Origin of the sequence: Carnobacterium divergens (genome assembly GCF_900258435.1) — a bacterium.
Taxonomy (GTDB): Bacteria; Bacillota; Bacilli; order Lactobacillales; family Carnobacteriaceae; genus Carnobacterium; species Carnobacterium divergens_A.
The window spans coordinates 2,465,389-2,513,934 of record NZ_LT992558.1; the positions used below are offsets into that span (position 1 = coordinate 2,465,389).

A 48,546-nucleotide genomic window follows, 5' to 3' on the forward strand; every position below is an offset into this window, starting at 1 on the left:
TTTCTGGATCAACTGGTGGTGTAATGCCATCAAATGGCACAAATTCAATCGAACCGTTTGATTCATATACGCCGCCGTCTGCTGCTAACGCTACTGATGCTGTGCTTAGTGCTGTTAAGATAATTGCTGATGTTGTGATTAATTTAGTTAATTTCATTTTTATTTCCCCCGAATTTTTTATAATTTATTTTTTAGTTGAAATCGATGATAGAGCAAATATCCATTCCAACATAAAATGACTCCCCCGATAACAAAAAAACTGATTGGTGATTGATCACCTGTTTGCGGTAGTTTAGCTCCGTTGGTCACCCCACTGTTTACTGGTACATTACCTTGCCCATTTGTACTTGGCAAAGTAGGGTCAACCAATGGGTCTTCTTCTGTTGGTTCTTCATAAACTCCATAAAATTCAACTTCCCCATTAGACTGATATGCATTTGTTTCAGCTGCAGATACTTTTTTATCCCCCATGGAAAAAGTTAAAATTAGGATGACTGCGATTAAGCAACTATGTTTTTTCATCTTTTTCCTCCTTACTTATTAGGTGGAGTATCTTGTAGTGTCCATTGAATCGTACCAGAATAACTTTCTGCTTTTGCTTTCCCACCGTCAATTTTCAAAATCAAGCCTTCGCTCTCTTTGTTCCACGTATCATTAAGGATTAGTGGATCATCATTTTTATTGGTGTGTTCCATAATCGTGGTTGCCGTTTGATTGATAATGGTTGAATCTCCATTTGATGAGTAACGAACTGCATTTGGCAACTCATGACCTGACGTGCTTGTTAAAATAGAAACCATTTTAGCCGTCATTGTCCAGCTTGATTTAATGGCACGTGAGTCTTGTACGGTTAAGTTGTCTTTCATTGTTTCAATACCATAAATTTGATTTTTAGCTGACACTTTCAAATCCTCACCAAATGAAATGGAACTTGGTGCAGAAACGAATTCTAATACTCCAAAAACAGAACCACCTGGATTTGGAATCGTATTGGATACCGCTTGATACGTTTGCATAGTAGCCGTTGGATCGTTTGCTCCTGGTTTAAAGGGCTCGACTTCTCTTGGTGACTTTCCAATAGCTGTTGCTGTATTCAAAATGGTTTTGTTAATGCCTTTCGCATTCACTTTTGTATCAAATGTTACTCTGACACTTTCTTGTGTAGTTAAATCATTGACGTTTATTTTTAACTCCCTAGTGGTTTCATTAAATTGCACGTTATCTGCTGGAAGGTTGCTTCCATTTACCTTAACACTTGATAAATCGACATCTAATCCAACATCTAAGGTATCGACCGCATAAATATCTCTCCATTTTGTGTCGATTGCTGCTGCTTTATTATTTGAAATATCTAAGGTATACGTTAAGATTGATCCTACTTGTGTTGTATTGGTAGAATTATTCACCGACACTGATTTAACCACTTTGTTGGTATCAGGTAATACATCTTGGATGGTTACTTTTGGTGCTGCTTCAAAGATTGCATCGTGATAAGCTAACGTTGTTTTTGGATTTTTATTTCCAACTGTATTATTTGTCACAGGTGGGTTGTCGACCCCTATCGCACTTCCAACTTGATCTTGTAAGAAGATTTGCACAATGTCATTTTTTTCTAAATATCTCGGTAAATCAAAGGTCCAACTTCCATTACTTTCAACGACTACGGATCCAGTTATTTCGGTCTCATTAACTGTGATACTCACTAAACTATTCGGTTCAGCTGAGTGACCTGAGATTTGTTTAGTTGCATTATTAATTGTGTCTTCATCCTTTATTTTTGTTGGTGTTGGTGGCGTTACATCTTTAGAAATTCGATCTGGTGCAATCAAATCTTCTGGTAAGCTACTGTGATTCCGATTTGAACTTGGATCACTAACACCCCGCCACGCTTTGATTACTTTTACTTGATCGCCCGTTTCAACAAACTGATTATTGGGTAGCGTGATCTTAAACATCCCTGCACGTGGTTTTTCTCCATAGATACTCAAACCTGGGCTATTATTATTCATTCCAATCGTTGGCGCAGTAAACTCTGATACTGTGCCATTAGGCTTGGTTACTTGAACAACCACATAACTCTCATCTGTCCATGAATCACGGCCATCCGTTGTCCCAATTGGAACTTTTACGTGACCAAAAATCGATTTATCCGCATTGGTGGGCATTCTTAATTCATCTACAATTGGAGCAGCATTATTTCCACTCATTCGTGAGTAAGAAGAAGCTCCTTTTGATCCATATGAATTAACACTTGTATTAAATTCCGTTGGTACATTTGTAGAATTGATAGTGACAAAGTTGGCTCCAGATAAAACATAGTCAAATAATGACCAATTTTTAGCAGGATCTCCATCTAGGTTGTCTCCGATGTTCCAAACACTTAAATCAGATTGAGTAGAGGTAAACGTTGAGTTTGCTCGTACATCAAAAACATACCCACCACCTGTACGATCATTTCTAAAATCGTAAAAAAGGGGTTTATCTACTGAGATGGTGCTGACTCCGGTATTAAAGATTCCTGAAGTTGCGGCTCTTGTGTTCCCTTGGGCAACAAAAACCGTCCCCTCTCCAGCTGTAATACTTCCCGTTCTAGTTCCCATATCAATAGCGGGTCCATTATCAGCAACTACTTTTACTTCAGATCCTTTGCCTGTTAAATTAAAGTCTCCCCTGTTATCTGTATAGTAGATTCCCTGATTTCCTGCATCTACTCCACCATTATTAGGTGTCCCATTTCCATAGTTTCGAATAGACACTTTTCCACCAGAATTAACAATAAACTTGTTATCCGTTCCATACATTCGGACTGCAGGTGCAGCTCCACCTGTCTTAGTAATATTAATCTCTGAATTTTCACTAACGTTAAACGTCATATTTCCTGAAATTCTAAAACGTAATGTCGCTCCTAAATTATTCGCATTATTGTCAGATTGAAGATTTAATTTTGATCCCCCAGAAACATTAAACACCCCACCCGAACTATTCATTAGCATGGCTACCGTTCGTTTGCTGTGGACTTTTATTTCCGCTTGATTTCTAAGATTGATTTCTGTCCCTGCTCCAACGATGGAAATTAACGCCCCACCATCACCTGTTGCATTCGAATTTCCTTCAATATTTAACAGAGTCCCGGGATCACTCACTTCAAAATCGGTTCTAGCTGTCATTTGCATGGCAACATCTGCTTCACTATAGAAATGAATAACTGAACCGCCATTAATTGTTACTTTTGAACCCGCAACACTTGAATAATAATTGTTTCCATCGACGCTAGAGTTTAGTTTAGCACCATTAATTACATTGAAGTTCATCGCTGTAAATACTGTATTCCCATTGCTTAAATTATACGTACTATTTCCACCATCAACTGTAATCGTTCCATTGGGTACATTGATAAAACTAGATACATTCCCTGTCTCAGCACCATTTACGTTTCTAACCACAACTTCCCATCTACTACTATTAGCAGCTGTTGCTGTAACGATGGCTGCAGCTCCTGCTTTTTTTACAGTCAAGTCATTTAGTTCTAGTACACTCCCAACAGGTCCAGCGCCTAACGTAATACTGCCATTGTTGGCTCCAAAATCAATTGTATGACCGTTGCCGTTAATAGTGATGGAACGCGTGTACGTACCTGCTGCGGTACCTGTTCCACGAGTTAAATCTGCGGTTACATTAATACTTGATACTGCCGCGTTTCCTAAGGCGCTAATAAATTCAGCCCATGTTGATACATTCGTTCCAGCACGAGGTTCCAATGCCAAAGCTTTGATTTGCATCGATTCAAGAGTTGAATCTTCTATGGCTGTTTCTGATGCTGTAGGTGCAATTGAATCTGTCATTGGCGTGGAATCAATTAGTGCATCATCTTTTTCTTCTGGGTCTACAACAAAAACGTCTTGAGTAACGATTTCTTGCGATTCTGCTTTTGCATAAAACGTACCTTCGCCAAGTTCTTTGGCAATAAATGGCAATTTTAAAACTGGATTGCTTATCTCGCTTGCATCGTCATTAACAGATTCCACTGCTGTTTCACTCTGATTAGGTTGAATGATCAAGGTAGACGTTGCTTGTTGATAAGTAATAGTGACTTTTACATGTTCATTTTGTTTGATTGCTTTAGCTTCATCAAAGGAAATAAAGGGTGGTACTTCTAATTCAACTTTCGTTGTTAATTCTGCTGGTAATTCTAATTGAACGTCAAAGGACGTATTCAAATCTTGAATTGGATTTGCTTGTAACTTTAAGACAGTTGATGTTGCTTGATCTTCTTGAGTTGCTTTAATTGTCGGATCTGAATTTAATCCTTTTACAATCATTAAACTCATAGCAACAAATAATCCAATTATTGTCATTATTCCTAGCCAATGTTTTGTTTTCAACTTGTTCTCCTTTCTTTTACGGCTCTTTCTCTGAATTTGAAAAAGACTCGTAAAGGTTTAATTTTATCTAGCTCCCCCTCGTGAACCAATTAAGTACGCTCACTTCATCTTTTTGATTTATATTTTATGCAACGTTCTCTTTTGATCCCCTTTCTTTTAAGCTATAACAAAATAGTAGCATAGGTCTTTTTTCAAAACTGTTTTACTTTTTATGAAATTATCAAAAAAAAAAAACAAAAATCAAACTATCGTTGTTGTATCAAAATCAGTATGACTTGTTATTTTATTTTTAATTTTTAAATCTACTGTCTTCTCTTAAATAAAAACTCATTTTGCTCGTAATAAAAATAAAAAAAAGCTCTTTTCTACTTAAAGAAAAGAGCCTTTTTTATTCAATTAATCATTTTTTATACAATTAGGGACCTGCAATCAAGCGCCATTTCACTTCACCTGTATAAATTCCTTGGTACACTTGATTAGAAGGCGTTGCTATCTTAATCGAGTCAAATGGAATTGCTACTTGTTTTGACAAGTTTCCTTCTTTAGAAGTTGAAACCAACGTTTCAGTCAAGTCATTGCTAACTTCCACTGTTTCATATGGACTAAATTCCGACAGAGATTCGTTTTCTTCATTGATATGGAAAATCTCAGCTTCCCTTGCTTGTAAAATTAATTTTGCCCCTTTTGGGCGTATGCTTTTATGGTGAGTATTCATAAAATCTAAACTTACCGACAATTGCCAGCCTTTTGAATGCTCTTTTGATACACTTCGTTGGTCTTTTATTCTGATTTTGAAGCCTTCTGTGAACGCATTAGAATAAAGAGGTTCTCCTTGCTGATTTTTAGCCTGCTTATCTAGTTTAATAGTTGCTGTATTTGAAGGGATTTTTGTCGTTTCAAAGTAAAAATGTCCTGGCAGTTTTTGTAACACAAGTTCCCCTTCTACACCTGTATTGGGACTGTCTTCTTTGTATACCGTCAACGTAATGATTTTTTCTAACGCAGCAACGCCCTTAGCATTTTTTAGATTTACATGAAGCTGATACTCTCCTAGCTTATTCGGTGTAAATGTCGTCACAACTTGATTGTTGAGCGTGATATAAACTGACTTTGTCAGGTTTCCTTCTATTTTATCAAAACCTTCAATCCCAAAAATTGAAGCCAACTCTAAAGGCCCACTAAATTGTTCTACTTTGATGGATTCAAGACCTTTTGTAAAGTTGATAACAGGCAGGCCCTTTTGAAGATTTCCATAATCATCGTCATTGTATACAATCACATAAATTTGTTTTGTAGTTGAAAAGCCATTTAGATCTGTTACTGGATAGGTTACTTGGTAAACACCCAATTTAGCGGGATTAACATTGTTTTCTATAACTGTTAGGCGACCCGTTAACTCTTGATTGTCGTCATCTTTTGCTGTTACCTCCTGTAACAGAGGGTCATAGTCTGTTCCTTCAACAATCAGTTGCGTATCCCCATAGATTTCGGGTGCATTTTTAACTTTAAGGGTTACATAATGAAAGGTGAAATTTGCCGATTCATCAATAGACACTAGTTCAATCAAATATTCCCCAGCGGACGCTAGCATGCTTGTATCAAAATTAGAAAAAGTATCCGCCTCTTCGTTTACTTTCAATTGAATGTCTTGAAAAAATTGCTCTTCTTCAATAACGGTGCCTTTTTGATAGGTAATTTCAGTTAAACTTTCTAAAACAGGTGGCTTTGTATCTTCTACATAAACCAGAAATTCCGTGTAAATAATCCCTTCGATGCCGACTCTCACTTGATACTTGCCACTTTTTTGTAAATGTAAATCAGAAGATGAGAAGCTTAATTCCTTTGTCCGATCTTTACCTGTTTTTTGATCTTTTGCTTCTGCATTAAATAAGGGAATAATATCGGCTAAGTCTTGATAATCGCCTCGTTCTACCACGATATCTTCACCATAAATCGCCAGTGGATTATTCCGTTGTACAACAAAATCATGTTGAACCGTGGCTGATTTTTTCATTCCATCTTCGCGGTAAATTGTTACTTGGACGCCAATTTCTTTTTCATTCACCGCAGTAATCAAGTAGTTTAGTCGATTTTTTTCATCGATTCCTTTAAATGCAGTGGATTCCGTTGCTGGAACCTCAAATTGATCCCCCACTTGATACGTTCGGTCCGTTGGCAAGGTAAATTCTTTATAGGGATTAATTTTTTGAATCTCACGATAGCCTGTTGTTTTCAACGTATTCGTCAACTTAGATTGATAATACACTCTCTCTACTCCTAATGCATTACTGTAATCAGAATGAATGATTGTATTCGTCAACTCTTTGTCATTGCTATCTTTTGCTGAAACGTTTTCCATTGGATTGATTTCTGTAGCTAGCTTAGCCAGTAGCGGCAATCCTGTTGTAAGTAGCGGCGCATCACTGATGCCAAATTGTATCAATAATGTTGCTGTATCTTTAACGGCTGTTGTAGCTGTTGGTTCTGGATATTGAATATCACGAATATAATTATCTGGTTGAATCCCTTCATAACGAATAAAGGCTTCAATTTTTTCATCGCCATTTTCCGTTCGTAAGGATACAAAGGTTAATAAGCTAGACTGTTGCTTCGTTTCAAGAAAGCGATGCTCTTTTGGTTTAAATTGTTCGTCTAAAAGGGTATAAAAGCTTGTTTTTTTAGACAGTATCGTTGGAACAATTTCATCATTTCCGGTACTATCTCCGCCTATGACCAATCCCTTACCTGCCAAATATTTAAAGGTGTTTAGATTGGAATTGCCCGTTTCAAATACTTTAGTTTCTCTCACTTGATTCGCAATGGCATCATATTTAGAGAGAACCATCTTCGTTTTTTGCACTGCAATAAAATAGTGAATTCCTGGTTGATCCGATGGGACGACATAATTAGAAATAGAATCTTGCTTTTGAAAAATAGTTTCTGATGAAAGTTGAATAAATTCTGATTTTCCGGTTCCATTTTCTATTTTAACAGCATATAATTGATGATTTAAAATCACTGTCATTAAAAAAAAGTTGTCTTCATTTACAAAACTGCCACGAAAGGCTTGATTTGGATCTTCCTTGTAACCAATTGCATCGATTGTCTCAACAGCAGTTGGCTGATTGTGTTTATCAATAAAGACCGATAGAATTTTATCTTCATAACGTAAGGCTACAATCACTTGCATGTACATTTCACCATTGCGATTAACCTCTTTTGCTGCTAAAGCTTTAGAGTACTTCATGTCATAGCTCAAAATTTTTGATAATTTTAAATTAGACTGCACCTTGCCGTTTTCATCTATTTTTTTTACGATGGGATACGATCCGCCTGTGGGAGCAACGCCTGTTTGGGCTCCTGCTACAATAAAACTTCCATCATCAGCTTTTGCTAAGTAGGTGTATTGGGTGCCACGATTAGCTGCTGCGACATAGCCTGTCTCTTTAACTGATTTAATCCAAACAATTTTTTTAGTCTCCTGATTGATTCGAGCAACAAAACCAATAGTGGAAATTTTATTGGCGGCAAATGGATAAGGTTCGTTATTTTCATCAAGAATCGGTGTTCCTTGAATCTCATCTACCGAAGTTGTTCCAATCACAATAGCATCTCCATTACTGGCATAATCTATACTCTCTGAAAAGGTAAGGGAATTTAAATCATTTGAACTTTTAGTTCCTGAAAGGTCATAACTATTTTCAGCATTCACGTCAATGGCGCTCCCTTTAAATATACCTTTTGCTGAATCAATTTCTGGTGATAGCTCCCACACTTGTGTTTTATTGCTTAAATCAGGCTCTTCTTCCACTGCAAAAACAATGCTTAACGAAAAAAGACTGAAAGCTAACAGAAAAAAGAGCACTATTTTTTTTACGTTCATCATGAAATCCCCCTTTCTTTTCGTGATTTTTTTAGTTTCTCTTTATCAGTATAAAAAATTAAACGTTTTAGTCAATCAACAAAAAAAGAGAACATTCGAATTTTTTCTTGATTGAACGTTCCCTGCATCTCATAAATGCTTTAGACTGGTGGTTTCAATGATAAAAAAACAATAAAGGAAGCAAGGAATTTTTTATTTTTGACCTTTGTGATTGGAATTTAAGAAATTGTAAAAAGAAAGAGAACTTGCTATGTTTGCTATGTATTCCAAGTTTGTTTGCTACAAATTGGAGATGCACTAAAAATTGATAGCCTTTAGCTATTATGAACTTTAGGAGGAAAAAATGAATAAAAAAACACTTACTATTGGCTTTATTTCAGCTGTAACCCTTTTAAGTACGTCATCCGTTTTCGCAGCAGAAGTCCAAGAAGGAATGACCGACTTACAAGCTGAATTTTTAGCTGGAACCGTTACACCACCTGAAGCAACAGATCCATCCGATACCTCAAATCCTGGTACAGGAAATGACGCAGCATCATTAGCTTTAATGCGTATACCTAAATTGTTCCACTTTAAAAGTACCGCTGTAGCAACAGGAGCAGCAGCTATTCCATTAGGAGACACTTCGCCGACTTATTACACTGAAGTCGAAGATGTTCGTGGAACCCATGCTGGATGGAACCTTACCGCTAAAATCAGCAATAAACTTACTAGCGGTTCTCAAGGAGAATTACCAGGTGCCTCTATTTCAATGCCTGGCGTTTCTATGAATAGTGTCCGGGGAACGGTAAGCAATCCTACTGTTACACCTACTCCAAACGAAGCAATCCTTCTGTCAAATGACAGTACACCCGATTTAATTGTGGATGCTAAAGACGGTCAAGGTGCAGGAGCTTGGCAAGCCTTAATCCCTGCCGATCAGCTTCAATTAAAAGTAGCCGATTTAGCAAAAGTAAAAGTTGGCGACGATTATGCTGGAAAGATTACTTGGACCTTAACTGCTGGGCCAAATCAAACACCCTACTAAACTATCAGCATTGCGTAGGAATTCAATCAAGTTCCTACGCGATGAATTAAAGGAGTCACTTTATTTTGAAAAAAGGATTATCCATTTCCCTAGCACTGATTAGCGCACTTTCTCTATTCCTTAGTTTCTATTGGCACCCCTTTTTAAGCTTTGCTGAAACAACAGACAACAATCAGTCTGTTGCCTTTACCGTCAAAGCTCTTTTGCCAGAAAATCAACTCACTCCCGAAAATTCCTACTTTGATTTAGAAGTCACACCAAACTTTTCCCAAGAAATACAGCTTGAACTACACAACAATACCACGAAAGAAATCACAGTTGAAAATAAATTCCACTTAGCTAAAACGAACCGTAATGGATTAATTGAATACTCTAATCGCATAGGTCTTGAATCCTATCGATTAGAACAAGCCATTACTAAATTAGTAGAAATTCCTAAAGAAAGCCGCAATGTCGTTATTCCTCCTTATCAAAATCGTTTTGTTTCTATTTATATTAAAGTTCCTGATAGTTCTTTCCAAGGGGTACTTCTTGGAGGAATCGAGTCTCAGTTAAAAAATAGCAACGAAGATGAAGCTCAACTCACCAATCATTTTTCTTACATTACTGCACTGATGCTTTCTGAAAAAAAATATGTTCCAGCAGATTTAAACCTGATCTATGCAAAAGCAGCTTTAGTAAACGACTATCGATCTATCACTGTCAAAATTGCCAACACCACTCCTGCTATTGCCAGCAATGTGGCTATCCATGCAACTCTTACAAAAAAAAATCAAACAGAGGTGTTAAAAACCAGTCAGCTTAAATCCGCTACTTTTGCACCTAATTCTGTAATGGACTTTCAAATTCCTTGGGGAGCTACAGAGCTTAAACCTGGGAGCTATACCGTTCATGTTTCTGCAAAAAACGCAGATAATTCCTGGTCATGGTCCACTGATTTTGATATAAAAAAAGAAGAAGCAAAAAAATTAAATGCCAACGCGATTGATCGTTTTGTCTTGCCTAAGCTCTGGCTCATTCTTTTTGCGAGTTGCAGTTTGACCATAGGAGTATTATTGATTTTTCTTAATAAACGAAATAGCAGGAGGAAAGCTGGATGACTTTAATGTATTTTTTAATCGCTTTTGGCGCCATTCTCGTTACAATTAGTTTCGTTGAATTTTTTTATCTTTACCATCAAGAAATTGCCTACCATCATACCCATCCTGAGACCTCTAAAAAAAGTTGGATTCCTATCATTTTGCTTTTTTTAGCTACCTTACTAGAATTGATGTTAGTAGCTTTTTTATTTGTTTCTTATTATTTTTAACAGACAAAAAGCTCAGATTCTATAGAAAGAATCTGAGCTTTTAAATTAGACGATTAAATTCAAAGTCAAAGCGCCAATCAATCCCACGATTGAAATAATTGACTCTAAAACGGTCCATGTAGCAAAGGTTTCTTTAATGGATAAGTTAAAGTACTCTTTGAACATCCAAAAACCTGCATCGTTAACATGAGAGGCAATCAAACTGCCTGCTCCAGTAGCAATCACCATCAATGCTGGATTGGTTCCAGTTGCTGCCATTAAAGGCGCAGCCAAACCTGCTGCGGTCAATGCAGCTACTGTTGCAGAACCTAGACAAATTCTTAAAACTGCCGCAATTACCCAGCCTAAAATCAAAGGGGATAACGTTGAGTGGACAAATAATTGTGCCACGTAATCTCCCACACCACCGTCAATCAACACTTGTTTGAAGGCTCCTCCTCCACCAATAATCAATAACATCATTGCAATTTGTTTAATGGCTTCTTCTGCTGATTTCATAATTTCTGGCATCGTTTGTTTGCGACGTATCCCCATCGTATAGATTGCAAACAATAAGGATAAGAGCATGGCCATACCTGGTGTGCCTATAAAAGCAATCACTTGATCAAACAGAGAAGATTTTTCTGTGATTTTCCCACCACTTAACAGTTCATAACACGTTGCAAGCGCCATCAAAATAACTGGGAATAATGACGTCAATGTACTGATTCCAAAACCTGGTGTTTCTTCAAGAACAAATTTTTTCTGTTTTCCTAAAGCTGCAATATTTCCTGTGCGATTAAATGCATCTGGTACAAGCTTTTGTGCTACTTTTGTATATAACGGACCTGCAATAATACTTGTTGGAACCGCTATCACAAAACCATAAAGCAATACCATGCCGATATTTGCGTTATAAATTCCTGAAATCGCTGTTGGAGCTGGATGAGGAGGTAAAAAACCATGAGTGACAGATAAGGCTGCAGCCATTGGGATTCCTAAGTAAAGGATTGAAATCCCTAGCTCACTTGCAATGGTAAAAATAATCGGAATTAGTAAGACAAGACCGACTTCAAAGAACAGCGCAATCCCAATAATAAACGATGCAATTAACACCGCAATTTGAATTTTCTTACGACCAAACTTATTAATAAGGGTTGTGGAAATACGGTATGCTCCGCCGGCATCTGACACTAACTTACCTAAAATTGCTCCAAAACCAAAGACCAATGCCAAATGGCCCAACTGACTACCAATACCATTTTCAACAGTCGTAATAATTTGCGTTAACGGCATTCCTAACCCAACTGCGACTAAAATGGAAACAATGACTAAAGAAACAAATGTATTTAACTTCACCTTCATAATCAAGAACAAAAGAATTAGAATACCTAAACCTACTATTAATAATTCCATCTATTTTCCCTCCTAGTGGTTGGTGCTAATGAGTATATTTTCGTTGAAAATCGGCAATCGCTTGAAATTCACTTTGTAGCAGTCGAGTAGTGCGGATAAAAATAGGCAATAATTCACGATAGACTGGAAAATGAGCTTCATTAGGAATATGTTGATTCGTTACCCCAATCATCGAGGACACTTCCTCAATGGATTCAATCAAGCCTAGACTTTCCATTCCAATAACTGCTGCTCCTAAACAAGAACTTTCATAACTTTCTGGAATGGAAACCTCTTGTTCAAATATATCTGCTAATAGCTGACGCCATAATGCAGAACGAGCAAATCCTCCTGTGGCATGAATTCTTTCTGGTCGTTCAACCAGCTCTTCCAAAATCAACATCACTGAATATAAGTTAAAAACAATCCCTTCAAGTGATGCTCGCACCATATGTGCTCTTGTATGTCTCGTTGTTAAGCCAATAAAAGAGCCTTTTGCATTGGCATCCCAAAGAGGTGCCCGTTCCCCTCCTAAGAAAGGATGAAACAGCAATCCATCTGAACCTGCTGGAATTTTTTCTGCAATCTGTGTTAAAATTTCATAACTGTCAACTTGCATTTGTTCTGCAGTAATTTTTTCAGGGGCAAATAATTGATCTCTTACCCAGCGGAAAACAATTCCCCCGTTATTAACTGGCCCACCAATCACCCATTTATCCTTTGTAAGAGCATAACAAAACGTTCTACCCTGAGGGTCTGTCACAGGTTTATCGGTAACCATCCGAACAGCTCCACTCGTACCAATTGTCAAGGCAAGCGTTTTTCCATCAATCGCATCGACTCCTAAATTAGACAAACAGCCATCACTTGCGCCGACAATAAAAGGTGTGTCATTCGGCAATCCCATCACTTCAGCATAAGATTGTTTTAACCCCATTACTTGATGATCGGTTTCAACTAACTCAGAAAGTTGCTCGTTGGAAATATCCAATAGCGCAAGAACTTCCTCATCCCAACCTAATTCGTGAATATTGAATAAGCCAGTAGCCGATGCAATTGAGAAGTCCACTTTAAATTGACCGAATAGTTTATAAAACACATATTCCTTAATCCCAATAAAATGAGCCGTCTGTTGAATCAAGTCAGGATGTTCCTCTTTTAGCCACAAGATTTTACTTAAAGGCGACATCGGATGAATCGGTGTTCCTGTCCGGTGATAAATTGCTAAACCTGCAGCTGAATTTTTTAGTTCCTCAGCTTGATGATAAGCGCGATTATCCGCCCATGTAATGCAACGAGTCAACAATTGATTCTCTTCATCTAGCAAAATTAAACTATGCATCGCACTTGAAAATGAAACCCCAGCGATTCTAGCCACATCTGCTCCACTTTTTCTAACCACCGCTGTTAGAACATCCATCACGGTTTCAAAAATTTCATCCGGATCTTGCTCCGCCATATCTGGTATTTCTTGATACAATGGATACTCTTTATTAGCATATCCTTTAACATTTCCCTTTTTATCATACAAAACAGCTTTCGTACTTGTTGTGCCAATATCTACACCAATGACATAATCTTTCATTTTTCTCCACCTCTATTTCTTTTCAACGTCATGACCACCAAATTCATTTCGTAATGCTGCAACGACTTTTCCGCTAAACGTATCTGGATAAAGCGAACGATAACGCATCATCAAAGACATTGTAATAATCGGCGTAGCCACTTGTTGTTCTAAAGATTCCTCAACTGTCCACTTGCCTTCACCTGATGAATACATGATTCCTTGAATTTCTTCTAAACGTTGGTCTTTTTCAAAAGCTGATTGAGTCAGTTCCATCAACCATGAACGAATAACCGACCCATTATTCCAAACCTTGGCTACTTTTTCATAATCAAACGAATAAGGAGCATGTTCCAAAAGATCAAACCCTTCGCCAATAGCTTGCATCATTCCATATTCAATCCCGTTATGAACCATTTTTAAATAATGTCCACTTCCAACTGCTCCGGCATATAAGTATCCGTCGGCAACTGCAATTCCCGCGAAAAGAGGTTCAATTTGTTTAAAGATGTGTTCATCGCCACCAATCATAAAACAAGCGCCTTCTCGAGCTCCTTTCATGCCACCAGAAGTTCCTACATCAAAGAAATAAAGCTGTTTTTCTGCCATTAATTTGCCACGTATCACAGACTCCTTATAATTAGAGTTCCCACCATCAATAAAAATATCTTCTGGTTCAAGGAGTGCCATCATTTCTTGAAAAATAGCTTCTGTTGGTGCTCCACTTGGTACCATTGACCAAATGATTCGTGGACGCGGTAGTTCTTCAATCATTTGACTTAAATGGTTGACCAGTGTCATTTCATTTTGATTTTCAGCTAATTGAGGTAAGTGTAAATCATACCCCACAACTTGATGTCCTGCATCCACACAATTTTCTGCTAAATTAATGCCCATTTTGCCTAATCCAATAATGCCAATTTTCATCATCGTCACTCCTTGATCTATTTTTAAGACGTCATACGTCGTATGTCTATAAAAATGATAACGCTTTCTAAAACGAATGTCAACCAAAAAAAAAACATCCCTGGAGTTTGGATGCTTTTTTAAATCTTTAATTCATCTTTGTTGTAGCCTAAATGTCGCTGCATTGCCTTTTTAGCAGCCTCACCATCTTTAATTTTTATCGCTTCCACAATTTGGCGATGGGTTTCAATCGTTTCTTCTTTTAAACTTCGATTGGTTAAATTAATAAATAACGAAATGGCCGTTTGAATAATCGGAATTAAACTAGGTACTACGACATTTTTACTCGCTTTTGCAATAGCCGAATGTAGCTGGATATCTTTTTCTTCATGGTTTTTATTTTCATGAATCAGCTTCTCAATCGCTAAACATATCGCTTCCATTTCTTCTACCTCAGCAGGAGTCGCGTGTTCTGCTGCTAATTTGGCTATTTCAGGTTCAATCATCACACGAACATCCATTAAATCGTGGCTTAGTCTTTTTTTATCTGTAATAAAGCTCAAACCAAGTGGATCTTCTGTCAAACCAGGATTTTCAGATACAAATGTCCCCTTTCCTCGTTGGATTATTACGACATTTCGTGCAGCTAATAATTTAATGGCTTCTCGAATCGTTCCTCTTCCAACGTTTAATTCGGTTGCTAGTTCAAATTCATTTGGTAGCTTATCTCCCGCTTTATAGCGCTGTTCCTTAATGAACTCTTCCATCTTACTTGCCACTTGTTGTGCCAATGACTGGCCTTTTTGTTGACTGCTTTCCAACATAATTGTGCTCTCCTTTTTAGCTAAACCGGTTCAAGGCTCTAGTCCGCTGGTTCTTTCTATTATTGTACTCAACTCCTTGACTTGAATCAACTCTTACTAATAGAAGATTAATAGACCAATTTAACCTAATTTTCAAAAATTATTAAAAATCAATTGAATTATAATTAAAATTAGATTAGAATAAACCTAATACTTTTATTAAACTATCATAAAAGTAAAAAGGGGGATTTTAAAATGGAGAAGTTTGGTTACACAAGAAAGCGCAAAAGAAGGAGTCGTTTTTTACTAACGATTTTAATGCTTTCTACTGGTTTTAGTACCTTTTCAGCAACTGCTTGGAGCGAAAAAGCAACACCGCCACAGCAAACAACCAATTATCAACAGTTGATGGAGGCTCACAAAAAAAGCGAAGATTCTATCCATGATCTTAGTAAAAAAGCTTTTGAAGAAAATGTAAAAGCCCAGTTAGCAAGTCGTGGTTTTGACATGAACCAATTTAATGAAAACTCTTTTGACGACAATCAAGAAATTCGATTAATCATTCAATTAAAAAAAGATGCTGCAATTGAACGTCTGGATGTCCCAACGGGGTCAAAATCTTCTGTTCAATCAATTGATCAAGCAGCTGATTCCGTTATTGAAAGTCAAACAACCATTAAAAATAAAATCGAATCCTTAACCGGAAATAAAAGCGATCGTTCATTTGGTTACTTAATCAATGCTTTTTCAATCGATGCAAAATACAAAGATGTTGATGCGATTAAAGCAATGGACGGCGTAGAAGCCGTTTCTGCTGCAAAGGTTTATTCCCCAACATCCATTGATGCAAATCAATTAGCAAACGTCCAACAAGTCTGGGAACAACATCAATTAAAAGGAGAAGGCATGGTTGTTGCAATTATTGACTCTGGTGTTGATCCAACCCATAAAGACTTGCGACTATCAGATGATACAAAAGAAAAAATTTCTCTTGATGCTGGAGCCGGAAGCGTTAAAAAGCTTGGCTATGGTCAAGCCTTTACTCGAAAAGTTCCTTTTGGTCATAACTACGCTGATAACAACGAAGATATTGTCGATACAAATCCAGGTACTGGCATGCATGGGATGCACGTTGCTGGCATTGTTGCTGCAAATGGCGTCGGCGATGATCCAGCAAAAGCGGTTCTTGGTGTTGCACCAGAAGCACAGCTCCTTGCAATGAAGGTTTTTCCAAATAATACTCGTGTGGCAACCGCTTTAGATGATGATGTGATTGCAGCTATCGAAGACTCCGTTAAATTAGGAGCAGACGTCTTGAATATGAGCTTAGGGTCTGTTTCTGGTACCGTTGATCCTAACTCACCTGAACAATTGGTCATTAAACAAGCGGCTGAAACAGGTGTCTTGTCGGTTATTTCGGCAGGAAATAGCAGCATGAGTACCACTGATAATACAAGTGTTGATCCACAAAATAAATTAGGAACGTTAGACACAGGAACTCTCGGGTCTCCTGGCGTCACAACAGAAGCTTTAACGGTTGCTTCTGCTGAGAATACGTTTATTACAAGCGAAGGTTTACTGGTTCAATTAGTAGATGCTGATGGGACTAAGCACCCTCACAAAATGGAAACATCCACTTCCCCATCTGGTGCGATTGTTTTTTCAAATGCTACAACAGCTGATACCAGCATCTTACATCAGCCAACAGATTTAATTGAGGTGGGCGTCGGTGCAGAACGAGACTATCAAGACAAAGACGTAAAAGGGAAAATCGTCTTAATCCAGCGGGGAGCCATTGCCTTTTCTGATAAACAACGAATCGCTAAGGAACATGGTGCTAAAGCAGCTCTCATTTATAACAATACACCCGATAGTCCGCCTATTAATATGCAACTTGATGATCCAAGCTACTTAACACTGAGCCTTACAAAAGAAGATGGGAATGCGTTAGTGGCGTTAGCAAAACAACACACTACGCAACAATTTAGCTTTGACATCAGCAGTTATCAATTCGCCAATCCAAAAACAGGAAAAATGTCTGATTTTTCATCATGGGGGCTAACACCTGATTTAGAATTCAAACCTGAAATCTCTGCTCCAGGAGGAAATATTTATTCAACAGTTAACAATAATTCCTACCAAACAAAAAGCGGAACATCAATGTCTTCTCCATTTGTTGCGGGTTCTCAAGCGCTTGTATACCAAGCCTTAAAAAAGAAAAAAACAGACTTAAGTGGCATTGAGCTCACTCGTTTTGCAAAATTATCCGTTATGAATACAGCCTTGCCAATGTTAGATAAAAACCACGATGAGGTTATTATTTCACCACGCCGACAAGGTGCTGGGCAAATCAAAGTAGACAAAGCCATCGAAAACACTACCAGTTTAACAGACGCAACCGATGGCGATGGTGCGTTAGCACTGAAACAAATTGAGCAAAATACTCGTTTTTCAGTGACCTTACAAAATAACGGTTCTAAAGCTGCTACGTATCAATTCACTGATTTTGGAGGTGTTTATACAGAGGCTCAAACAAGTACCGCTGAAGTTTATGAAACAAAAATCAACGATGCTAAACTCACAACGTCCAAAAAGGATGTCACTTTAAAACCCGGTGAAACACAAACGATTCAGCTTCAATTAGACTTGCCCTCATCGTTTGCAAAACAGCAATTCGTCGAAGGGTATATTGGTTTCGCAAGTGACACTCAACCAAGTTTAACAATGCCTTTTGTTGGATTTTATGGTGACTACAGTTTAGCTCCTGTTATTGATGCACCGATTTATGATCAAGCATCCATTCAAGGCTTCGGTTATTTTACAGATAAAAACACTACCTTCTTAGGCTTAAAAAACAACACCATTGATCCTGAATTAGTGGCCATTTCACCAAATAAAGATGGACGCAAGGATGAAGCAAAACCAACTTTTAATTTTTTACGTAATGCTAAAAGCGTCACTTACGAAATAGTCGATGCAGATAAAAAAGTTTTACGTCGTTTAACCGAAGAAAAACAAATTCGTAAGGATACTTTTAATGCTAGAGCTGGTCGCTTCTCATCACACACGATCACAGATGCCAATTGGGATGGAACGATTTATAATGTTAAAACTGGGAACAATGAAGTTGTGCCCGACGGTCAATATCAATTAAAAGTGGTGGCTAAAGCTGATCTTGCCGAGGCAAAACCTCAAGAAATGTATTTGCCTATTAAAGTTGATACGACAAAACCTAACATTGAAAACCTTGGATTTGATGATACTCTGACAACTCCAAGCTTAAAGGTTAACCTAACCGATCAATTAAGTGGTGTGGATTTAAGAGCCGTAACGGTTGCCGTAAATGGAAAGATTGAAACCTATGACCTCAGCAATCAAACAGCAGGTACCGTTTCGATTCCTTTGAACGATTCGCAAAAACCAAAGGCGGGACAAAATCAAGTAGAGCTCATGATCTCAGATTACGCCGGAAATTACGCCTATCAAAATCACTACTTGCAATACGGTAAAGACGCTGGCTTCGTTTTATTCAACCTTACAGATAATCAGGTCATTACAAGCAATACAGCAAGTTTTTCAGACGCTGACCAAACCTTCACTGTTCAAGGGGCTTACCCACAAGAATTAGTTGTCAATGGGATCAAAGCCACTACGACAGATGGCTTCTTTAAAGTTGCGGTTCCAATTACTAATGCAACAAAAAGCCTGATTTTTTCAAATGATCTTGAAGGAAAATCAGTGATTCAAGAAGTTCCAATTACCGTTTCCACACAAAAACCAGTATTATCCATTATCAATCCAGATCAAGAAAGTAGTACAACAAATCAAACCACGGCTACACTTACTGGTACTACAGGAAACACAACAAAAAAACTCGAACTTGAGCAGTCAAGCAATTCTGCAAAAATGGATTTAACTTCTGTAATCAAACCAGATGGTAGCTTTCAAACCACCCTGCAGCTTGTTCATGGGCAAAATTTAATTACCCTTCGTGCAACAGATGAATACGGCAACCAAACAGTGGAAAAAAGACTGCTTACCACAACTGGCTACCAACAAACAGAGCTTCTTTCACTCGAAAACATCAACGTCAATGGCATCACTTCGGTTGGTGTTGGCAATCCAAGCTACGACTCGGCAACGGGAATTTATACAATCAAAGGGCGACTACGTGAAAAAGTCGATCATTTTACAATCAACCAACAAGAGGTTGACTATGATCCAATTACATTAACCTTTAGTTTTCCAATTGAACTAAAACAAGGGAAACACAGCGTGGCTTTTTACCTTCAATCTAGTCATGAAAACGATGGAAAACCACTTATTAACGAAGGGTATTATGTCATTGTCGACACCGTTTTGCCAACCTTACAGTTAGATCAATTGACGGTTGATGAAAAGGGGGCCTACTCTGTTTACACCAATGAAAATCCGTTCCATTTAAAAGGCTTGATTTCCGATAATTTCTCTGGCTATAAATTAGTTGTCAACAATGAAAACATTCATACAGACATTAATTATGATACCTTTGATGAAAAATTCTTTGAAGGAAAACCAGCGGCTGCTTTCGATTACGAAGTTCCAGTAACTGATGGAGAAAATCATTTGCAGGTTGGTTTAACGGATAGCATGGGAAATACAGCTAGCAAAGCAATCACCGTTTTCTATAAAAATGAAGTCTTGAAAACACCAACTATTACACCGAGTACTACAGCTTTAACCAATCAAGCAGTAACGTTAATTGCAACGGCTAATGACGAGGAAACCCTATTTTATAGCTACGATGGTGAACATTACGAGCCTTATACAACAGAATTAGCGATTGCAATCAATCAAAAAGTCTTCTTTTATGCTACGGATCGTTATGGCAATAAGTCTGAAGTAGCGGTCTATGAAGTGACGACGATTCAACCTGAGATTGCTTCTAAACCCGTTATTACTGTCTCCTCTAAAACACGTGGACTAAGCTTTACGGCTCCTGTTTTCGTTACGATTGGCTACGAAAAAGAATTGACTCAGCAACAACAGCAATTTACTCATCTTCGTTATAGCTTAGATCAAGGGCAAACTTACCACCCTTACACCGCCTCATTTGAACAAGCAACGGCTACAGAAATTTGGGCACAAAGCTACGACGATGCTGGAAATGAAAGCGAAATTGTTAAAACAGCTATCGCCTTTCCAGAACAAGAAAAACCAACAGATCCAATTGATCCTTCAAATCCTGAGCAACCGTCACTGGAAAAACCAAGTGACACTCAACAACCAGCTCCAGTAGAAAAACCAGTAGATACTGTTGGACCAGCAACACCACTTTCACCAAGCTCCACATTACCATCTGATTTAACGCCTTTTCAAACAAACAAGAAAGACACTAACGCATCCACTCTTCCACAAGCGGGTGAAAGCAACAAGAATTCTCCAATCTTGATAGGTGCCCTTTTTATCCTTGTAACGTTTGGTTATTATGTTAAAAGAAAAGTAACCGCATAAACGAAAAAGCACAAAAATCGATTTACTAGCGGTTTTTGTGCTTTTATTTTGCGACTATTAAAAATTCTGATTCTTACCATGAGCTTCTAAAAATTTTTCCACCATCAGTTCTCCATCTTCAACGAAGTAATTCAATGAATCGCCAACCGTTTGTAAAGCTTCTTTAAAAAGTGTTCGGATAATTACTAAACTTTCATAAAGTGCTTCTCTTGAAGTAGTATCAAAACTGCTTAGTAACTTTTTCCATTCTTTTTTTGGTAGATACCTTTGCAATAGGTGATGCTCTTTTCCTAAGCTTAAACTAGAATCCGTTTCAATCCCCACCTGCCAAGATAGCATGCGAACCAATTCACTGCGTGTCATGTTTAAATAATAAACCGCCACAAGTAATTCATCTCGATGATAGGCTTTTAACACATTTAATACTTGCCACCAAAATTCATTGCAACTTGCTTGATACAATTCTTCGCTAGGTCTTTGAACATGATAATTAAAATCATTTGGAACAGGTTTTAATGGCACTCGTTGCTCTTTATCTACGATTATTTTAGTCAAGGAATCTTCCTTTAAATAGCTAGCTAACAAAGACACAGGTCTTAATTGAATATCCATTCGTATACCGTCTGTAAAAATCACCAGAAAAATATATCCTTCCTTATCAGCAAATAAGGGCTCTCCTAAACCATCAATTTCAGGCTCACATAAAATTAAACTATCACCAAATGTTGTTAACCATTTTTTTTGACTTTGATAAGGTTCAAGTTTTTCTACAAAAAAAACCAAATCATAATCTTTAAATGAGTTCTCTGGAATCATTGGATTGACACGAGATCCATTCATTGCAACTACTTTAATGTCGTCGTTTTCCATTGCAAATGCTTTGATTTGCTGTAACACTTCAGATTCTGTTCGCATTTCATTTCCTCCAACTATCAAATTAATACTTTCATTATGAACCTAACAACTAGCGTTTCACCTTCTAAAACTAGCTTTTAAAACTAAACTAAGCCATCGCCTCTTTATCAACAACATGTCCAAAACTAATCCTCATTCCTGGCACTGTATCTCCAAAAAATTGCCCTTCCCCCACAATGATGTTCTCCTCTAATAAATCATCCAACAGCTGATTAAATGCCTTCACATCAAGCTCAGGAAAACGAGCATATAGATGATACCCTCCTTTTACCTCATCAAATTGAACCTTGTTTGAAAAGCGCTTCGTTAACCAATCCTCAGCATACTCCGCTCGTTTGCTAAGTTCTTTCTTTAATCGGGCTTGTTGACTAACAAAATCCTTCACTAAAAAAGTATCTGCTAAAATTTGTGGCAACACACTTAAACCCGAATCAATTTGATGGCGAATGTGAGCCAGTTGAGTCACGATATTTTGCGGTGCTACCATCCATCCAATTCTGAGATGCTGACCAACGTATTTTGACAAGGAGCCTAAGTAAATCACCTGATTTTTTTGATCCATTTTTTTTAATGGCGTGACCTCATCTGTTGAAAAAGTTAAACCGCCATAAACGTCATCTTCGACAATCGGAATCCGTCGTAGCTGACAAAATTCTAACAATGCAGCTTTTCGCTCAAAGCTCATAATAGAGCCTGTCGGATTTTGAAAAATAGGATTAATAAAAATCATTTTGATTGGATAGTTTAAACACGCTTCTGCTAAAGGCCCCATCATAACCCCTTCCTTATCTATTGGCAAAGGAACGATTCGGACACCTGTTGCTTGAAAAAGTGGCAAGGAGTAAAAGTAGGAGGGCGCCTCAACACCGATTGTATCTCCTGGCTTTAATAAACCTTGGGCAATGAGGAAAAGCCCTTGCTGTGTACCGGAAGTAATCAGTATCTCTTCTAGCGGAACCTTCATCTGATAGGTTTTTGCTAGATGACGTTGCACGGATTGTCGCAACGATAAAATTCCCAATTGGTTCGTAGTCATCTCATTTTCTTTTTGGATTAATTCTCCCCAAGAAAGTTCAGGTGTTTTTAGCGCTGGCACTAAATCAGTGGGCAAATCCCCATTCGATAAATCTAAATAAGTTTGCATTTTACCAGATTTTTTTAAGGCATCAATTTTTCGCTGATAGGGGCTTTTTTCAATGGCTGTCTTAACCCCAAATAGTGGTTGCCAGTTGATAATAGGTTGCGTTTGAAGTCCCCATTTTTCAGTATTTACATAAGAACCGCTTCCTTTTTTTCGGATAATGATGCCTCTATCACTGAGTTCTTCAAATGCTCTTGTAACGGTTGAACGATTGACTTCTAGCAATTCTGCTAATTTACGTTCAGATGGAATCGGACTCCCCACAGGCAAATTTCCTATTTTGATCTGTTCTTCGATTAACAGCATAATTTTTTGATACAACGGTATTTTTTGGTTGTTGTAAGGAATTAAACTCCACATTTGCATCTTCTCCCACTTGTTTTTTTATAGTATAGCACAGTTGATTAAATTGGATGGATAAAAAACAATCCAATTGGCTGTAGTGAAGTGTTAAAAAGTTCATTATGCTAAAGGAGAACGAACACTAAAGGAGGACGAGAATCACATGAACAAACAATTAGGTACTGATTTAGTAAAACGAGGAATGGCACAAATGCAAAAGGGTGGCGTCATTATGGACGTTGTAAATGCGGAACAAGCGCGAATTGCCGAAGCTGCTGGAGCAGTAGCAGTGATGGCGTTGGAACGCGTGCCTTCAGATATTCGTGCAGCTGGTGGAGTGGCTCGCATGGCAGACCCAACCATTGTCGAAGAAGTGATGAAGGCTGTTAGCATTCCTGTCATGGCTAAAGCTCGAATTGGACACATTAGCGAGGCTCGTATTTTAGAAGCGATGGGCGTTGATTATATTGACGAAAGTGAAGTGTTAACACCTGCTGATGAAGAGTTTCATTTGTTAAAATCAGACTTCACTGTGCCCTTTGTTTGTGGCTGCCGCGACTTAGGAGAAGCACTGCGTCGGATTGGCGAAGGAGCATCTATGCTTCGTACGAAGGGAGAACCTGGTACTGGAAATATTGTGGAAGCCGTCCGTCATATGCGCAAAGTCAACCAACAAATCAAAATGCTCGTGACAAAAGAAAACGATGAATTAATGACCTTTGCAAAAGAAATTGGTGCGCCTTTCGAGTTGGTTAAAGAAATCAAAGCATTAGGAAAATTACCTGTTGTTAACTTTGCCGCAGGCGGCGTTGCTACACCAGCTGACGCTGCACTAATGATGAGTTTAGGCGCAGATGGAGTGTTTGTTGGTTCGGGTATTTTTAAAGCTGAAAACCCAGCAAAATTTGCTGAAGCCATCGTTCGAGCAACGACTCATTTTGAGGATTATGAACTGCTAGCTGAATTGTCTAAAGGACTAGGCGAACCAATGAAAGGCATTGATATTTCTACGTTAGATAAATCTGAGCGTATGCAAGAAAGAGGCTGGTAATATGATGAAGACTGTTGGTGTCTTAAATTTACAAGGTGCAGTGGCAGAACATCAACGAATGCTGGAATCTTTAGGCGTCAACGTTGTTTTAGTCAAGGAAGCAGCTGACTTAAACTCTTTAGATGGCTTGATTATTCCTGGCGGTGAGTCAACTGCTATTGGTCGTTTAATCAGAGACTATCAGCTTGAATCTCCGTTGATCGAATTTGCTAAGGCAGGGCATCCAATCTTAGGTACCTGTGCTGGCTTGATTTTGTGTAGCACTACAAAAAAAGAACACCCTAGTGAGGTTCGCTTAAATCTAATTGATCTTACCGTTGTTCGGAATGGTTTTGGTAGACAAGTGAACAGTTTTGAGACATCTTTATCTGTCGCATCAATTGGCGATCATATCCCCGCTATCTTTATTCGCGCACCTTATATCAAGGAAGTAGGGACTGATGTACGTGTACTAGCAACCATTGACGATAAAATTGTCGCTGCTGAATGTAACACTATTTTAGTGACCTCCTTTCATCCTGAATTAAGTGAGGATACACGGGTCTTATCTTACTTTCTTTCTAAATAAAAACAGCATGAATTCTTTTAAAGATAAGAATTCATGCTGTTTTATTTATACGGGTAAAGGTAAATTTCTCCTGAATCGTATTCACCCATATAGATATCGCTTAGTTGGTACTGCTTTTTCGTCAATTCTTCGTGGACCCATTGGCTGTCCTTGTGGATTAAGTCTAAGACGTCCTCGTTAATTTGACCGTCAATGATTAACGGATATTTAATGTTATCATCTCCGTATTGAATGACAGTCAACTGACCATTTTGCTCCATAATGGCTTTCTTAACTAGTTTGATTTCATAAATTCCTACTGCCCTAAGCTTAAAGGTCAAATCATTAGCTGAAATACCACAACGTAAACATTCACCAACATCTACCTGACCATTAGCAATCAAGGTAATCGGCCTTCCATCAATCAAACGCTTAGCATATTTATTATGATTTTTAATAAACTTGATCGTAAATACAAGAATCGTCCATATAATGAGGACTAAAAAAAACTGCAAAATCGTGATATCGCCGTTATAGATTACGCCACCAATAATGCCACCTAGCACATAATTTTGCACCTGATCCATTGCAGAACTAGGAGCTAAATTGCCTTTGCCTAATAAATTGATTTGAAAAATCAAACAAATAAAACCTAGTCCTAATTTAATAATAGCTGCATAATATAAATCCAAACCAAACACTCTCCTACTGGTAAATTTTACTTTTCTTTAACAATCGTAATAGCTGGATTTACCAACTGAACATTTTGGGTATGATAGGCTGAAAAATCAGAATTAAAATCCACTTGGTAAAATTTTTGATCGATTTTAACGACCATTTCATCATTAAGTACTGTTGAATTGACTAGAATCTCATCCGCTTTTACTTTCTTTTCCTTACCTAATTGTTCGATAAATTGAACCATTTGTGCGGATTGTGAAACCGTTGATTGAGATTGGGAATAATCCGTAAATTGGATGCCAATAATAAATACCAAAATTAAAAAGAAAATAATACTTAAATCTCGGTATTTCGTTTGCACTCGATCCCGCATGTATTTAATAATCACAAAAGTTAAAAAGAATAAAACAACGAAAATGATGGTATATTTCACATAACTGTTAACGTTAGACTGACTGACTAAATAGTCAAATGTATAAAACTGCATGTTTTATGAGACTCCCTTCAAAAAAATTCAGTAAAACAGCACTTCTTGTTATGATTAAAGTACCATCCAACAAAAAAATAGTGCTGTTTAGATACAAAAACTATACCATGGACCAAGTCGTTTTGTCATTCATTTAGAGAGTAAAATCCTCGTTAAGATTCTTTATCAAGAAGCTGGCTATCCTACTTATCATACTAAAATAATGTTAAAGAGAAACTATTTTCTTTATTAAAGAAGAGAGTGCTTCAACAAATCAAGAGAATTCTCAACCTAAACTCAAAAAAGTGAAAAAGAAAACTACTACTATACGCTGTGAAGTAAATACATCTCATAGAATCAATGCTTTTGTTACTGTAGGTGGACATGATAGCCTACAAGAACTATTAGAAGTACTGTTAGATGAATATGAACAAACATTTTTTACCGATGAACGTAGAGAAATCCGCATATTAATTGATATATATATTACTAAAACAAAACAGAGCTCTAAAAAGTAACTAACCAAGTATACGAATCTACATGTAGATTTGTATACTTGGTTATTTTAATATTAAACTAACTAGTCAAAAAATGTTGTTTGTAACGTTTTAATACTTTGATCTCCAATTAAAGTTTTGACAACTTTATCATTTTTAATATGAATTAAAGTTGGTACAACTGTTACATCATACCTCTCTAAAATATCCTTCATTTTATCTTCACTATTTTTACGTTCTTTATCAATATTGTAATACATTATTTTAATTTTATTATTCTTAGCAACTGTTTCTAATTTGGGTAAAAAAACAGCGCACTCATTACAGGTTGGCCTTCCGAATATTATCCAGGAGTCATTAGTATTATTTTCTAATTTTAGAAAGTCCTCGTTAGAAATTGGGGTTAACGAATATGTTGAGTTCACATATAGATGATAAACAGGTCTTATAATTAACACACCAAGAAAAATGATAAACATGATTAATTTAGCTTTATTTTTCATTTAAGTCTCCTAAAGAGTAAAACAAGTAACAACTCCTCCAATTCCTCCAGCTCCAAGAGCACAAATACCACCAATACAAGCAGCACAAACTGGGTTAACCGTCAAGCAAGCTGCTGTACATGTCCCAGCAATAAGATATGCAACTGATCCACCAATGCCTAAAACTGCAGCAATACAAGCAACTTTATTCCCAAAACCTCTCGATTGTTTAACATTTATATTTTCTGTATTTTGTAAGTTTTCAAGTCCTTTTTGTAAGTCTGCATCTGAAACATAATCTAAATCAGTAGCTTTGTTTTCTATTAATTTACCATCCATAAAGTTACTTATAATAAATTTATTATCGTCACTTTTAGTGATTAATGACTCTGAATACGTAGATAAGCTAGAATCTTGATTAAAGACTAGAGTAAGATTACTGATTAAACTATAATTATCACCCTTTACTGGTAATGTAATTGAGGTGTATGTCGATCCAGCTTGATTCATTTCTAATGCTGTAACACCTTTATAATCATAATTTTCTAATGGAGCATTAGTTTTTACTTTTTTTGTAGCAATAAGATTAGCTACATTATTTTTCAATTCGTTAATTGCTAATTCATTTTTTATTTCTGTTGTTGTTTTGGAGTAATCATTCATATCTTTAAATGTTTTTTTGCAACTCTTTATCTTCATAAAATTCTTCTGTTTTGGTATCTGGTTCTTCTGTCATTGAAGCATCTACTGATCCTATGAAGAGGTTTCCTATAAAAGCAATTAAGATAGCTCATACAGCCAATTTATTTAGATGATTTTTCAGTTTTATTGATATTTTCATTTGTTATCGTCTCCTTAATATAGTAAAATTTAATTTTTTGTTAAAAAAAATAGGGTATTTTTAACATAAACCAAACACCAATTACAATTATAAAGATAATAAAAACAATTTTTTTATTATTTTTGCAATAAATATTTTCATTTACATCTTGGTTTTTGGTATATAAATACATAGTTACTAAATTCAGCATCATAATACTAATTATTATTAACATTTGTATTAAAGAAAAATTACTGAAATCTTTTTTTTGATTTAAAAGTAAAAATAAAATTAATAATATTGCATTGAATATAGGAATGCAATAAATATTTTTTTTCATATCACACCTGATTTCTTAAAAATTAACTAATTCACACTACTTCACCTTAATTCATGCTTTGAATGGAACATTGGTTTCCTCCCCCCACTATTCTTATAACGATAAAATAAAATAAGTTAAAAAACCATCGTTATAAACACGATTATTATACGGTATTCAATACATATTGTAAACACTACACATAAATTATTGTATTTTTAATTAAATATAGTTTGATTAAAAAAGACCTATACAAATAAATTGAACTGACCCATAGGTTGAGACAATTATAAAAACACACCCGTTGAATTCAGGGACTGAACACCTAAATTATAAAATAGTGCTCGTATTCGTGTAGTGAGGCTTTCTTACACCGAAGCGATGGGTTCTCCTATCATTAACTGTTTTAAAATGAACAAACACACATTTTTTATATGGTCCCACTCATAACGGATTCAATCTAGCCTTACTGATTGTCAAACTGTATTTATAGATGATACCAAAATTGAAACTTATGCCACTAATGTTTAGTTCCTTTGACGTAAATCTTTTGAAAAATCTACTAAGACAGAATGATTAATTAATTTGTAATCAAAGTCATTAACTATCGTTTTATGAGATTTTTCAATTAATACATATGATTCATATAAGACTAAAAAGCTCACTTATGTGATAATAACCATATTTTCAATACCAATTATGTTACCTTTAAATTAGTTTCAAGTGTACGTAAAAAACTAAAAGGAATGGTGTTTACACACTGAACGAAAAAGCAAAAACTATTATGACAGAAAACGATTATACAGTTTTAAAAAATACCGTCTATGATTTAAATAATCCAAATACGGTTAGAAGCGCACGTGCTAACTCATTTAGACTGACACTTTCTAACCAACAAGCAAAAACTCTTGTTTACAATTTAGGAAAAGCAACAGGAGCTGCTTCAATTATTGCTATTATTGCTGGTTTAGGTGGTGTGACAGCCATTATTAGTGTAGCCGTTGCTGCTGCAGGTATTACAGCTGGAGGACTTGCGAATCAAATTAATTATAGAAATAATGGAAAAGGCGTAACTCTAGATGTTAGTTTCACAGGAATTGTTGTAAAATCAAGATAAGGAGTTGATTAGCATGGATAAAATAAATACTCCACTTAAAACCATTATTGCCATAGTGATTGTATTATTATTAATGTTAGTTGTATCTAAAATAATATGGAAGCAACCATTGAATTATTCTGATATTCTCATGATTATCGCTGGTATCCTAGCCATTTTTGGAACTTGGCTTAAAACAAAAAAATAAATTTGCAAAACGCCATCTACTGATAGATGGCGTTTTTAGTTAATCTAATTACCTTCCTTCAAATCATATGAATGAACTACACAAACAATAACTAATTCCTCACCAAAATCACCTATGCTACATGGAACACGCTATTTTTTGAATAGTATATCTTTATTCTATTGCGATACTTACATTAGCTTGAGAATATACCATTTATTATTGCCCACGGCACTTAACTTCAATCCAATCATCAAGCCACACTTTTTATCTATCTCATCAATATTTCTCCTTCACTGTTCTTTTTTAGTTGTTTTTAAAGTCTAAATTCAGTAAAGGTATCATTCATATAAAACTCATCAAAACAAAGAATCACTAGTTTCGCATTTTGATACGTTTCATTTTTATGTACACAAGTGGACTAGATAGTGTCAAAATAACTCGGACAATGCTAGAATGGAATACAGCTATCTACTTAGGCGGTTTAGTAATACTTATGTGCTTATCATTTTCTTATTTTCCATCACTAGCTTATTTAATTGAAGTATTTTGTACTGTAGTAGTTAAGAACTGATTGTAAGTTTTTATCGGACAAACATGAGTCCAACTGTCTCCTAAAAAAATTTAAACGATAACTTATTTGTTGCCGTTTAGTTTCTTTCATCTCATAACCATCGTTTCATTGGAATTTTACTTTTCGTCCTAGAGTAAGTTATACCGAGTAATACCACCCAGCCTACGACTTTCTCTATTTACAACGTTCAATGCACTTGCTTTCAGATATCTAATCAATCTTTATTTTTCATCCGAACTGTTGTAAAGAGAAAAATAGTGTAGGTATATTTTTTCTTTTACTCATGAACGATTATCAGAAATTTATGAATAAGCATCGACTACCAAATCTTTTTTAGTAAAAGACTCTCTCCCAAATTTAGTCGTTGCTGCAGGGAAACACCTCTTTCAATGGTTATTAATTCTCCTTAATTATTCTTTTTAAAATCTAAATTCATCTAGGTTATCGTTTAAGTATCCTAGTTAGAGTCATTAAAATTAAAACTAGTCATCCTAGATGACAACTAGTTTTAATTTTATCTCTGAGCCATTTAAGGCATATTGGTTTTCATCTAGCGTAAAGCATTCATATTTTAATATCGCATTCTCATACTCGCCTGCAGTCACTTCTTCATCTAAAGTAATCTCATATAAACCTTTTCCTGGTTCGACCAACTTTGATTCCCAAATTTTTGTCCCATCTGGCAGTAAGATACTCATTTTGAAATAACACTTATTCGTTTCTGGATTATATAAATTAACAGATTGCTCTGTTGTATCGGATTTTAATGTTATTGTTTCATACCCTGGTATTGCAATTGATTCGGGTTCTGCTAATCCTTGACTTTGTTTTTTTCCAGTCCACATTTCTCCTTCTGTTTCAAGTCGTGAACCTGTAGATTCTTTATTTATCACCTTATATGCAACTCCTCCACCAATTAATAGTAATAAAACTAACACTAAAATAATCCATCTTTTTTTGTTGTCTTTGCGCTTTCTCATTTTTATTCCTCCATTATTTAATTTTTTGTTTATTTTTTTACCCATTATTCTCTTCTATATCATAAATTAACTATATCATTAAAAGACTTACAAAAATTTTCAATAACCTCAAACACGATTTACCAATTTTGATTATATCTATAGCGTTATCTAATTTCATGTTACTTCTTAACCCACTCACACTAGTTTCTTAATAAGTTCAAAAAAAGAACGCTTAATTAAGCGTTCTTTTTTCTGTAAATAATGAACACCCATCCTAGTAACAATGAGCCTACTCCCATAGAAGAATTTTTCTTTTCTCCTGTTTTTGGAAACGTATTATTTGGGTTAGAATTTTCGTTAATTCGTTCTGAATCTTCTTTTTCCTGCTCATTTATGACTTTTGATGAATGATCAATAATTAGTGTAAGAGTTGTTTCTCCATTACCCTCGGAAGCATATGAATCACTTGGAGAAACACATATGCTCGTCAATAATATACCTAGTAGCACCAAAAACTTAAGTTTTTGTCTCATATGAATCTCCTTTCTTCCATCACTAATTTATTTAGTTGAAGAAACATTTTGTAATGTAGCAGTAAAAACAAGAGTTGCTTGATATGTTCCAGCTTTTGCTGCATTAAAGTCTGCTGTTTCAATTGAAATAGTTAAAGGATGTTTTTCTTCGCCTGAAACACCGGCTTCACTAATCGTTGTGCCGGTAAAATCAGTCGCATTTTCTAGTAAAGAAAAGGCTAAAACATCTGTATGATCCACACGTTTAAATACACCCTCGTGAGTAGCTTCAACCGCAATTTCTTTTAACGGTTCAATACTTCCAGAAATATAAAGTTCTCCAATGTTTGAACTTGCTTGATTCAATGTTTGGCTCATTGGAATATGCAATTCCCAAGCACTCTCATTTGTAATAGTTAAATTGGTCTCATCTGCATAGGCTACTCTTGCACCTAGTCCTAAGCATGTTGTAGCTAATAATGATGCGCTAATAATTTTTTTCATTAATTAATCTCTCCTATTTTTTATTATAAAAGATAATTTCTTATCTATTTATTAGTTTAATACTAAATCTTTTTTATTGCTTACGTTCACTAATTCTGTTTGAAAGGTAATCGTACCAGAGTACGAACCGGCTAATAATTTACCTACAGGTGGTCCAATTAACATCGGAAGACCACTTTTAATTCCACCATTTGTGTCACTTGTTTTCCCCTCAAACGTCCCTACTAAATTTTCAGATTTAGTTAACAACTTATCCTCAGTCATAAGTCCACTTTTCTTTTTATACAATGACGTTGTTACTTTATCGTTAGAGTTTTTCCGATTCAAATCAATATTCCCCTCATCGGAAACTCCTTCAATAACTCGTACCTCAAGGTTTTCTGAAGGGGTTATATTCAACTTTGTCCAAATAACAAAGGAAGTTGATTCATTTTTGTTTAAAACAATTCTAGCTGGAATTTCCATCTCGTATGAACTAGATTGCATATATTCTACCGAAGATGTTTTTTCTTCTTCTGCCCTAGCACTGTTTCCTAAAAATAGACCAAGTATTGCAACTGTTGCAACTAATAATTTCTTCATTTATTCTTATTCCTTTCTGTCACTCATACGTAATAACAAAATTTAATATTCCTTTATATTTCCCAGCGTAAACATTTTTTTTGGGGACTCCCATTGTAATAGTAGCATCTGCAGTGATTTGGGCTCCGTCGCCTGAAGATACAGTGAGTTTATTCTCTGGATTGTTCCAAGTTAACGGGGCATCCAAAGAACGGTTAGGTCGATCTTCGTTTACTAGCGTCAATACAGTTTCTTTAGACGCAACCGTTAAGGTTTTATCTCCATAGTTTGTTCCTGAAATATTTATAGTAGAAGAATCATTTAAATCAACAGTCGCAGGAATCGTTACTTCATACAAAGAGGTTAAATTTTTTTTAATTGTATAGTTTTGAGTAATGGATCCAGTAAAATCAGGTGTCGTAAAAGAATACGAGTCAGGTAACTTGTACGACCATTTTGTTGTAAATACACCTTCATTATTTGAAAAATCACGCCAAGTTACACTTGAATCATTTGGATTATATATCCCCTTAGCACTGTCAGAAGTTGGGATAAGACGTTGATTATTCGCTTCAAGATTCGTAACCGGCATTAAATTTTGCTGATAGGGAGTATCATCAATCGTGATGTCAGGCAAAATAATCGTCTGCTTGCCTAGCCATAATCCACCCGTGTTCCCTATTACTCCATTTAAAGGGTATCCTTCATAAACAGCCAATGGAGAAATATCAACTATATTATTTTCCTCGAGAAAGATTCCTTTAATTTCCCCATATTGCTTTAAGTTAGCAATTGGCGTTACATCAGAAATTTCATTTTTATCAAGCCATAACAGCTGCAATTTTTCTAATTCAGCAAGAGGTGTTACATCTGAAATATGATTTCCGGTTAAACTCAATCTTGTAACGTTTTTAGCATACTGTAACCCTTCAATTGAGGAAATTCCCATTCCCGTTAATCCATTATAGGGAGGCTTGTCTAATTTTAATAAATCTTCTTTTTTAATTTCATTTGCTGGAATTTTCAATATAGCGGAAAGAGCGGATTGTAAGTTTTTATCGGGCATCCATGAATCTACTGTTTCCTCAGAATTGTCTACGGACAAGTCTTTTGTTGCCTCTTGGATAATGTTAGATTCTTCTACATTTTCTCCCATCTCTATTTCTTTTTTACTATCCACCTCATTTTCTAATAAATTTCCTGTATCTGTCGATATCTCTTCTAAATAATCTTCACTGCTTTCAACACTATTCAAATCCTGTTTTGTATCTCCTTCTGTCACCAGATTAATATCTGCCTCCTTTGCAGAAACAAATTTTATTCCATTATTATATATAACTCTTACAGCAAATAGCGATATCGATAAAAAAGCAACCATCAATAAAATAAAGTTTTTTTTTTTCAATTATTGTTTCCCCCTTATCTATATGATAACTATATCAGGAATTACCTATTAAAATCCTTCAATAAATGTAAATAGAAATTACGAATTTTGATTAAATTGGTGATTTTTTATCTGCACAGCATTAATTTAAAAATTAATAACAATTAACAAACTTAGTTATCATTCACAAATTCCCACGTGTTGTTCCAATAAACAGTGACTGGATTCCCATCTGCATTTAGATACTCGACAGAGACTTTATTTCTAATTTCACTAACTGGAATATCGATGACTTTTGATTCTGTTGTTGCTTTATTCGTTACTGAAAATTCTTTGTATTTTTCTCCATCAATGAAAACATTAAAATGATCAATGTTGGAATAATAGACATTTAAACGATTATTCACGATATTCAGATAAACACCCGGATCTATTACTGGACGTAGGTAATAAGTTATCCAATACTCTGATGTTGATGCTGTAAATTGTAATGATAAATTACTTTGTTCATAATTATGCGTCTCTCCCTCACCAGTCTCCAAATTTGTTAGTGTTTCTACACGATCAATTTGATAAAAACTGGGCACATTTAATTGAATGTTTAAAAAATCATAGTTAATTTTTCTTTTGGTTTCAATATCAGAAAATGAAATGGTCCCTTCTCCTACTCCTGATTGTATATCGTAGTGTGATTTACTCGCATTTTCTCCAGTCGTTCCCCCCTTTGAATTTATTACAGTCACTTTACCTTTTTCAGGAATAGCAATACTTTCAGATTCTTCCTCTATTACTTGCTTAATATGCAATTTTGCAGGCTTTGTATAAATATAATTGAGTGTGTAATTTTTTGTTACATCAGGTATCCTCACAACTGATTCAGCATCTACTACTTCAACTATATTCGTATTATCAATTTGGTATCCATAGTTTAGATAGCTAGAGATACTAGGAAATACCTTTGAGTAGTTCTCTTTTTTTGCGACATTAACATGGTTATCTTCTTGCAATTGATTGCCAAAATCGTCTGAATAGGTTTCTGTAATTTGAAATTCTGTCATCACTTCATTAATTTGAATCGTGGTAACCTCACTGATATTGTTCGCACGATCTACTGCCACAACATGAAGATATTTATCAGCGTCTTTTGCGCCATTTATTCCAAATATTTTTGCTGTTGTATCATAAGTTATAGCCGTGCTATTAGGTGGCGCAACATATAAATCATATTTTTCCTCAGGAATTCTACCATAACTGTTCTTATAGCTTTCTACCTCTTGAGAAAGATCTGAAGTAGGCAAATCATCTATTTGATAAAAATAGCCTGCAATATTACTTATAATGGTTTCTTCAACAACATCTGACTTTAGAAGTCCTTTACTCTTAGAATCCGCCTCCACATACCACTGATATTCCTTACCTTTATCAAGACTATTTATACCAATAGTAAAGGACTCAAAGGTTCCGCCGAGATTTGTTAGAACGGCTTTTTCTGGAGCAACATCATCTGAAACGGAATAATCATCAGCGTATGATTCTAGGGATACTTGTGCTAGGTTATAAAGCGTATTCGCGATAATTTTGTTTTCTGATTCAGTCGAGGCTCCATTACTATGACCTGTTTGAATCATTGAAACATTTTCATTGGTTTTTAAATACCAACCTGATCTATATTCACCATCATCAAAAATAGATGTAACTCCCCACATAGAAAGATCAATAAACTCAAACCAAACTTCTCCAACATCTTTTTTTTGTACCTCAATATTATGTGTATCGGGAATTGTCAAAACAACATTTTCTTCCATCTCAAAGGGGAATTTCATTAAATAACCATCATTCACTAGTTTAATTTTTTTTGATCCAGCCCAATGAGTAGTATTTTGTCCAGTGCTAGCATAATTATGACCAAATGTAATTCCTAATTTTTCAGCAAATTTTTCCATGTTTTTATTTTCATTCACTACATCGGGTCTATCCCCAGCTATGGTATCATGACCAAAGAGAACACCTCTTCCGTCATTTATAAAGTCCATGATATAGTCAGATGGTTCTTTTTCCATTTTGACATGATTATTCCTATCCCAGCTACCAATTGTAATCACATCATATTTCCAATCCCCTTTCCCATCTTTTAAATATTTCAAGGGATTCATATTATAGTCTTTGTTGGAAACTGGTGTAACTTCAATTAACTTTTCATTTTTCTCATTATACATATTCAAACTATCCATCCAAGCTTTAAAAGTATTCGACTCCGCCCTATCTGGATATATATTCAAAACTTTCACTACTTTTCCATAATTAGTTGATCGATTATCCCAAGTAGTACCTTGATCTTCTGATTGGAATAGACGGTAGCCCTTTTGGGTTAAGTCACTTATATTATCCCAATCAAGCTCTACATAATTTTTTTCATTGACATTATCCCACTTACTCTCAACTTTCATCCTGAAGTCTCTAGCAGTAACAATTGATGCTCCTTTCACCATAATACTTGGCTTATTCAACAACTTTATGCCAACTATTCCCACACCCAAAATGGTCAAAAAAATAATTGATATCGATAGCTTTTTCTTCAATTCATATTACCTCCTAATGAAATTTACGAATTCATTTCTATCGCACTTCCCGTTTCAAATTTTGACAAATAATACATTTCGATAACGACGGTAGCTGAATAAGAGTATTCTCCACCTTCACCTGTAGATTCACTAGCACGATATGTGACATCCTGAACTTTCACAAACCGTTCTCCTTGCTCTAACTGATCTACAAAAGAAATTAATTTTTTTTCGCTATCGCCAACTACATCAAATCCTATTTGAACTTTTCTTAATTGTTTTTCTGCAGTCTCTTCTTTGGGGTAAACTAATGAGTCTTGAAAACGAATACTTTTGTTTGAAATTGCCAATGAAGAATCTATCGCCTTTAACTCTTGAAAATAGCTCTCTAAATTAATCCCATTAGGAATAATCGGAGACTGAATCACTGCTTCAGATTCAAGTAAAATCTGATTATTTTTTAATTTACCTAAATTAGTTTCTATTCCTATGATTTCATTTTGAAGAGTGCTTATTTTTTTTTGTGAATCTGCTAATTTAATTTTTTGAGGAGAGATAAACAAAAACCAACTACCAACAATAAATAGAATCAGAATTAATGCAATTCCAACTGAACTAATAATATGTTTTTTGGTAAATAAGATACGATTCATTTGTTTGTCTCCTCCTCATTTTGATTTTCCGTTTTTACCACTCGAATAATAAATTCAGATATTGTTTTACTAGATTCACTAATCATACTAACCGGCTGCACATCATATACCCAATCAATTTTTTCCAGTTCGTCTATAAATCGAGGTGTGTTGTCGTATAAATCGCCACTTAAACGGATAGTCAAAGGTTGCAAGAGACTCTCACCAGTGGAACTTACTTCAATTTGATTTGAATCTTCTTCATTTTCTTTTGCAGTTACTTGATAATTTAAGATTTTTAAATTTAAATCATTCGCAATTTTTTCAAAAGTCGCCATCATTGGACTGACTAACTGCTTCTGTGATTTGTATGTTTTAAGATGATTTTGAATATCAAGAGACTGCGCTTCTTCTAGTTCAGAAACTTGTTTTTCGAATGTTATTTTTTCGACTCTAGCTTGTTGTAACTTCACCGTTGCACGATTTAAATTGACATTAAAATAAATACCAAAGGCAACAAATAGTAAGATAAAAAAAAGAAATGCGGCGCTGGTGGCAAAAATTATGATGTCTATTGCTCTATTTTTTATAAATTTTTGTGGCAATAAGTTAATGTTCATTCGTTAGACCTCTTTCAATGCTAAACAGGCTGCTAATAAAAAGCGAGGTGGAATCTGTAGCAATTTTTTTAATTTAAGTGCAGACGTGAGTACACTAACTGGAATATCATTTTTTGATTGGATTACGTCAGATACTTCTTTCTTTAATCGAGGATGACCCCCAACTAAATAAATTTTAGATACTTTCCCTCCTTCGGAAATATCTGTTTCAAAATAGCGAATTATATTTTGAATCGTTTCTCCAAGTTGTGTAACAGCTTCTGCTTCATCTTTAAAGTCAGGTATAATCTGTCCATCAACTTCTTGAAAACGCCAATTTATTTGATTATAATCTTCGTATTGAACATAAACTGGTACTAGTTTCTCAAAAATAGTAATAGTCGCTTCACCAGAATCAATTTCAACTAAAGCAAAACTTTGCCCCCATTCAATTTCTCTTTTTAAGATGGATGTATAAGCCAATGCACTAAAGTCTACTCCTGCCAGGTTGCCTCCACCATCAAGAATAACATCACCAATTTCTTCCAATAAAGGTTCTGACGTTATCAATACAGGAACATTCCCATTAACTGCAAACCGATTGCGCTTTACTGTCTTTACTTTGACTTGTTCCAAATCTCCACTACTAGCTTGCTCTTTCTTCATTTTTTTAGTCTTTTTTTCTTTTTTTTGTTTTTGATTAGGTCGATCTAGAATCAGCAAGTCAAAAATGGGATTTTCAAAAGGTAATTGAATGGATTCTCCTAATTCAAAAAATAAAAATTCACGGATTTCCTTTTCTGTTTCCATTTTTTGTAATGGTATTTGTTTAATAAGCAACTTTGAATTTAGCGCTGAAATCACAACATGAGGCGCTCTCGAGTGGGTTTCTTTACAAATATCATGAATAATTTTCACCAGTTCTTGTTTATTCTTCAAGCGGTTGTCTTTAAAAAAATTCCCTTGTGCCAGCTTTTCTCCGTATAACCAACGTCCTTTATGTAGTGTGCAGTATCTGACCACATTTTTTTGTATATCGATTCCTAAAATCGTTTTTCTACTTGTAAACATACATATCCTTCTTTCAATCTAAAATATTAGCGTCTAAACAATTGGATCATTGCTTCTATTTGTCCGGATGTAAACAAATAAATAATAAAAGATCCTATCGCAATAGACGGCCCAAAAGCAATCTGTTTTTGTTGTTTCTCTGTTGCTATGATAGTGATAATATGAATGATAATGGCAATTACTGAAGATAAAAAGAGAGAAATCAGCGCTCCAATTGGTCCAATAAAAACCCCAACAACTGCAAATAATTTAATGTCTCCGCCTCCAACTCCGCCTTCTTTTAGCAATCCTAATAAAAATAACGGCAAAAATCCAGCGAAAAATCCAGCGATTGGATACCACCAAAAATCATTTTGAGGAATGAGGACCCGTTCAATAATTCCTAGGATAAGAAAAGGAAATAAAACTTTATTTGGAATGATTTGATACAACCAATCAGAAACACTAATTGTAAATAATAAACAAATTAAAGTAAAACTAACAAGTATTTCGGGAGATAATCCCTCAAAAAAGGCGCTACTAACGAATAATAGACCAATAAATACTTCTAAAATAGGGTTGCTTATCCCTATTTTAGAAGTACAAAAGTAACATTTTCCTTTTAACTTTAGATAAGAAAACAAAGGAAGGACATGCCACCAACGAAGTTCGTTTTGGCATTCTTCACAATGTGATCGTCCCAAGATTGTTTCTTTTCTTGGAATTCGATACCCCACCACCATGAAAAAGGAACTTAGACACATTCCTACAATAAATACATAAACATAAATAATAATTTGTTGCATTTGATTCATAAAAAAACTCCTTTTTCATTGGTGTGATCGTTTATTTAATAGTTAAATCATACACTCAATTTTTTATTTTGCTGGCCACAAATCAGAACGTTGTAAGCCAAGAATCTCTTCATTCGTTTTATTAGTAAATCCTAAGCTATCTATAGTACCTGCTTTTAAAGCTCCATTTGGAATCGTCATTGTTAAAGAACCATCTTTTTGGACATTAAACAAAATTTTATCTGTATCATTCCATGTATCGCTTGGAACTTCAAGATAACCGTTTTTAATTAAAACTTCCAAATTAAAACCAGTTGATCCACCATTGGTTAAATCTGTTGATTGATATAATTTAGCCGCATTCATAGCTTGTTGAACATTTGAAACACCCGCATCTTCACGAGTATTTTGGATTACTTGACCAATTGCTGTTACACCAATTGCTGCAATGATAGCTAAAATGACTACTGTGGCTAGTAATTCAATAAGAGTCATCCCTCTTTCGTCTTTTAAAATACGGGTTAATTTACTTTCTTCTTGCATGTTAATCATTGTTGCGTTCATCATGTTAAATTTCCTCCTGATACTTTTTTATTATTTATATTAACCTAGAAGTCTAAGTTTCTAGAGTCATACCATCTTAGGGTATTTGTATTGGACAAGTGAAAAGGATAAATCAATTTATTTTTTATCCTTGAATCGTGGTATACATTGAAAACATAGGCAACATAATAGCTGCTACGATAAATCCTACTATCCCCGCAATCACGACCATCACTAGAGGCTCAAGAACTGTCTTGATACGTTTACTGTTTTCATCGACTTCTTTTTCAAATATAAGACTTAAACGAGCAAGCATTTCTTCCAAAGAACCGGTTTTTTCACCAATTTCTACCATTTGAGAAAGAAGAATTGGGACAATTGGACTTGAAGAAAAAACATTACTCAATTTCCCACCCTGTTCAATTTCTAATTCACATTTCGAGATGAGTTCTCGAATACAACTATTGCTCACAACTTCTTTGCTCATTTTAAGTGAGTTCACCATGGGAACTGAACTAGACAGTAAGGTAGACATAGTGGTCATAAATACAGCAAAATCATTTTTCTGCATGAACTCTCCGAATATCGGAATTTTTAACTTTAATGCATCTAACTGTAATTTGAAAGCTGAATTTCTTTTTAGAAGAGTAAAACCAATAACTATCGATACCACAACGACTAGAATAAAAAATCCTTTTGTCGTTAAGAAATTACTCATTGACATTGTGAGCTTAGTGATTCCAGGTAAAGGTGCGTCAAAACTTTCAAAAAAAGCTGCAAACATAGGAACAATTGAAATCATTAGAAAAACCCCAACACCAATTGCCGCAATAAACATCATAAGAGGATACATCATTGCTGTAATAATCGTACTTTTATTCTCTTGACTCTTTTCATAATAACGTGTTATTTGAGTTAAATTGCTTTCAAGTGATCCTGATAACTCTGCTACTGAAATGATGTTTATCAGTAATGAAGGAAAGGCATTCGGGTGCTTACGATAAGCAGCAGATAATGATTCACCACTTTCTAAGTCTTTACGAACTTCTTCTAAGATCAATTGAAACTTTCCTTTTTTTACCTGCTTTTCTAACATAGCAGACGCCTCTAATACAGTTATTCCTGCATTAATTAAGGTCGACATTTGTTGCAAATAGGGCACTAATTGTTTCATGCTAATTTTATTGAATATTTGAATCTCCATATTAGCCAAATTTTGCTCTTGTTCCACAATTGAAATAGCTTTTATTCGACTTTCTCTTAATTTTCCTTGTACTTCTGATACACTATTGCCACGAATATTGCCCATAATAGTTTCGCCTGTGGTTTTTATTCCTTCATAGCTATACAGCGTCATTATAATTCACTGCTTTCTTCCAAAAAGGATACGGCGATATCCGCATCAACACGTCCAGTGCGAATAAGTTTTGAAATTTCAGCTTCCATAGTATGCATTCCTTCTGCCTTTCCCATTTGCAGCATATTCCCAATTTGATGTGTTTTACCTGAACGAATAATATTGGCAATCCCCTTATTATTGACTAACATTTCTGTTGCTGCCACACGCCCTTTTCCGTCTTTAGTTGGAAGCAAACGTTGCGATAGAATCCCTAGAAGCGCACCTGCTAATTGAGCTCTAATTTGAGATTGTTGAATCGCGGGGAAAACATCTACAATCCGTTCAATTGTTGCCGGAGCACTAGAAGTATGCAATGTTCCTAAAACCAAATGACCCGTTTCAGCAGCTGTTAATGCTATCGAGATTGTTTCAAAATCACGCATTTCTCCGACCAAAATAACATCTGGATCTTGGCGAAGTGCAGCCCTTAATGCATTCCCAAAGGACTCAGTATCTCTTCCAATTTCTCGTTGTGAAATAATAGATTGCTTGTGTTTATGCACGTATTCAATTGGGTCTTCCAAGGTTAAGATATGAGTTTTTTTCGTATCGTTTAAATAATCTAACATAGCAGCCAATGTCGTAGATTTCCCAGATCCTGTTGGACCAGTCACAAGGAATAAACCTTGACTTTTATGAATCAAACCTTTTAAAACGTCTGGAACACCTAAAGAAGATAGACTTGGGATGTCAATTGGGATACGCCGAAACGCAATCGCCGTTGTCCCCATTTGCTTAAATACGTTCACACGAAATCTAGCGACATCCTTTAATTCATAGGCTAAATCAACTTCACCATTGTCCATAAATTCTTGCCATTGTTTTTCATCACATATGACTTTAGCAATTTGCGTAATTCGATCTGAATAAAGGATGCTAGAGCCTTTTATCGCGACTAGTTCTCCATTTAAACGCAAAACAGGCTCGATTCCTTCTACTAAATGCAAATCGGAGACCTTTTGGGTAACTGTCAACTTCAACCATTTTTCGATTAGTTCTTTAGGAGTTGCATCCGCATCATTCCAAAGAGAATCCGTTTCTTCTACTTGCTGTAACGAAAAATCTTCTGGATTATCTGACATCGGTAACTCATCGTCTGCTTCTATCGTTATTAAAGATTCTGGACTTAATTCTTCGTACTTATCTATAGCATCAAAATCAATACTAAAATCATCTTCATCATTATTAAAATAAGATTTTTTTTGAAACATCTAGTTCGTTCCTCTCTTTTAAGCTTCCATCACAGCGACTTTCAAGACTTCTTCGATTGTGGTATATCCTGAAATTACTTTATCGAAACCATCGTCAATTAAAAATTTCATTCCTTGATTTTTCAAGTAGTCTGTTAATTCTTCACTAGTCACATTTGATGTAATTAATTTCCGTATATCCGTCGTTATTACAAGTAATTCTTGGATAGCCATTCTTCCCTGATATCCTGAAAAATTGCATTTTGCACAGCCAGTTCCTCTACATAAAGTATTTGCATACATTTTATACTCTTCTAAAATTGCTGCATCTTGACTTGAAATTGGCTCTTCAACCCGGCAATTTGAACAAATTGTTCTTACCAACCGTTGTGATAATACGCCAGCTAAGGAATTCGCCACAAGAAATGGGTCAACCCCCATATCGATGAGTCGATTAACAGTACTAGCTGAGTCGTTTGTATGAATAGTTGAAAGTACTAAATGTCCAGTCATAGAAGCTCGAATTGCAATTTCTGCAGTTTCTCCATCTCGAATTTCTCCTACCATCACAACATTTGGATCTTGCCTTAAAATTGAACGCAGTCCGGTTGCAAAGCTCAGCCCGATATTGCTATTTACAGCAACTTGATTCAATCCCTCTAACTGATACTCAATTGGATCTTCTACGGTAATAACATTGACGTTCGGCTGATTTAATTCGTTTAAGGCTGCATATAAAGTTGATGATTTTCCAGATCCAGTTGGACCTGTAACTAGCACTAAACCATGTGGCTGTTTTAACAAGTGTCTCAAAGCAGTTAAATTTGCCGCCTGAAATTTAAAGTCTTCAAGTTTTCTAATTCCTACGGAGCGATCCATAATCCGAATAACAATTTTTTCGCCGTGAATAGTTGGTAGAATAGATACCCGTAAATCAACAATTTTAGTTCCATTCTTAAAAACCGCTCGGCCATCTTGTGGAGCTCTTGTTTCTGTGATATCTAGCGACGAAATAATTTTCAACCGAGAAATTACAGATGGCTGAATATTTTTGGGTAGCCTTTTTAATTCTCTTAATTCACCATCAATCCGAATACGTACTACCATATATTTTTCTTGAGAATCAAAATGAATATCACTCGCTCTCCTATCCACTGCATCTTGTAGCAAACTATTTACTAGTTTGATGATAGGGGAATTATCATTTTCAGGCTCTTCTGTTTTTGAGTAAGCGCTACTTTCCACATCTGGTGAAAAACCATCTAAGTTAATTTCTGATGGATAATCACGTACAATCAATTGCTGAATATCAACTTCATTTGCTTTAAGTGGCACAATCTGCATACCTGTTTTTAGCCGCAAATCATTAAGAGCTGGGTAATTCATCGTATTTCCAATCGCGACTGCTAAACGATTATTCTCATGATCTACTTCGAGAGGAATCACACTGTGTTCTTTAGCAAAAGACTTGGGAATTAGATTAATTAATTCAGAATTTATTGTATGTTTATATAAATCAACTGAACGTAGTTTTTTCAATTTCACTGGTTCTTCTGATTTAGCTTGATAGCTATCATATTTATTTCGATCCATCTATTTTTGCTCCCTTCTATTGTTAATAATTAATTTCATTTAGATAGTTGAACGTTCTAGAAATAATTTGAGAAGTATCGGATCCTGCAGAATTACTCGGTTTAACAATTGTTACTTCAGCATTTTCAGCCTTTTCATTTTCAGTGACTACTGAAACAGGAATTTTTTGACTCTCTAATTCGGCTTTCAAATCATCGGCATCTTTTTGATTAAATGTTTGGAGAATTACTTTCCCTTTTAGCGTTCCTTCACTTACACTATTAGCCAGAAACGAGGTATCAAAAAAGGCAAGTTCTGGTAATACTTTAGCTGAAAAAATAGAATCCTCTGAAATAGATAGAGTAAAAGGCTCAATACCAACATAGCCAAGATCCATTACTGCACCGTTTTTGAGAGTAATTGAATTCCAATCTTTTTTATCTCCGTAAAATTTTGTGACGTTTTCTGTCGTTTCAGTTAAAGACTTTCTTCTTTCTGTTTTTGGTGCATCAATAAAACTTTTTCCTGCAACTTGGAAACGAGTATTTCTTCCATCAAGTGATAATGTGGATGGACTATTCGGAATATTTATTGCACTATCTTGAAAATAAGAAAATCCTTCTTCCCCCTTTTCACTATCCAGCATTGCATTGGTTAACAAAAAATTCCCATCGATATTAATTTGTCGGAAATCGTCTTCTGTCGATTGAATGTCTGTACTGATGTTAAGTGGTCCAGCATAAAAATTAGAGCTTGCAATAACAGCAGAACCTTTAACAAATTCATTCCAGTAACTATCTTTTGGCGATTTACTTGATGCGCTACTTGAATAATTAGCAAATGAAAAGTTATGTGTATCTGGTTGTGTTTGAACAGCTAATTGTCCACTACCAAAAACTACACCTCCGTTTTCTATCGATCCTACAGTTGGGGTATGATTTATTAATAAGCCACTTGTTGAAAAACTCGCATCCTGCTCATCTATAGCTAAATATCCTTCTTGACCAGCAAAATCTATATAAGTTCCATTATTCGCAACGATATCTAGCGTTTGAATTGAATTTTTACTTGAAGCGTTGTTTCTTCTTAAAGAAAACAGATTGTTGACGACTAATTTACTAGAGGACGTACTACCTTCCAATGCAATACCATTTTCAAATAATAAAGAACCTTCAAAGGTTAACGTAGAACGAATAGCTTTACCAGTTGACGTGAAATTAAGTACTTTACCGTCTGTAATATCGATGATATGCCCATTTGAATACCCCTCTACATAAGAAGTTGTATTATCATAATCAGTAAAATTAAACACAGATTGTGTATTATTAAAGCGATAAAGTATATTCATTTTCCGCATCCATTCATCTGCCGATAAGTATCCAGCACTATTTGGTAAATAATACGAATAAACGACATTACGCCATACATCTAATTCATTTAATTCATCTGCAATGTCTATATCATTCCATTGAATTTCGTAAACATAACTGGCTTTGGCGATTGAGGTTTTTGAATCTCCACCTTTCTGTTGTTCACTAACTTCTGTTTTGATTTCAAAAGTAAGTTCTGCATTTGTCGCTTTAGTTGAGTTCATCATTGAAGTATCTTTTTCCCATCCATAACTTCCATTAAGTGTTGTTAATACATATGGCGTTATTTTCTCCTTACTAATTTTATTAATTGTTGTTTTGTATGAAAACTGTTTATTACTTCCTATTCCAGATTCATAACGTTCAAAACTAGCAAATAAAGTATCTATATCCCTACTAATAATTGAAACATCATTCCCAAAATCAATTGTTTCTAAGCCTGCAAGATACAGCTCAATTTCTTTTTGAATTTGGGTAGTTCCATCTTGCAACGCGTACTCTTCCACCTCTTTAACTCGCTTAAACTGATCTACTTTATCTACTTGAAAAAAGATAGTTCGTGCTACTAAAAAAATTCCACCGATTAATATTGATATCAAAACAATAGCGCCTAATGCGTATAAAAGAACGTACCCAGATTCATCTTTACCATCTGCCATTACCTGGAACCTCTCCTTTCGACTTAGCATCATCTCGATAACAAAAAACAGATTCACGAGAATAAAGAACATTAGGAAGTTCTTTTATCTCGTTATAATTCCAAAATCCTGTGATTTCATCATAATAATCAGAAAAATCAATTTTCTCATTATAGAAAAGAACCATCACCGTTGATTGAATAGAAAATGTATCACGATAATTGGGTGTCGTGTAAATTGTTTTTGTTAATTCATTTTCATTTTTTTGCTGCAAGATTTTAATTTTTGTTTCACTATTCTTCATTTGAAATATTTCTTTTGATTGATTTAAAGTATCTGTTATATCCGTAATCGCAATTCGATTTCCCCCAGGTCCTATCCTACTTGTTTCTAACCATTCCCCTGTACCATCTTCTTGAAGTAGTTTAACAATGTGAGCATCATTCCAAGCATTCGTCCCACTACTTCCAACGAATTTCCCTAAATAACCAGCCTGTTCATAGATTCCGCTAATATTACTAATTCTTTCGACTTGTGCTAAGATATTATTGGCTGTTTGCTGCATTTCAATTTTTTCAGCTTGAATAGAAGTTGTTTTAGAAATACTGAGCAATAAACCGGATACCAAGGCGAAAACAACACCACAAATAGTAAGAACACTTAATACTTCAATGAATGACAGACCTCGCTCATCTTTCACTATTCTCTGCACTTTAGTTTCCTCCTCAATATTCAGCAACCCAGTTTAGGTAAGTTTCAGTTAATAACCTTCCTGATTCTTTACTGTAAATTAAAATATCTAGTCTCACACCATCCTTACGTGGATTATAATCAGATCTATCACTTTTTCTTACTACTTGAACTTTTACCAACAGAGAATTTTCCACACTTTGGTTTACATATTCACCAATGTAATATTTATTGTACTCATCTTCTTGCAGCAAGGAGTCAGGCAATAAATCACCGGTAAAATTGTACTTTACTTTTGAAACAATTTCGCCTCTATCAATACTCCCATCTCTACTAATTTCTCCGTAAAGAGCATCACCTTTTGAATCAATTTGAATACCCGATTCATCTAAAATCAAATAGCTACGACGAATTCGTTGTTCTTCAGTTAAAGAAGATTCACCATTTTTAGGAGTAGTCAAAACAAATGTATTTAAGTTGGTAACGTCTTGAGTTTGAGCTCGATACGTAAGCCACTCTTTAATATCTTCTCTACAAAAAATAGCTTCTTCTTTCAACTTGTTTTGATCGATAACAATAAAGTTCTGATACATTAAAGAAGATAAACTTAATAAAGCAATTCCCAAGATAACCATCGTAGCTAAAATTTCAATAAATGAAAGCCCTTCTTCGTCAAGTATCGTTTCTTTGAGATAGTTCATATGTCTTTACTCCTGTTGCGACTGTGGCTTAAGTTCAATACTTGCTTCAGTTGAAATATCTTGGACTTTCCGTTTCATTAAACTTACTTTTTTCTCAAATCCATTTAACATTTTCTCTTCAGAATTATTGAATGAATTATACAGATTAATCGGAGTATTTGTATCAAATTCATTTACATTTTTAGTAGTTTTTTTTGATTGGCTTTTTACTCTATTTTGAATTTCTTCTAATTGTTTGTCTTCTTCTTTTGTTGTTTTTAAACTTTTCTTTCTCATCCCAGGAGCTACATCATAGTCTGTAAGTCGATATGTTTCAATTAATGCATTTAGTTTTTGAGCGTAACGCGTATCGGTAGCATATCGACCCGTTAAAAATAACGTCACATCTTTATAGGAAGAAGCATTTGTTTTCCATGTATTTTGATAAAAAGTAGCATTACCAGAAATCCCTTTCTTTAACAACACTGCGTAATCTTCAAGGCTTTCTTTGTAACTTGGGTATTTTCTAAAACCTGAATTAATGACAAACAGATTTCCACCTCCGTCATCTTCACTAGTTTGCATCACAACACTACTTCCTTGAAACTCACCTTTTACACCAAATAAATTGTAATTAGGTGCACTAGATAAGGTACTATTTCCAGATCCTGTTTCGAGAATTGCTTGAGCAATCATGACAGATGCATACAAATCGTTTTTCCATGCAATATCTTGCGCATCGTCTTTTAATGTTTCAATAAATTCTTCAGTAGTTTGATTTTTACTAACAGAAAAATAGTAATTATCTTCAAGCACTTCTTCTTGGACATTAGCTAAATTTTCATCTTCGTTGGGTGAATTCGTCAAGATTGTTTCGTTAGAACTTCCATTTATATCTGGTAGCACTTTTTCTTCATTTGAAGACTGATTATTCTCACCGCTTGCACTTGACGAATCTTTATCTTCTTCACTTGAAGAGTCCTTATCTTCTTCACCTGACGAATCTTTATCTTCTTCACTTGAAGAGTCCTTATCTTCTTCACCTG

Annotated in this window: 40 protein-coding genes (1 of these 40 only partly in view); 8 read left to right on the forward strand and 32 right to left on the reverse strand. The window is 35.4% G+C overall.

Translation table 11 applies throughout. The features are described from left to right. The 4 genes from CDIMF43_RS12405 to CDIMF43_RS12420 all read right to left on the reverse strand — a co-directional run. A protein-coding gene (locus CDIMF43_RS12405) for a WxL domain-containing protein (RefSeq protein WP_074401647.1) crosses the window boundary here: on the reverse strand, positions 1 to 157 show its start. Its footprint begins 608 nt before the window's first position; the window shows 157 of its 765 coding nt (coding positions 1-157); the start codon lies at positions 155 to 157; its stop codon lies beyond the left edge, outside the window. A 20-nt stretch (positions 158 to 177) separates the two neighbouring features. Beyond that, positions 178 to 522, reverse strand: coding sequence for an LPXTG cell wall anchor domain-containing protein (locus tag CDIMF43_RS12410; RefSeq protein ID WP_109842185.1), 345 nt, complete (start codon positions 520 to 522; stop codon positions 178 to 180). Positions 523 to 533: 11 nt separating this feature from the next. Then, the gene (locus CDIMF43_RS12415; RefSeq protein ID WP_109842186.1) at positions 534 to 4,382 is read right to left on the reverse strand and encodes a pectate lyase-like adhesive domain-containing protein; all 3,849 of its coding nucleotides are present in this window, start codon (positions 4,380 to 4,382) and stop codon (positions 534 to 536) included. Positions 4,383 to 4,797: 415 nt separating this feature from the next. Then, positions 4,798 to 8,268, reverse strand: a complete 3,471-nt coding sequence (locus tag CDIMF43_RS12420; protein WP_109842187.1) for an immunoglobulin-like domain-containing protein — start codon at positions 8,266 to 8,268, stop codon at positions 4,798 to 4,800. Between the two features lie 340 nt (positions 8,269 to 8,608). On the opposite strand from CDIMF43_RS12420, the gene CDIMF43_RS12425 reads away from it, so the two are divergent. From CDIMF43_RS12425 to CDIMF43_RS12435, 3 genes are all read left to right on the forward strand, one after another. Continuing rightward, complete coding sequence (locus CDIMF43_RS12425) at positions 8,609 to 9,292, forward strand: WxL domain-containing protein (RefSeq protein WP_109842188.1); 684 nt, start codon at positions 8,609 to 8,611, stop codon at positions 9,290 to 9,292. A gap of 65 nt (positions 9,293 to 9,357) precedes the next feature. Continuing rightward, the gene (locus CDIMF43_RS12430) at positions 9,358 to 10,392 is read left to right on the forward strand and encodes a DUF916 and DUF3324 domain-containing protein (RefSeq protein ID WP_109842189.1); all 1,035 of its coding nucleotides are present in this window, start codon (positions 9,358 to 9,360) and stop codon (positions 10,390 to 10,392) included. Then, positions 10,389 to 10,601: a hypothetical protein gene (locus tag CDIMF43_RS12435; protein WP_109842190.1), complete on the forward strand. Its 213-nt coding sequence runs from the start codon at positions 10,389 to 10,391 to the stop codon at positions 10,599 to 10,601. Before CDIMF43_RS12430 ends, CDIMF43_RS12435 begins: the two co-directional genes overlap by 4 nt. A gap of 45 nt (positions 10,602 to 10,646) precedes the next feature. Here CDIMF43_RS12435 and CDIMF43_RS12440 read toward each other — a convergent pair whose 3' ends face one another. From CDIMF43_RS12440 to CDIMF43_RS12455, 4 genes are all read right to left on the reverse strand, one after another. Further along, complete coding sequence (locus CDIMF43_RS12440) at positions 10,647 to 11,996, reverse strand: gluconate:H+ symporter (protein WP_109842191.1); 1,350 nt, start codon at positions 11,994 to 11,996, stop codon at positions 10,647 to 10,649. 25 nt (positions 11,997 to 12,021) lie between these two features. Beyond that, entirely contained in the window at positions 12,022 to 13,560 is a 1,539-nt protein-coding gene (gene gntK, locus CDIMF43_RS12445) for a gluconokinase (protein ID WP_109842192.1), read from the reverse strand. A gap of 12 nt (positions 13,561 to 13,572) precedes the next feature. Continuing rightward, positions 13,573 to 14,466, reverse strand: a complete 894-nt coding sequence (gene gnd / locus CDIMF43_RS12450; RefSeq protein ID WP_074401824.1) for a phosphogluconate dehydrogenase (NAD(+)-dependent, decarboxylating) — start codon at positions 14,464 to 14,466, stop codon at positions 13,573 to 13,575. A gap of 119 nt (positions 14,467 to 14,585) precedes the next feature. Next, a complete protein-coding gene (locus CDIMF43_RS12455; protein WP_109842193.1) occupies positions 14,586 to 15,269 on the reverse strand; it encodes a FadR/GntR family transcriptional regulator in 684 nt (227 codons plus the stop codon). 234 nt (positions 15,270 to 15,503) lie between these two features. On the opposite strand from CDIMF43_RS12455, the gene CDIMF43_RS12460 reads away from it, so the two are divergent. Next, a complete protein-coding gene (locus tag CDIMF43_RS12460; protein WP_109842194.1) occupies positions 15,504 to 20,741 on the forward strand; it encodes a S8 family serine peptidase in 5,238 nt (1,745 codons plus the stop codon). A gap of 57 nt (positions 20,742 to 20,798) precedes the next feature. Here the strand turns inward: CDIMF43_RS12460 and CDIMF43_RS12465 are convergent, their stop codons facing one another. Continuing rightward, positions 20,799 to 21,656 (reverse strand): aminoglycoside 6-adenylyltransferase, encoded by an 858-nt coding sequence (locus tag CDIMF43_RS12465; RefSeq protein WP_109842195.1) that lies wholly within the window; start codon positions 21,654 to 21,656, stop codon positions 20,799 to 20,801. An 88-nt stretch (positions 21,657 to 21,744) separates the two neighbouring features. Continuing rightward, the gene (locus CDIMF43_RS12470; RefSeq protein ID WP_109842196.1) at positions 21,745 to 23,157 is read right to left on the reverse strand and encodes an aminotransferase-like domain-containing protein; all 1,413 of its coding nucleotides are present in this window, start codon (positions 23,155 to 23,157) and stop codon (positions 21,745 to 21,747) included. A 145-nt stretch (positions 23,158 to 23,302) separates the two neighbouring features. Here CDIMF43_RS12470 and pdxS point away from each other — a divergent pair, with 145 nt between their 5' ends. Together pdxS and pdxT are read left to right on the forward strand one after the other, a co-directional pair. Further along, positions 23,303 to 24,190, forward strand: a complete 888-nt coding sequence (pdxS, locus tag CDIMF43_RS12475; RefSeq protein ID WP_034568317.1) for a pyridoxal 5'-phosphate synthase lyase subunit PdxS — start codon at positions 23,303 to 23,305, stop codon at positions 24,188 to 24,190. Between the two features lies 1 nt (position 24,191). Beyond that, positions 24,192 to 24,758, forward strand: a complete 567-nt coding sequence (gene pdxT, locus CDIMF43_RS12480; RefSeq protein WP_227001234.1) for a pyridoxal 5'-phosphate synthase glutaminase subunit PdxT — start codon at positions 24,192 to 24,194, stop codon at positions 24,756 to 24,758. A 41-nt stretch (positions 24,759 to 24,799) separates the two neighbouring features. On the opposite strand, the gene CDIMF43_RS12485 is transcribed toward pdxT, so the two are convergent. The 4 genes from CDIMF43_RS12485 to CDIMF43_RS13835 all read right to left on the reverse strand — a co-directional run bounded on the left by CDIMF43_RS12485 (position 24,800) and on the right by CDIMF43_RS13835 (position 27,562). Next, on the reverse strand, positions 24,800 to 25,429 hold the full coding sequence (locus tag CDIMF43_RS12485; protein WP_034568316.1) for a DUF421 domain-containing protein: 630 nt from the start codon (positions 25,427 to 25,429) through the stop codon (positions 24,800 to 24,802). Positions 25,430 to 25,455: 26 nt separating this feature from the next. Then, positions 25,456 to 25,905, reverse strand: coding sequence for a DUF3290 domain-containing protein (locus CDIMF43_RS12490; protein WP_074401634.1), 450 nt, complete (start codon positions 25,903 to 25,905; stop codon positions 25,456 to 25,458). Between the two features lie 559 nt (positions 25,906 to 26,464). Beyond that, positions 26,465 to 26,884: a thioredoxin family protein gene (locus CDIMF43_RS12500; protein ID WP_074401632.1), complete on the reverse strand. Its 420-nt coding sequence runs from the start codon at positions 26,882 to 26,884 to the stop codon at positions 26,465 to 26,467. A 9-nt stretch (positions 26,885 to 26,893) separates the two neighbouring features. Further along, positions 26,894 to 27,562, reverse strand: a complete 669-nt coding sequence (locus CDIMF43_RS13835) for a hypothetical protein (RefSeq protein ID WP_109842197.1) — start codon at positions 27,560 to 27,562, stop codon at positions 26,894 to 26,896. Positions 27,563 to 28,786: 1,224 nt separating this feature from the next. Between CDIMF43_RS13835 and CDIMF43_RS12515 the strand changes: the two genes are divergently transcribed. Beyond that, positions 28,787 to 29,119 carry a hypothetical protein gene (locus CDIMF43_RS12515; RefSeq protein ID WP_074401630.1) on the forward strand — a complete coding sequence of 111 codons (333 nt, stop codon included), beginning with the start codon at positions 28,787 to 28,789 and terminating at the stop codon, positions 29,117 to 29,119. A 13-nt stretch (positions 29,120 to 29,132) separates the two neighbouring features. Then, positions 29,133 to 29,306, forward strand: coding sequence for a hypothetical protein (locus CDIMF43_RS13640; protein WP_162532950.1), 174 nt, complete (start codon positions 29,133 to 29,135; stop codon positions 29,304 to 29,306). Positions 29,307 to 30,350: 1,044 nt separating this feature from the next. On the opposite strand, the gene CDIMF43_RS12520 is transcribed toward CDIMF43_RS13640, so the two are convergent. The 18 genes from CDIMF43_RS12520 to CDIMF43_RS12605 all read right to left on the reverse strand — a co-directional run. Further along, the gene (locus tag CDIMF43_RS12520) at positions 30,351 to 30,839 is read right to left on the reverse strand and encodes a hypothetical protein (RefSeq protein ID WP_074401629.1); all 489 of its coding nucleotides are present in this window, start codon (positions 30,837 to 30,839) and stop codon (positions 30,351 to 30,353) included. Positions 30,840 to 31,057: 218 nt separating this feature from the next. After that, positions 31,058 to 31,354: an LPXTG cell wall anchor domain-containing protein gene (locus CDIMF43_RS12525; RefSeq protein ID WP_074401628.1), complete on the reverse strand. Its 297-nt coding sequence runs from the start codon at positions 31,352 to 31,354 to the stop codon at positions 31,058 to 31,060. Positions 31,355 to 31,381: 27 nt separating this feature from the next. Then, the gene (locus CDIMF43_RS12530) at positions 31,382 to 31,837 is read right to left on the reverse strand and encodes a hypothetical protein (RefSeq protein ID WP_074401627.1); all 456 of its coding nucleotides are present in this window, start codon (positions 31,835 to 31,837) and stop codon (positions 31,382 to 31,384) included. 51 nt (positions 31,838 to 31,888) lie between these two features. After that, a complete protein-coding gene (locus CDIMF43_RS12535) occupies positions 31,889 to 32,419 on the reverse strand; it encodes a hypothetical protein (protein WP_074401626.1) in 531 nt (176 codons plus the stop codon). 19 nt (positions 32,420 to 32,438) lie between these two features. Then, complete coding sequence (locus tag CDIMF43_RS12540; protein WP_109842198.1) at positions 32,439 to 33,803, reverse strand: leucine-rich repeat domain-containing protein; 1,365 nt, start codon at positions 33,801 to 33,803, stop codon at positions 32,439 to 32,441. 152 nt (positions 33,804 to 33,955) lie between these two features. Further along, positions 33,956 to 36,361 carry a hypothetical protein gene (locus CDIMF43_RS12545; protein ID WP_109842199.1) on the reverse strand — a complete coding sequence of 802 codons (2,406 nt, stop codon included), beginning with the start codon at positions 36,359 to 36,361 and terminating at the stop codon, positions 33,956 to 33,958. Between the two features lie 23 nt (positions 36,362 to 36,384). Further along, complete coding sequence (locus CDIMF43_RS12550; RefSeq protein WP_074401623.1) at positions 36,385 to 36,996, reverse strand: hypothetical protein; 612 nt, start codon at positions 36,994 to 36,996, stop codon at positions 36,385 to 36,387. Next, positions 36,993 to 37,595: a hypothetical protein gene (locus tag CDIMF43_RS12555; protein WP_109842200.1), complete on the reverse strand. Its 603-nt coding sequence runs from the start codon at positions 37,593 to 37,595 to the stop codon at positions 36,993 to 36,995. The genes CDIMF43_RS12550 and CDIMF43_RS12555 overlap by 4 nt, the downstream gene beginning before the upstream one ends. A 3-nt stretch (positions 37,596 to 37,598) precedes the next feature. Beyond that, the gene (pilM, locus tag CDIMF43_RS12560; protein ID WP_109842201.1) at positions 37,599 to 38,645 is read right to left on the reverse strand and encodes a type IV pilus biogenesis protein PilM; all 1,047 of its coding nucleotides are present in this window, start codon (positions 38,643 to 38,645) and stop codon (positions 37,599 to 37,601) included. A 26-nt stretch (positions 38,646 to 38,671) separates the two neighbouring features. After that, positions 38,672 to 39,439 (reverse strand): prepilin peptidase, encoded by a 768-nt coding sequence (locus CDIMF43_RS12565; RefSeq protein ID WP_109842202.1) that lies wholly within the window; start codon positions 39,437 to 39,439, stop codon positions 38,672 to 38,674. 63 nt (positions 39,440 to 39,502) lie between these two features. Next, on the reverse strand, positions 39,503 to 39,985 hold the full coding sequence (locus CDIMF43_RS12570; protein WP_074401619.1) for a type II secretion system protein: 483 nt from the start codon (positions 39,983 to 39,985) through the stop codon (positions 39,503 to 39,505). 121 nt (positions 39,986 to 40,106) lie between these two features. Then, the gene (locus CDIMF43_RS12575; RefSeq protein WP_074401618.1) at positions 40,107 to 41,318 is read right to left on the reverse strand and encodes a type II secretion system F family protein; all 1,212 of its coding nucleotides are present in this window, start codon (positions 41,316 to 41,318) and stop codon (positions 40,107 to 40,109) included. Continuing rightward, the gene (locus CDIMF43_RS12580) at positions 41,318 to 42,571 is read right to left on the reverse strand and encodes a type IV pilus twitching motility protein PilT (protein WP_109842203.1); all 1,254 of its coding nucleotides are present in this window, start codon (positions 42,569 to 42,571) and stop codon (positions 41,318 to 41,320) included. Before CDIMF43_RS12580 ends, CDIMF43_RS12575 begins: the two co-directional genes overlap by 1 nt. Before the next feature lie 18 nt (positions 42,572 to 42,589). Then, positions 42,590 to 44,143 carry a GspE/PulE family protein gene (locus CDIMF43_RS12585; RefSeq protein ID WP_109842204.1) on the reverse strand — a complete coding sequence of 518 codons (1,554 nt, stop codon included), beginning with the start codon at positions 44,141 to 44,143 and terminating at the stop codon, positions 42,590 to 42,592. 22 nt (positions 44,144 to 44,165) lie between these two features. Beyond that, a complete protein-coding gene (locus CDIMF43_RS12590; protein ID WP_074401616.1) occupies positions 44,166 to 46,151 on the reverse strand; it encodes a hypothetical protein in 1,986 nt (661 codons plus the stop codon). Next, positions 46,138 to 46,842 carry a PilW family protein gene (locus CDIMF43_RS12595; protein ID WP_109842205.1) on the reverse strand — a complete coding sequence of 235 codons (705 nt, stop codon included), beginning with the start codon at positions 46,840 to 46,842 and terminating at the stop codon, positions 46,138 to 46,140. The genes CDIMF43_RS12590 and CDIMF43_RS12595 overlap by 14 nt, the downstream gene beginning before the upstream one ends. 13 nt (positions 46,843 to 46,855) lie before the next feature. Further along, on the reverse strand, positions 46,856 to 47,521 hold the full coding sequence (locus tag CDIMF43_RS12600; RefSeq protein WP_109842206.1) for a type IV pilus modification PilV family protein: 666 nt from the start codon (positions 47,519 to 47,521) through the stop codon (positions 46,856 to 46,858). A gap of 6 nt (positions 47,522 to 47,527) precedes the next feature. After that, positions 47,528 to 48,546, reverse strand: a 1,019-nt coding sequence (locus CDIMF43_RS12605) for a glucosaminidase domain-containing protein (protein ID WP_109842207.1), incomplete at its 5' end; no start/stop codon positions are given.

Coding starts and splice junctions, on each gene's coding strand:
- CDIMF43_RS12410 (WP_109842185.1), bottom strand. CDS start 522: ATGAAAAAACATAGTTGCTTAATCGCAGTCATCCTAATTTTAACTTTT.
- CDIMF43_RS12420 (WP_109842187.1), bottom strand. CDS start 8,268: ATGATGAACGTAAAAAAAATAGTGCTCTTTTTTCTGTTAGCTTTCAGT.
- CDIMF43_RS12425 (WP_109842188.1), top strand. CDS start 8,609: ATGAATAAAAAAACACTTACTATTGGCTTTATTTCAGCTGTAACCCTT.
- CDIMF43_RS12435 (WP_109842190.1), top strand. CDS start 10,389: ATGACTTTAATGTATTTTTTAATCGCTTTTGGCGCCATTCTCGTTACA.
- CDIMF43_RS12440 (WP_109842191.1), bottom strand. CDS start 11,996: ATGGAATTATTAATAGTAGGTTTAGGTATTCTAATTCTTTTGTTCTTG.
- gntK (WP_109842192.1), bottom strand. CDS start 13,560: ATGAAAGATTATGTCATTGGTGTAGATATTGGCACAACAAGTACGAAA.
- gnd (WP_074401824.1), bottom strand. CDS start 14,466: ATGAAAATTGGCATTATTGGATTAGGCAAAATGGGCATTAATTTAGCA.
- CDIMF43_RS12455 (WP_109842193.1), bottom strand. CDS start 15,269: ATGTTGGAAAGCAGTCAACAAAAAGGCCAGTCATTGGCACAACAAGTG.
- CDIMF43_RS12460 (WP_109842194.1), top strand. CDS start 15,504: ATGGAGAAGTTTGGTTACACAAGAAAGCGCAAAAGAAGGAGTCGTTTT.
- CDIMF43_RS12465 (WP_109842195.1), bottom strand. CDS start 21,656: ATGCGAACAGAATCTGAAGTGTTACAGCAAATCAAAGCATTTGCAATG.
- CDIMF43_RS12470 (WP_109842196.1), bottom strand. CDS start 23,157: ATGTGGAGTTTAATTCCTTACAACAACCAAAAAATACCGTTGTATCAA.
- pdxS (WP_034568317.1), top strand. CDS start 23,303: ATGAACAAACAATTAGGTACTGATTTAGTAAAACGAGGAATGGCACAA.
- pdxT (WP_227001234.1), top strand. CDS start 24,192: ATGATGAAGACTGTTGGTGTCTTAAATTTACAAGGTGCAGTGGCAGAA.
- CDIMF43_RS12490 (WP_074401634.1), bottom strand. CDS start 25,905: ATGCAGTTTTATACATTTGACTATTTAGTCAGTCAGTCTAACGTTAAC.
- CDIMF43_RS12500 (WP_074401632.1), bottom strand. CDS start 26,884: ATGAAAAATAAAGCTAAATTAATCATGTTTATCATTTTTCTTGGTGTG.
- CDIMF43_RS13835 (WP_109842197.1), bottom strand. CDS start 27,562: ATGAAGATAAAGAGTTGCAAAAAAACATTTAAAGATATGAATGATTAC.
- CDIMF43_RS12515 (WP_074401630.1), top strand. CDS start 28,787: ATGACAGAAAACGATTATACAGTTTTAAAAAATACCGTCTATGATTTA.
- CDIMF43_RS13640 (WP_162532950.1), top strand. CDS start 29,133: ATGGATAAAATAAATACTCCACTTAAAACCATTATTGCCATAGTGATT.
- CDIMF43_RS12520 (WP_074401629.1), bottom strand. CDS start 30,839: ATGAGAAAGCGCAAAGACAACAAAAAAAGATGGATTATTTTAGTGTTA.
- CDIMF43_RS12525 (WP_074401628.1), bottom strand. CDS start 31,354: ATGAGACAAAAACTTAAGTTTTTGGTGCTACTAGGTATATTATTGACG.
- CDIMF43_RS12530 (WP_074401627.1), bottom strand. CDS start 31,837: ATGAAAAAAATTATTAGCGCATCATTATTAGCTACAACATGCTTAGGA.
- CDIMF43_RS12535 (WP_074401626.1), bottom strand. CDS start 32,419: ATGAAGAAATTATTAGTTGCAACAGTTGCAATACTTGGTCTATTTTTA.
- CDIMF43_RS12550 (WP_074401623.1), bottom strand. CDS start 36,996: ATGAATCGTATCTTATTTACCAAAAAACATATTATTAGTTCAGTTGGA.
- CDIMF43_RS12555 (WP_109842200.1), bottom strand. CDS start 37,595: ATGAACATTAACTTATTGCCACAAAAATTTATAAAAAATAGAGCAATA.
- pilM (WP_109842201.1), bottom strand. CDS start 38,645: ATGTTTACAAGTAGAAAAACGATTTTAGGAATCGATATACAAAAAAAT.
- CDIMF43_RS12565 (WP_109842202.1), bottom strand. CDS start 39,439: ATGAATCAAATGCAACAAATTATTATTTATGTTTATGTATTTATTGTA.
- CDIMF43_RS12570 (WP_074401619.1), bottom strand. CDS start 39,985: ATGATGAACGCAACAATGATTAACATGCAAGAAGAAAGTAAATTAACC.
- CDIMF43_RS12575 (WP_074401618.1), bottom strand. CDS start 41,318: ATGACGCTGTATAGCTATGAAGGAATAAAAACCACAGGCGAAACTATT.
- CDIMF43_RS12580 (WP_109842203.1), bottom strand. CDS start 42,571: ATGTTTCAAAAAAAATCTTATTTTAATAATGATGAAGATGATTTTAGT.
- CDIMF43_RS12585 (WP_109842204.1), bottom strand. CDS start 44,143: ATGGATCGAAATAAATATGATAGCTATCAAGCTAAATCAGAAGAACCA.
- CDIMF43_RS12590 (WP_074401616.1), bottom strand. CDS start 46,151: ATGGCAGATGGTAAAGATGAATCTGGGTACGTTCTTTTATACGCATTA.
- CDIMF43_RS12600 (WP_109842206.1), bottom strand. CDS start 47,521: ATGAACTATCTCAAAGAAACGATACTTGACGAAGAAGGGCTTTCATTT.